This is a genomic window from Stenotrophomonas sp. 1278, from assembly GCF_029892765.1.
GTDB classification, from domain to species: Bacteria; Pseudomonadota; Gammaproteobacteria; order Xanthomonadales; family Xanthomonadaceae; genus Stenotrophomonas; species Stenotrophomonas indicatrix.
The window spans coordinates 114796-170061 of sequence record NZ_JARXWD010000001.1 but is presented as its reverse complement, the minus strand read 5'-3'; the positions used below and the strand labels follow the sequence as shown (position 1 = coordinate 170061).

At 66.6% G+C, this 55266-nt stretch carries 57 protein-coding genes (2 of these 57 cut by a window edge); 22 read left to right on the top strand and 35 right to left on the bottom strand.

Annotated elements, in window-relative coordinates; genetic code table 11:
* The 4 genes from M2299_RS00775 to M2299_RS00760 form a co-directional block, all read left to right on the top strand.
* Window positions 1-259 carry the 3' end of an MgtC/SapB family protein gene (locus tag M2299_RS00775; RefSeq protein WP_059064285.1) on the top strand. It extends 479 nt beyond the left edge of the window, so the window shows 259 of its 738 coding nt (coding positions 480-738); its start codon lies off the left edge, out of view; its stop codon occupies window positions 257-259.
* A 162-nt stretch (window positions 260-421) separates the two neighbouring features.
* Window positions 422-1480: an ATP-binding protein gene (locus tag M2299_RS00770; RefSeq protein WP_280883656.1), complete on the top strand. Its 1059-nt coding sequence runs from the start codon at window positions 422-424 to the stop codon at window positions 1478-1480.
* Complete coding sequence (locus tag M2299_RS00765) at window positions 1473-2114, top strand: response regulator (protein WP_223485664.1); 642 nt, start codon at window positions 1473-1475, stop codon at window positions 2112-2114. The genes M2299_RS00770 and M2299_RS00765 overlap by 8 nt, the downstream gene beginning before the upstream one ends.
* Window positions 2111-2626 (top strand): DUF1697 domain-containing protein, encoded by a 516-nt coding sequence (locus tag M2299_RS00760; protein WP_223485667.1) that lies wholly within the window; start codon window positions 2111-2113, stop codon window positions 2624-2626. Before M2299_RS00765 ends, M2299_RS00760 begins: the two co-directional genes overlap by 4 nt.
* Before the next feature lie 23 nt (window positions 2627-2649).
* Here the strand turns inward: M2299_RS00760 and M2299_RS00755 are convergent, their stop codons facing one another.
* Together M2299_RS00755 and M2299_RS00750 are read right to left on the bottom strand one after the other, a co-directional pair.
* Window positions 2650-3828 (bottom strand): low temperature requirement protein A, encoded by a 1179-nt coding sequence (locus M2299_RS00755; RefSeq protein ID WP_280883655.1) that lies wholly within the window; start codon window positions 3826-3828, stop codon window positions 2650-2652.
* Between the two features lie 14 nt (window positions 3829-3842).
* Window positions 3843-4109: a hypothetical protein gene (locus M2299_RS00750; RefSeq protein ID WP_025874431.1), complete on the bottom strand. Its 267-nt coding sequence runs from the start codon at window positions 4107-4109 to the stop codon at window positions 3843-3845.
* A gap of 251 nt (window positions 4110-4360) precedes the next feature.
* Here M2299_RS00750 and blaL1 point away from each other — a divergent pair, with 251 nt between their 5' ends.
* Window positions 4361-5230, top strand: coding sequence for a L1 family subclass B3 metallo-beta-lactamase (gene blaL1, locus M2299_RS00745; RefSeq protein WP_280883654.1), 870 nt, complete (start codon window positions 4361-4363; stop codon window positions 5228-5230).
* A gap of 42 nt (window positions 5231-5272) precedes the next feature.
* On the opposite strand, the gene M2299_RS00740 is transcribed toward blaL1, so the two are convergent.
* Both M2299_RS00740 and M2299_RS00735 read right to left on the bottom strand, forming a co-directional pair.
* Complete coding sequence (locus M2299_RS00740; RefSeq protein ID WP_280883653.1) at window positions 5273-5809, bottom strand: DUF411 domain-containing protein; 537 nt, start codon at window positions 5807-5809, stop codon at window positions 5273-5275.
* A gap of 117 nt (window positions 5810-5926) precedes the next feature.
* The gene (locus M2299_RS00735; RefSeq protein ID WP_280883651.1) at window positions 5927-6250 is read right to left on the bottom strand and encodes a hypothetical protein; all 324 of its coding nucleotides are present in this window, start codon (window positions 6248-6250) and stop codon (window positions 5927-5929) included.
* Between the two features lie 110 nt (window positions 6251-6360).
* Between M2299_RS00735 and M2299_RS00730 the strand changes: the two genes are divergently transcribed.
* Entirely contained in the window at window positions 6361-6795 is a 435-nt protein-coding gene (locus tag M2299_RS00730; RefSeq protein ID WP_280883650.1) for a hypothetical protein, read from the top strand.
* 9 nt (window positions 6796-6804) lie between these two features.
* Here M2299_RS00730 and M2299_RS00725 read toward each other — a convergent pair whose 3' ends face one another.
* Window positions 6805-9090, bottom strand: coding sequence for an FdhF/YdeP family oxidoreductase (locus M2299_RS00725; RefSeq protein ID WP_280883649.1), 2286 nt, complete (start codon window positions 9088-9090; stop codon window positions 6805-6807).
* Between the two features lie 212 nt (window positions 9091-9302).
* Between M2299_RS00725 and fdhD the strand changes: the two genes are divergently transcribed.
* Window positions 9303-10160 (top strand): formate dehydrogenase accessory sulfurtransferase FdhD, encoded by an 858-nt coding sequence (fdhD, locus tag M2299_RS00720; protein WP_099842588.1) that lies wholly within the window; start codon window positions 9303-9305, stop codon window positions 10158-10160.
* Between the two features lie 28 nt (window positions 10161-10188).
* Here the strand turns inward: fdhD and M2299_RS00715 are convergent, their stop codons facing one another.
* From M2299_RS00715 to M2299_RS00680, 8 genes are all read right to left on the bottom strand, one after another.
* On the bottom strand, window positions 10189-10749 hold the full coding sequence (locus M2299_RS00715) for a TetR/AcrR family transcriptional regulator (RefSeq protein WP_280883648.1): 561 nt from the start codon (window positions 10747-10749) through the stop codon (window positions 10189-10191).
* Between the two features lie 4 nt (window positions 10750-10753).
* On the bottom strand, window positions 10754-12286 hold the full coding sequence (locus tag M2299_RS00710; protein WP_180831079.1) for an MFS transporter: 1533 nt from the start codon (window positions 12284-12286) through the stop codon (window positions 10754-10756).
* A 125-nt stretch (window positions 12287-12411) separates the two neighbouring features.
* Window positions 12412-13134: a hypothetical protein gene (locus M2299_RS00705; protein ID WP_280883760.1), complete on the bottom strand. Its 723-nt coding sequence runs from the start codon at window positions 13132-13134 to the stop codon at window positions 12412-12414.
* Window positions 13135-13180: 46 nt separating this feature from the next.
* A complete protein-coding gene (locus M2299_RS00700; RefSeq protein ID WP_280883647.1) occupies window positions 13181-13810 on the bottom strand; it encodes a DUF3299 domain-containing protein in 630 nt (209 codons plus the stop codon).
* On the bottom strand, window positions 13800-14342 hold the full coding sequence (locus M2299_RS00695; protein ID WP_080148893.1) for a DUF3299 domain-containing protein: 543 nt from the start codon (window positions 14340-14342) through the stop codon (window positions 13800-13802). Before M2299_RS00695 ends, M2299_RS00700 begins: the two co-directional genes overlap by 11 nt.
* Window positions 14343-14350: 8 nt before the next feature.
* Window positions 14351-15604: an ABC transporter permease gene (locus M2299_RS00690; protein ID WP_280883646.1), complete on the bottom strand. Its 1254-nt coding sequence runs from the start codon at window positions 15602-15604 to the stop codon at window positions 14351-14353.
* Window positions 15597-16292 carry an ATP-binding cassette domain-containing protein gene (locus M2299_RS00685; RefSeq protein WP_099784291.1) on the bottom strand — a complete coding sequence of 232 codons (696 nt, stop codon included), beginning with the start codon at window positions 16290-16292 and terminating at the stop codon, window positions 15597-15599. Before M2299_RS00685 ends, M2299_RS00690 begins: the two co-directional genes overlap by 8 nt.
* Window positions 16289-16822, bottom strand: a complete 534-nt coding sequence (locus M2299_RS00680; RefSeq protein WP_099784293.1) for a DUF2796 domain-containing protein — start codon at window positions 16820-16822, stop codon at window positions 16289-16291. The genes M2299_RS00685 and M2299_RS00680 overlap by 4 nt, the downstream gene beginning before the upstream one ends.
* Window positions 16823-16854: 32 nt before the next feature.
* On the opposite strand from M2299_RS00680, the gene M2299_RS00675 reads away from it, so the two are divergent.
* Complete coding sequence (locus tag M2299_RS00675; RefSeq protein ID WP_099784295.1) at window positions 16855-17331, top strand: MerC domain-containing protein; 477 nt, start codon at window positions 16855-16857, stop codon at window positions 17329-17331.
* A gap of 7 nt (window positions 17332-17338) precedes the next feature.
* Here M2299_RS00675 and M2299_RS00670 read toward each other — a convergent pair whose 3' ends face one another.
* The gene (locus M2299_RS00670) at window positions 17339-19528 is read right to left on the bottom strand and encodes a TonB-dependent receptor (RefSeq protein ID WP_280883645.1); all 2190 of its coding nucleotides are present in this window, start codon (window positions 19526-19528) and stop codon (window positions 17339-17341) included.
* A 123-nt stretch (window positions 19529-19651) separates the two neighbouring features.
* On the opposite strand from M2299_RS00670, the gene M2299_RS00665 reads away from it, so the two are divergent.
* Complete coding sequence (locus tag M2299_RS00665) at window positions 19652-20569, top strand: AraC family transcriptional regulator (protein WP_099842598.1); 918 nt, start codon at window positions 19652-19654, stop codon at window positions 20567-20569.
* Here the strand turns inward: M2299_RS00665 and M2299_RS00660 are convergent.
* Window positions 20511-21413, bottom strand: coding sequence for a LysR family transcriptional regulator (locus tag M2299_RS00660; protein WP_099784301.1), 903 nt, complete (start codon window positions 21411-21413; stop codon window positions 20511-20513). The genes M2299_RS00665 and M2299_RS00660 overlap by 59 nt on opposite strands.
* Before the next feature lie 112 nt (window positions 21414-21525).
* Between M2299_RS00660 and dkgB the strand changes: the two genes are divergently transcribed.
* From dkgB to M2299_RS00635, 5 genes are read left to right on the top strand one after another with little or no spacing between them, the layout of a single operon-like run.
* Window positions 21526-22329 (top strand): 2,5-didehydrogluconate reductase DkgB, encoded by an 804-nt coding sequence (gene dkgB, locus M2299_RS00655; protein ID WP_154880535.1) that lies wholly within the window; start codon window positions 21526-21528, stop codon window positions 22327-22329.
* Between the two features lie 13 nt (window positions 22330-22342).
* The gene (locus tag M2299_RS00650; RefSeq protein ID WP_280883644.1) at window positions 22343-23272 is read left to right on the top strand and encodes a TIGR03571 family LLM class oxidoreductase; all 930 of its coding nucleotides are present in this window, start codon (window positions 22343-22345) and stop codon (window positions 23270-23272) included.
* Window positions 23273-23291: 19 nt separating this feature from the next.
* Entirely contained in the window at window positions 23292-24230 is a 939-nt protein-coding gene (locus tag M2299_RS00645; protein ID WP_280883643.1) for a cyclase family protein, read from the top strand.
* On the top strand, window positions 24227-24556 hold the full coding sequence (locus tag M2299_RS00640) for an adenylate cyclase (RefSeq protein WP_099784309.1): 330 nt from the start codon (window positions 24227-24229) through the stop codon (window positions 24554-24556). The genes M2299_RS00645 and M2299_RS00640 overlap by 4 nt, the downstream gene beginning before the upstream one ends.
* Window positions 24557-24580: 24 nt before the next feature.
* The gene (locus M2299_RS00635) at window positions 24581-25582 is read left to right on the top strand and encodes an aldo/keto reductase (RefSeq protein WP_080148655.1); all 1002 of its coding nucleotides are present in this window, start codon (window positions 24581-24583) and stop codon (window positions 25580-25582) included.
* A 14-nt stretch (window positions 25583-25596) separates the two neighbouring features.
* Here M2299_RS00635 and M2299_RS00630 read toward each other — a convergent pair whose 3' ends face one another.
* Entirely contained in the window at window positions 25597-26490 is an 894-nt protein-coding gene (locus M2299_RS00630) for a LysR family transcriptional regulator (protein ID WP_099784311.1), read from the bottom strand.
* Window positions 26491-26596: 106 nt separating this feature from the next.
* Between M2299_RS00630 and M2299_RS00625 the strand changes: the two genes are divergently transcribed.
* Entirely contained in the window at window positions 26597-27340 is a 744-nt protein-coding gene (locus M2299_RS00625) for an SDR family oxidoreductase (RefSeq protein ID WP_154880545.1), read from the top strand.
* Between the two features lie 197 nt (window positions 27341-27537).
* Here M2299_RS00625 and M2299_RS00620 read toward each other — a convergent pair whose 3' ends face one another.
* Window positions 27538-29889 (bottom strand): GH92 family glycosyl hydrolase, encoded by a 2352-nt coding sequence (locus M2299_RS00620; RefSeq protein ID WP_280883641.1) that lies wholly within the window; start codon window positions 29887-29889, stop codon window positions 27538-27540.
* 365 nt (window positions 29890-30254) lie between these two features.
* A complete protein-coding gene (locus tag M2299_RS00615) occupies window positions 30255-30572 on the bottom strand; it encodes a hypothetical protein (protein ID WP_243379045.1) in 318 nt (105 codons plus the stop codon).
* A 553-nt stretch (window positions 30573-31125) separates the two neighbouring features.
* On the opposite strand from M2299_RS00615, the gene M2299_RS00610 reads away from it, so the two are divergent.
* On the top strand, window positions 31126-32628 hold the full coding sequence (locus tag M2299_RS00610; RefSeq protein WP_243379047.1) for an autotransporter outer membrane beta-barrel domain-containing protein: 1503 nt from the start codon (window positions 31126-31128) through the stop codon (window positions 32626-32628).
* Between the two features lie 425 nt (window positions 32629-33053).
* The gene (locus M2299_RS00605; protein ID WP_280883640.1) at window positions 33054-33302 is read left to right on the top strand and encodes a hypothetical protein; all 249 of its coding nucleotides are present in this window, start codon (window positions 33054-33056) and stop codon (window positions 33300-33302) included.
* A gap of 98 nt (window positions 33303-33400) precedes the next feature.
* On the opposite strand, the gene M2299_RS00600 is transcribed toward M2299_RS00605, so the two are convergent.
* Complete coding sequence (locus M2299_RS00600; RefSeq protein WP_100436397.1) at window positions 33401-33724, bottom strand: thioredoxin family protein; 324 nt, start codon at window positions 33722-33724, stop codon at window positions 33401-33403.
* A gap of 5 nt (window positions 33725-33729) precedes the next feature.
* A complete protein-coding gene (locus M2299_RS00595; RefSeq protein WP_025874400.1) occupies window positions 33730-34146 on the bottom strand; it encodes a host attachment family protein in 417 nt (138 codons plus the stop codon).
* Window positions 34147-34733: 587 nt separating this feature from the next.
* On the opposite strand from M2299_RS00595, the gene proP reads away from it, so the two are divergent.
* Window positions 34734-36221, top strand: a complete 1488-nt coding sequence (proP, locus tag M2299_RS00590; RefSeq protein WP_025874399.1) for a glycine betaine/L-proline transporter ProP — start codon at window positions 34734-34736, stop codon at window positions 36219-36221.
* A gap of 50 nt (window positions 36222-36271) precedes the next feature.
* On the opposite strand, the gene M2299_RS00585 is transcribed toward proP, so the two are convergent.
* The 9 genes from M2299_RS00585 to M2299_RS00545 all read right to left on the bottom strand — a co-directional run bounded on the left by M2299_RS00585 (window position 36272) and on the right by M2299_RS00545 (window position 46369).
* Entirely contained in the window at window positions 36272-36892 is a 621-nt protein-coding gene (locus tag M2299_RS00585) for a hypothetical protein (RefSeq protein WP_059064307.1), read from the bottom strand.
* Window positions 36893-36927: 35 nt separating this feature from the next.
* On the bottom strand, window positions 36928-37581 hold the full coding sequence (locus tag M2299_RS00580) for a hypothetical protein (RefSeq protein ID WP_099842614.1): 654 nt from the start codon (window positions 37579-37581) through the stop codon (window positions 36928-36930).
* Window positions 37582-37584: 3 nt separating this feature from the next.
* Window positions 37585-37926 carry a type II toxin-antitoxin system prevent-host-death family antitoxin gene (locus M2299_RS00575; protein WP_280883639.1) on the bottom strand — a complete coding sequence of 114 codons (342 nt, stop codon included), beginning with the start codon at window positions 37924-37926 and terminating at the stop codon, window positions 37585-37587.
* 96 nt (window positions 37927-38022) lie between these two features.
* Window positions 38023-39483 carry a porin family protein gene (locus M2299_RS00570; protein ID WP_280883638.1) on the bottom strand — a complete coding sequence of 487 codons (1461 nt, stop codon included), beginning with the start codon at window positions 39481-39483 and terminating at the stop codon, window positions 38023-38025.
* Window positions 39484-39573: 90 nt separating this feature from the next.
* Complete coding sequence (locus M2299_RS00565) at window positions 39574-40338, bottom strand: Slam-dependent surface lipoprotein (RefSeq protein WP_099784327.1); 765 nt, start codon at window positions 40336-40338, stop codon at window positions 39574-39576.
* Between the two features lie 56 nt (window positions 40339-40394).
* Entirely contained in the window at window positions 40395-43505 is a 3111-nt protein-coding gene (locus tag M2299_RS00560; protein ID WP_280883637.1) for a TonB-dependent receptor, read from the bottom strand.
* A 275-nt stretch (window positions 43506-43780) separates the two neighbouring features.
* A complete protein-coding gene (locus M2299_RS00555) occupies window positions 43781-44734 on the bottom strand; it encodes a FecR domain-containing protein (protein ID WP_280883636.1) in 954 nt (317 codons plus the stop codon).
* Between the two features lie 82 nt (window positions 44735-44816).
* A complete protein-coding gene (locus tag M2299_RS00550; protein ID WP_099784331.1) occupies window positions 44817-45320 on the bottom strand; it encodes an RNA polymerase sigma factor in 504 nt (167 codons plus the stop codon).
* Between the two features lie 122 nt (window positions 45321-45442).
* Entirely contained in the window at window positions 45443-46369 is a 927-nt protein-coding gene (locus M2299_RS00545) for a LysR family transcriptional regulator (RefSeq protein ID WP_280883635.1), read from the bottom strand.
* 150 nt (window positions 46370-46519) lie between these two features.
* Between M2299_RS00545 and M2299_RS00540 the strand changes: the two genes are divergently transcribed.
* The 4 genes from M2299_RS00540 (at window position 46520) to M2299_RS00525 (ending at window position 49336) form a co-directional block, all read left to right on the top strand.
* Window positions 46520-47386, top strand: coding sequence for a pirin family protein (locus M2299_RS00540; RefSeq protein ID WP_280883634.1), 867 nt, complete (start codon window positions 46520-46522; stop codon window positions 47384-47386).
* Between the two features lie 69 nt (window positions 47387-47455).
* Window positions 47456-48136: a hydrolase gene (locus M2299_RS00535; RefSeq protein WP_280883633.1), complete on the top strand. Its 681-nt coding sequence runs from the start codon at window positions 47456-47458 to the stop codon at window positions 48134-48136.
* A gap of 79 nt (window positions 48137-48215) precedes the next feature.
* A complete protein-coding gene (locus M2299_RS00530) occupies window positions 48216-48857 on the top strand; it encodes a hydrolase (protein WP_280883632.1) in 642 nt (213 codons plus the stop codon).
* An 80-nt stretch (window positions 48858-48937) separates the two neighbouring features.
* Window positions 48938-49336, top strand: a complete 399-nt coding sequence (locus M2299_RS00525; RefSeq protein ID WP_025874386.1) for an OsmC family protein — start codon at window positions 48938-48940, stop codon at window positions 49334-49336.
* Window positions 49337-49414: 78 nt separating this feature from the next.
* Here M2299_RS00525 and M2299_RS00520 read toward each other — a convergent pair whose 3' ends face one another.
* The 6 genes from M2299_RS00520 to M2299_RS00495 all read right to left on the bottom strand — a co-directional run.
* Window positions 49415-49744, bottom strand: a complete 330-nt coding sequence (locus tag M2299_RS00520) for a hypothetical protein (protein WP_025874385.1) — start codon at window positions 49742-49744, stop codon at window positions 49415-49417.
* Window positions 49745-49840: 96 nt separating this feature from the next.
* Window positions 49841-51580 carry a putative porin gene (locus tag M2299_RS00515; RefSeq protein ID WP_280883631.1) on the bottom strand — a complete coding sequence of 580 codons (1740 nt, stop codon included), beginning with the start codon at window positions 51578-51580 and terminating at the stop codon, window positions 49841-49843.
* Between the two features lie 42 nt (window positions 51581-51622).
* A complete protein-coding gene (locus tag M2299_RS00510) occupies window positions 51623-52324 on the bottom strand; it encodes a cell envelope integrity protein TolA (protein WP_280883630.1) in 702 nt (233 codons plus the stop codon).
* Window positions 52325-52327: 3 nt separating this feature from the next.
* The gene (locus M2299_RS00505) at window positions 52328-52741 is read right to left on the bottom strand and encodes a biopolymer transporter ExbD (RefSeq protein ID WP_025874382.1); all 414 of its coding nucleotides are present in this window, start codon (window positions 52739-52741) and stop codon (window positions 52328-52330) included.
* Between the two features lie 10 nt (window positions 52742-52751).
* On the bottom strand, window positions 52752-54536 hold the full coding sequence (locus M2299_RS00500; RefSeq protein WP_280883629.1) for a MotA/TolQ/ExbB proton channel family protein: 1785 nt from the start codon (window positions 54534-54536) through the stop codon (window positions 52752-52754).
* A 37-nt stretch (window positions 54537-54573) separates the two neighbouring features.
* Window positions 54574-55266 carry the end of a ShlB/FhaC/HecB family hemolysin secretion/activation protein gene (locus M2299_RS00495; RefSeq protein WP_280883628.1) on the bottom strand. It continues 930 nt past the right edge of the window, so the window shows 693 of its 1623 coding nt (coding positions 931-1623); the start codon falls outside the window, past its right edge; it ends in the stop codon at window positions 54574-54576.

The window sequence follows — 55266 nt, the reverse complement described above, 5'->3', positions numbered from 1 at the left end:
GGCCACCTATGCCATCAACGTGGTCTGTCAGCGTGAGCAGCAGGCCGAGGTGCTGGACCGGCTGCTGCTGTTGCTGGAGCAGGCGCAGTACCCGGTACGCGCGGTCGACCAGCGGCCGTTCGGCGAGCGCGATGTCGAGATCGAAGCGGTTTTGTACGCCACCACGGTCGATGGCGCTGAACTGGATGCAGTGCTGGCAACGCTGGCCGCCACGCCGGGCGTGCTCCAGGGATTCTGGAACGCCAGCCTGGAAGAGTAGTGCCGGCCGCTGGCCGGCAACCTCATGAACTGCGGGAACACCCTGCAGATGCCGGCCAGCGGCCGGCACTACCCTGCATCTCTCTGGGGCATGCCGACCAAGGTCGGCATCTACTGAACAGCGCTTTGCTATCCTTTCCACCCACGCCAGGGAGCTATCCCGATGCCATCGCTGTCGCCCCGCCGCCCACTGGTCGTGCTGGCCCTGATCATCGTGATGGCGGCCATCTTCCTGGTCGATACGGTTACCGACTACGCCGTTGCCGCTGCCTGCTTCTACGCTGCCGTCATCCTCGCAGCGTCGCGGCGGCTTCCCGCGCGCGGCCTCATCGCCCTTGCGGCAGTCTGCATCGCATTGACCGGCCTCAGCTTCTTCCTGACCCGCTTCGGCACCTACCGCATCGGCCTGGTCAATTCAGCGATCGGCATGCTGGTGATCGGCATCACCACCTACCTGGCATTGAAGATGGAAGCGGCCAAGGCCGCGGTGCAGGATGCACAGGCGCGCCTGCTGCGGGTGGCCCGCGCCTCCACCGTCGGCGAGCTGACCACCTCCATCGCACATGAAGTGAACCAGCCGCTGGCGGCCATCGCCAGCAGCGCCGAAGCCAGCCAGCGCTGGTTGGCCCAGGAACCGCCGAACCTGGACAAGGCGCGCCAGACCATCGCCCGCATCGTCGCCGACGCCCATCGCGCCAGTGACGTGATTGCCCGCATCCGTGGCCTGACCCAAGGCGCCGCGCCAGAGCGCCAGGCCTTCGACCTCAACCTGGCCGTGGAGGAAATGCTGGCACTCTCGCGCAGCGAACTGGAACAGCATGGTGTGACGGTGGCGCTGGTGCTGGGCAGCGACCTGCCACCCGCCCACGCCGATCGCGTGCAGGTGCAGCAGGTGATCGGCAACCTCATCCTCAACGCCGTCGATGCGATGTCGGACACGCCCGTAAGCGAGCGCAGGCTGTCCCTGGTAACAGCGTACGATGGCCGCGGCCACGTCAGCCTGAGCGTGCGCGATCGTGGTGTCGGCCTGCCCTCGGAGCAGATTGACCGCGTATTCGATGCATTCTGGACCACCAAGGCGAACGGCCTCGGCCTGGGCCTCAGCCTGAGCCGCTCCATGATCGAGGCCAACGGCGGCCATATCCGCGCCGAACGACCGGCCGGTGGCGGCGCCTGCTTCATCTTCGAGCTGCCCACGGCCACGGAGGCTGCGCATGCGTAAGCCCACCACAACACCTATGGAACCGTCACCGATCGTCTACGTGATCGACGACGACGCCTCGGTGCGCGCCGCGCTGGAGGACCTGCTGGCCTCGATGGGCCTGCAGGTGCGGGCCTTCGCCTCCACCGGGGAATTCCTTGCCCACCCGCGGGACGACGCTCCGTCATGCCTGGTGCTGGACGTGCGCATGCCCGGGCAGAGCGGACTGGATTTCCATCGCAGCATGGCCAGCCACGATCTGCACCTGCCGGTGGTGTTCATCACCGGCCACGGCGATATCGCCATGGGCGTCAATGCGATCAAGGACGGCGCCATCGAATTCCTGACCAAGCCGTTCCGCGACCAGGAATTGCTGGACGCGATCCACAGGGGCATCGAGCTCAATCGCCTGCAACGCCGCGAGGGTGACGCGCTGGGGGCATTGCAGCTGCGCTGGCGCACCTTGAACGCCGGCGAGCGCGAGGTGGTTGCCGGCGTGGTGCGCGGGCGCCTGAACAAGCAGATCGCCGCCGACCTGGGTGTCAGCGAGATCACCGTGAAGGTGCGTCGCGCGCAGGTCATGCGCAAGATGGAAGCACGCACGCTGGTCGATCTGGTGCGCATGTATGACCGGCTGCAGGCCGCTGCGCCATGACCGCCTACGTGGCCCTGCTGCGCGCGGTCAATGTCGGCGGCACCGGCAAGCTACCGATGACCGAGCTGGTGCGGATGTGCGAGAACGCCGGATTCCGGGACGTCCGCACCTATATCGCCAGCGGCAATGCCGTGTTCAGCAGTGCGCTCGACGAAGCGGGTGTGCGCGGCAGTTTGGCGAAAAGCCTGCATGCTTATGCGGGCAAGCCGGTCGGCGTGATGGTGCGCACCGCTGCTGAGATGGCCGAAGTGGTCGCCCGCAACCCGTTCAAGGACGCCGCCGGCAACCGTGTCGTCGCCCTGTTCATCGATGCGGCGCTGCCGAAGGACCCGCTGCAGGGCGTGACGGGTATTGGCGAAGAACAGCTCGCTCTCGGCAAGCGCGAGCTGTTCATCCACTACGGCGATGGCATGGCCGGTTCGCGCCTGCGCATCCCCTTCGCAGCAAACGGAACCGGCCGCAACATCAACACCGTGAGCCGACTGGCGGCGATGGCTGCGGAGCTGCGCTGAGCTCAGGCCTGCCGGGCAGCCCCCTAACTGCGCGTCGCTGCAATGCTTCGCTTCAACCGTGTATCGGCCAGCCCCACCACCAGCAGCACGATGCTGGTCAGCCACCCTGCCGCCAGCAGGTGCATCCATGGCAGCACGAAGCCGAGCACGACCAGAACCCCTGCCCCCACCAGGTGCGAGCGCGGCACGCGGCCGTAGACCGCCCGCTTGTACAGTGCGCTGCCCAGCAGGTAGATGAGCGGCCCTGCTGCCAGCATCGCGGCATACGCCAGGGTCACCCTCGCCTCCGGTTCGTCCATCACCAGGTCGTTGCCAACGGCGGTAGCGATGATGCCGGCGATCAGCAGCGCGTGCACGTAGTGGAAGTAGGCGCCGATGCGGCCCGGGTCGTCGGAACGGGTGATGGTGTCGGTGGCGTCGCGGCTGGAGATGCCGAAGTACAGCCACCACATTGCGATCGTACCGGCAAAGGTCGCCAGCACTGCCGACACCACCGCGCCACTCCAGTGCTCCACCTCGCTCAGCACGCCGCCGGTTGCCAGCAACGTCTCACCCAATGCGACGATCACGAACAACTGGCAGCGCTCGGCCAGGTGCCCACCTTCGATGGTCCACTCGCGGGTACGCGAACGGCCAAGGCCCGGAAACGCGAAGCCGAACATCGGCGAGATGTACTCGCAGGCGACAGCCACCGCCCACAATGCCAGCCGCGCATTGCCCTCGACCGATGCACCGGCCAGCCAGAAGCAGGCCGAAACGCTGACCCAGGCCAGCATGCGCCTGAAGTTGGCGGCCAGCGGGTGCGAGCGCCCTACTTCCAGCAGCACAAACAGCGTCCGCCCTACCTGCATCGTGGCGTAGGCACCGGCGAACATCCAGGCGCGACCGGCAAAGGCTTCCGGGATGGACGAAGACATCAGCAACGCCAGCAGCATCGTGACGAACAACAGGCCACGGATACGCGGCGCCTCCGGGTCGAACCAGTTGCTGACCCAGCACGCGTACTGCCAGCCAAGCCAGACCGCAAACCACAACACCAGCGTCTGCAGCACGCCCAGCAGGCCCAGGTGGTGCAGCAGGTGGTGGCTGAGCTGGGTGACCGCGAACACATAGACCAGGTCGAAGAACAGTTCTTCGTAGGTCACCCGTGCATGATGGCCGTCGCGACGACGCAGGGCAGGAAGACGGGGCGTTGCCGGCATCACGGATCCTCGGTTCAGCGGCCCAGCCGCCAGAAGATGACACCGGCCACCAGCGCCGGCACGGCAAACACCAGCAGCAGGATCGGCAACTCCTCGCGCACCGTATAGCCTGCGCGGCTGACCCCCACCCACATGTTGGCCACCGATACCAGCAGCCAGGTGCCGATGAAGGCCAGCAGCGCCGTTGGCAGCTGAGGGCTGCTTGTGCTCCAGAGCCTGCCGAACAGCGCGAAGACGGCCAGCAGCAGGAACCCGCCGACGATCACCAGAAGCACGTGCATGGTCACTCTCCCGGATAGTGCAGTGCATCCTATCTGCGGCGGAGTATGCGCTGCAGAGGGGGATCATGGAATCACCTTCCCGGGGCGGCGAACAATGCCATTGACCGCCGCCGGGGGCCGGCGGGCGCTTACGCTGGGCTAGCAGTACCGCTACTGAGCTGCGGCGCCCTTATGGGTGCCATGAATTCTATGCGTGACGCGACGAAGGAGGCCCATGCTAGTTTCTGGGCCTCCTTCATCGGTGCCCTCCCATGCGCTTGCAGACCCTCGCCATCACGCTCGCTGCCCTGCTTCCCGCTGCGGCCTCTGCCGCCGAACCAGCGCTGCCGCAACTGCGTGCCTACACCGTTGATGCCTCCTGGCTGCAGCCGATGGCGCCGCTGCAGATTGCCGATCACACCTGGCAGATCGGCACCGAAGACCTGACCGCACTGCTGGTGCAGACGTCGCAGGGCGCGGTGCTGCTCGATGGCGGCATGCCGCAGATGGCCGACCACCTGCTGCGCAACATGAAAGCGCGCGGCGTTGCGCCGCAGGATCTGCGCCTGATCCTGCTCAGCCATGCCCACGCCGATCACGCCGGCCCGGTTGCTGCGCTCAAGCGCAGTACCGCTGCGCAGATCGTCGCAAATGCCGAATCTGCGGTGCTGCTGGCACGTGGCGGCAGCAACGACCTGCACTTCGGCGACGACATCACCTATCCGCCGGCAACGGCGGACAGGATCATCATGGACGGCGAGGTGGTCTCGCTCGGTGGCGTCGACTTCACCGCGCACTTCGTGCCCGGCCATACCCCGGGCAGCACCGCCTGGACCTGGACCGACACCCGGGGCGGCAAGCCGGTGCGCATGGTCTACGCCGACAGTTTGAGTGCGCCGGGCTATCAGCTGCAGGCCAACCCGCGCTACCCGCACCTGATCGAGGACTATCGCCGCAGCTTCGCCACAGTGCGCGCCCTGCCCTGCGACGTCCTGCTGACCCCGCATCCCGGCGCCAGCGGCTGGAACTACGCAGCGGGCACATCGGCAGGAGCCAAGGCAATGACCTGCCAGGACTACGCCGACACGGCCGAACGCAATTTCGACGCGCAGTTGAAGAAGCAACGCGAAAAGCAGCGTTGACCAGGCGCGGCGGCGATCCGCCGCCGCGCCCGCTACACCTTGTCAGCCACCCTGCCCGTGCTGTGCGAAGGGCTGGGTGCTGCCATCGGCCAGCACCAGCTCCACGGTATACGGCTGCACATGGCCATCAGGCATTTCCATGCCCGGTGATCCAGCCGGCATTCCCGGCAGCACCAGGCCACGTGCCGTCGGCCTTTCCTTCAGCAGGCGCTTGATGTCGCTGGCCGGAATATGGCCTTCAACCACATAGCCACCGATCTCGGCGGTATGGCAGGACGCCTTGCCGGCCGGTACGCCGAGCCGTTGCTTGACCGGATGCAGGTCATCGGTATCGCGTATCTTAACCGCGAAGCCGGCAGCCTTCAGGTGGTCGGCCCACACGCCACAGCAACCGCAACTGGCCGTCTTGTGCACGATGGCCAACGGAAGCTCCCGGTCGATCGTCGCTCCGGCCGTCGCCTCGACCGCCGAGGCGGTTGCGGTTGCGGGCGAGGACTCGGCCTCTTCGGAGGCACGCGCGCAGGCGGTGGCCAGCAGAACGGGGGTGAGCAACAGGCTCAGGGAAAGAATGCGGTTCATGGATCAGGTTTTCCTTTGCAATCGCAGGCGCGAGCGCCTGCCATCCACGCGACGGATGCGCGTGGGTCAAGTAGATGAGGGGTATTGCAGGACGGCAGGTACGCAACCTGCGCGCAATCAGGCGATCGGCGGACGAATCAGGTGAGGCAGCGCAGGCGCGGGATGAGCCGGCGGCAGCGCGTCGCCGGGCATTGCACGCAGTGGCCATGCAGCGAGGATTGCCGCTGTCGGCAGCATGGCCACACTCGCCGGCACGCACTCGCAACCCTCGCTGCTGCACGCGGCTGCGCTCCGTTCATCGCAGCAGGCGGGCGTGACAGAGATCGCAGCGTCGGCGATCTCGTGGGGGCCATCGCAATGACCACCGCCGGACTGACCGTTGATGCCGGCCGAGGCAAGCGCCAGCGCCGGTGCATTGAGCACCAGGGTCAGGAGCAGCATCAGTCGCAGCAGCAGGCCGGATATATCCACGGGCTGATGATAGCCGACGCACGATGCGCCCGTCGCCGCTGCCTGCTGTCATCATGCATGACGTTCATTGGAGCCTTTCCATGCCTGCCCGCTTCGCCTCTGCTGCCCTCCTGCTGTCGGCGTTGCTGAGCCTTCCGGCCATGGCAGGCGAACACCAATGGACCGTGCTGTCCAGCGGCGATGGTGACCACACCCGTGAGCGCTGGCAGGTAAGCGGGACGCGGTTGCGAACGCTTCCCGCGTTCGACCCGGCACGCGCCGAGCCGCCGCTGTCGGTGCATCAAGCTGCGGCGGCAGCACTGGTCCACGCGCGCCTGCGTTATCCCGGCGATGACTTCGTGGTCTCCGAGGTGAGCCTGCAGCGGTTCACCGCCGGCGCTGCGCCGCAGAGCGAGGACGCAGCGCGCGGCTGGGTGTACCTGGTCAGCCTCGACTACAACGCCAAGGGCTGGACCCAGATGGTGCCGGTGCTGCTGGATGGCAGCATCGTGCTGAGCGACAACGAGCAATTGTAGGATCGGCGCCTACGCGGGCACGTCGACCTGCGCGCGCATCCGTACCGGAATGGATTTCGCCGCTGGCGTACCGCTGATCCGATCGTAGTAGTCCAGCGGCAGCAGGGGGTTGAGCTCCGGGTAGTAGCCCGCCAGCGCCCCGCGCGGCATCGGGTAATCAAGCACGGTCAGGCCTTCGATACGCCGCGTCACGCCGTCGTCGCTGATCGTTTCCAGGCTTACCAGGGCTTCCTTGCCGAGCCCGCGCGCCAGACGGTCCTCGATGTTCATGAACACCACCATGCGGTCGTTGTACACGCCCCGGTAGCGGTCGTTGTAGCTGTAGATGGTGGTGTTGTACTGGTCGTGCGAACGCACCGTGGCCAGCCGCAGCATCTCCGGGTCATCGACTACCGTGTTCACTTCCAGGCCCGGCATGACGAGGATGTTGGCCTTGCCGTTCGGCGTCGGCCACACGCGCCTGCGCGGCGGAATATCCAGGTGGAAACCGTGCAGTGCCTGGATGCGCTCGTTGAAGCCGGCATAGATGTCCGGGTAGACGGCGGCGATCAGGTCGCGGATCGGGCCGTAATCGTGCATGTACGCGGCCCAGTCCACCTTGCTGCCCGGCAACGTTGCCATCGCCATCCGGCAGACGATCTCCACCTCCGGCAGCACCTGGTCGCTGGCCGGCTCCAGCACGCCGCGCGACGCCGTCACGTTGGACATCGCATCTTCGATGGTGACGAACTGCTCGCCCTTCGGCGTGCGGATCCACTCCGAGCGCGCCACCACCGGCAGGATCAGCGCGTCGCGACCGTGCACAAGATGCCCCCGGTTGAGCTTGGTGGCGATGCCCACGGTCAGTTCCAGTCTGCGCATGGCCTGGTAGGCGCGCTCGGTATCGGGCACGGCATGGATGAAGTTGCCGCCCATGCCGATGAACACCTTGGCACTGCCATCGAGCATCGCCGCGATCGACTCGACCACATGGTGGCCGTGCTCGCGCGGCGGATCGAAACCAAACACCTGCTGCACGCGATCCAAGTAGCGCGCCGTGGGCTTCTCATCGATGCCGACGGTGCGGTCGCCCTGCACGTTGGAATGGCCACGGATCGGACCGATACCCGCGCCCGGCTTGCCGAAATTACCGCGCAGCAACAACAGGTTGGCCACCTGCTGCAGCAGCCGCGACCCCTGCTGGTGCTGGGTCAGGCCCATGCCATAGCAGATGACCGTCGCCTGCGAACGGATGTAGATTTCCGCGCAGCGCCGGATCTGTTCCTGTGCGATGCCCGACACCCGCACGATCTCATCCCAGTCCTGCGCCAGCACGTCCTCGCGCAGCGCCTCCAGGCCAAGGGTGTGTTCGGCCAGGAAAGCATGATCCAGCACTGGCTCACCCTGGGCTTCGCGCTCGAACATCACCTTCATCATGCCCTTGATCAGCGCAAGGTCGCCGCCGATGCGGACGTGCACGAACTCGCTGGTGATCTCGGTGGAACCGAACGTGGCCATCTGCACCACGTCCTGCGGTTCGGTGAAGCGGATCAGGGCACGCTCCGGCATCGGGTTGACCGCCACGATCGGCACGCCGCGCTTGCGCGCTTCCACCAGGTTGCTCATCATCCGCGGCGAGTTGGTGCCGGTGTTCTGGCCCATCACGAAGATCGCCTCGGCGTGTTCGAAGTCGTCCAGCACGATGGTGCCCTTGCCCACGCCGATCGCCGGCGGCAAGCCGCGGCTGGTCGGCTCGTGGCACATGTTCGAGCAGTCCGGGAAGTTGTTGGTACCGAACTCGCGCACGAAGATCGAATACAGGAACGCCGCCTCGTTGGGCGTGCGGCCGGAGGTGTAGAACTCGGCCTGGTCGGGGTTGTCCAGCGCCTGCAGATGACGACCGATGAGTGCAAACGCCTCGTCCCATTCGCAGGGCACGTAGTGATCGGTGGCGGCGTCGTAGCGCATCGGCTCGGTCAGCCGGCCCTGCTGCTCCAACCAGTAATCGGTCTGCGCCATCAGCTCGGTGACGGTGTGCTGGGCGAACAGCTCACGGGTCACCCGGTGCTGGGTCGCTTCCCAGGCCAGGGCCTTGGCACCGTTCTCGCAGAATTCCAGCTTCTTGCGGTGGTCGGCATCGGGGAAGGCGCAGCTGGGGCATTTGAATCCGCCCGGCTGGTTCATCGCCAGCAGTGCCTTGGATCCTTTGCCGATCACGCTCTGCTGCAGCAGCACCTTGGCGGTCGCACCGGCGGCCCCCCAGCCGCCTGCCGGTTGGTTGTAAGGCTTGTAACGCGGCGGCTTCTGTTCGGACATGGTCGGGAACCTGCGTTGGTGGAATGCCTGCCTGCAGTGCCGGGCTCGCGCCCGGCTGCCGTGGCCAGTCAAGCACACCGGCAACCCCAGCACCATGGCCCGGCCCGGGTACAGCAGGCTGCCATGGCAACGGTTACCGCCGCGTCTTCACTGGATGGCTGCGCTATCCTCCGGGCGTAGCCTGCCCTTCTGCTTTGCCCAGGATGTGCCGCATGCCCGGATCGACGTTGCCTTCGCCCCCGCCCGCCGGCACGGCCCTGCGCACGCTGCAGCGCTGGCGCAGCACGGGGCAGGAGCAACGGGTCGATACGATCGCCGAAGAAGTACCGGTGGCGATGCGTTACAACGGCGCGGCCTTCGCGGTGATGATGGCCACGCCATGCGACCTGGAGGATTTCGCGCTGGGCTTCTCGCTCAGCGAAGGGTTGATCGAGCGTCCTGACCAGTTGCTGTCCATCCAGCTGCAACCACAACTGGAGGGCATCGAGCTGAATATGAGCGTGTCCGCCGACGCCCCCGGCGCCGCACTGGATCCTGACAACGGGCGCCTGCTGCCGGGTCGCGGCGGCTGTGGGTTGTGCGGTGCGCGCCAGCTGGAGGACGTGCTGCGTCCGCTGCCTCCGGTAAAGGACCGCCGCACGTATCAGACGGCTGCACTGCAGCGGGCATTGGCTGGGCTGGCCCTACGCCAGCCGATGAATGCTGCCAGTGGTTCGACCCATGCAGCGGCCTGGGCCGATGCCAGTGGCCGCATCGGCTGGGTGCGCGAAGACGTCGGCCGCCACAATGCGCTGGACAAGCTGATCGGTGCACTGCACCACAACGAACACAGCATCGATGGCGGCCTGCTGGTGGTATCCAGCCGTGCCAGCTACGAAATGGCCAGCAAGGCAGCGCGCGCCGGTGCCAGCGTACTGGCCGCCGTCTCGGCCCCCACTGCGCTCGCCATTGATCTGGCCCGCAGTGCCGGCCTGTGCCTGGTGGGCTTCGCCCGCGAAGAAGGCTTCAACGTGTATACCCACCCGGAGCGCCTGCAGGGGGATGGCCTGCACGGGCATCCGCCTGCCTGACGGGTGCCCTCAGCGGATGGACTGGCTGCTACGCCTTGCGCGACCGCTCGGGAGAGAGCAGCCCGCCGATCCGTTCGGTCACCTGTGCGCGCACGTTCTCGTCCAGCTGGCCTTCGTACATGGCCTCGTAGATCCACAGGCCATCGGCCGCCAGCCGCGCCACGAAATTATCCAGCGCCGCCGGATCGTCGCTGCCGGCGGCCGGTGGCGAAGGCGCCCAGCGCTGCACCACCGGTGCCCACGGCCGCTCGCTGGGGAATTCGGGGTCCACCGAGTCCAGCATGAACATCAGCTCGGCACGGGTGGCACTCTGCGTCGACACACGCACGAAGGTCTGGTAGCGCTCCAACGCAGTGGCCTCGCCGGCCGACTTGCCCAGCAGCGCCTCCATCGATGCTTCCCAGCTCTGCACCAGGTGCTCGTCGATGCCGCGCAGCAACGCTTCGCGCGAAGGAAAGTGGTATAGCAGGCCGCCACGGGTCAACTGCGCCTCGGCCGCCACCGATTCAAAGGTGACCGCACGCACCCCGTCGCGGTTGATCACGCTGACGGCGGCGTCGAGGATGCGCTCGCGCTTGCTGGTTCTCATGCCGTTATTTTACGCGATCGGCGGCGCCGTCGCGGCCACCGGCGCGTCCACGCAGCAGGCGCGCGATGATCACCGCGCCGGCCGCCAGCACCGCACTGATCACCAGCAGCACGATCTGGTAACCGCGATCGTAGGCCGCGGTGGCCAGCGCGAACCACTCGCCCTGCCCCACCTCACGCGCCACGTGCAGCGCTTGGGTGAAGCCCTCGCGCGCGGCGGAAGGAATACCCGCCGACTCCGGCAGGAAAGCGCCGTACATCGCAGCGCTCAGGCTGCCCAGCAGCGCGACGGCCAGCAGACCGCCGAACTCGTAGGACACTTCCTCCACCGACGAGGCCATGCCCGCACGATGCGGCGGCACGTTGTTGAGGATGGCGGTGGACGCAACCGAGATGGCAGCACCCATGCCGAAGCCGGTGATCGCCATGCCGGCCACCACCCAGCCCAGCCCATGCGGGAAGCCCAGCGCCACCACGCCCACACCTACCGCGCCGGCCGCAAGACCGCCGCAGATCAGCGGACGCAGGCCGACGCGATGCAGCACGCTGCCGCCCAGCAACGCGCTGGGCAGGCTGCCCAGCGCCGCCACCGATACCAGCAGGCCGGCCTGCAACGGGCTGAGGCCGGCCACCAGCTGGAAACGCTGGGTGGTGAGCAGCTGCAGCCCGGCCATCGCAAACAGGGTGAACACCGCCGACAGGGTGCCGGCAAGGAAGGCCGGATTGCGGAAGATGGCGAAATCCAGCAGCGGATACGGCAACTGCTGCTGGCGGCGGCTGAAGGCGATGCCGGAGATGACCGCCAGCAGCAGCGAGACCGCGCCCACGCTGTACGAAGGCGGCGTGGCGATCAGCGACTTGATCGCCAGTACCAGGCCCGACAGCGCGGCCAGTGCAAGCAGCGAGGACAGCAGGTCCCATGGGCGGGTGCTGTCGCGCTGCCCTTCCGGCGCCAGCAGCAGGGTCGCGATGAAAGCGACCACCACCACCGGCACATTGATGAGGAACACCGAGCCCCACCAGAAGTGCTGCAGCAGCAAGCCACCGATGATCGGCCCCAGCGCCGCACCGACGATGGCCACCGAACCCCAGATCGCGATGGCGATGTTGCGCTCGCGTTCTTCATGGAAGCTGAGCCCGATCAAGGCCAGCGTGGCCGGCATCATCGCCGCCGCACCCACGGCGAGGAAGGCACGCGCGGCGATCAGCTGCCCTGCGGTTGCAGAGAACGCCGCTGCCAACGAGGCGATGCCGAACACCACCAGCCCGACCAGGAACATCCGGCGATGGCCGATGCGGTCGCCCAGGGTGCCCGCCCCCAGCAGCAGGCCGGCCATCACCAGCGGGTAGGCGTTGATGATCCACAGCGCCTGCCCGGCACTGGCGGACAGCTCCTCGGTCAGGGTCGGCAGCGCGGTATACAGCACCGAGTTGTCCAGCGTGACCAGCAGCAGGCCGGCGGCAACGGTGAACAGCAGCGACCAGCGTCGGGCGCGCGACAGGGACGGAGCACCGTCCAAGGGCTGGGAGAGAGCCATGGGAACCTGGATGGGGAAGGAGTACATTCATAACTATACAGGACATCCTGTATAGTTATGAGGCTGCCAGTGAGACCCATTCAGCTGCCGGGAGGCGCAATGCTCCCTGCCTCATGACCCGGGGCCTACCTGCACTCCGCAGGCAAGGCAGCGACCGCCTGCACGATCGGGTCCTGCATGGCGCGTCCCACCGCGGCATCCAGCTCCCCCTGCAGATGGCCGTGCTGGCGCTGCATCTCCTCTTCGCACAGCGCCCGCACCTGCGCGCGCGCGTTGCTGCGCAGCGTGCTGCAGCGCCAATCGACCCCTCCCAGCGGCAGCACTGAATAGACCACGCTGTTGCAGGCGTTGCCGGCGCGTTCCGCCAGCGGACGCGCGCCGAAGTCACGCGGCACACTGCTGCGCTGCGGATCGAAATAGCTGTCCGGGAAGGTGCGCGCGTACTGTTCAATGTCCACCTCGATAGTGCCGCCTTCGCCTGCCGGCACGCGCAGTGGCTGACCGCAGCCGGTGGCGTCGGCGCGGTGTTGGATGTACTGGTAGATGGGTCTGTCCAGGCTCGCATCCTGCGCGGTCACGGCGCTGACCGCCGCCAGCACCGGCAGCGACGCACGATTGGCCATGCGCGCCAGCACTCCCGCCTGCGCGGGTTCGCAGCGGTCGCGCAGCGTCGCCACCAGCAGGAACAGCAGGTCATCACGAAAGGCCTTGTCGGCAGCCAGGTGATGTTCGATGCGTGCCTGCGCTTCCGCCACTGGTGCGGGAAATGCAACGGCCGGTGGCGAGGGCGCGTGCGTTGCGTTCCACAGCAGCGCCACCCCGGTGCCTGCCAGCAGCAACACCGCCATCAGCAGCGCGACGGTGCGTGCGCGGAGCCTCGTCATCGTGTGCTCGTCATCGGTTGATCGCGGAAAGCGTCGCTGCGGCAGCGTCATAGGAGGCGCTGGCGATATCCGCCTCGAAGTGCTTCACCTGCAGGCGCCCTGACAGCCGGTAGGGATCCCACAGCGCGCCCATCGTGATGGGGCTGGCCAGGGTGACATGGATGATCTGGTTCGGTGGTGGCGGCGGTACGTGGATGCACGCGCCATAGAACGGCACGAACAGCAGTTCGTCCACCTGCCCGGCGTCGTTCATCGCCAGCGGCACCACATAGCCATCCAGGTCCAGCGCACGTCCGTCCACGCCATCGACCACCGCCGACGAGCCGAACTGCTGCGCGCGTAGCGGGCTGGAGTGATCGATGGCCTGCCCAGGCAGCGAGCCCGAACCCGTATCGTCGATCAAGCCCCCCACCCCGTCAATGCCATTGCCACGTGACAGCCCGATCTGCGGCGGTGGACGCTGGAAGCTGTCCTCTTCGGGCATCAGCGCGTCCCAGCGATCGATCACTGCAGACGCCGCCACCGGCGACGCAGCAGCATTGTTGGCCTGTGGCGGTGGGGCGTCCACGGCGGGCCGGCCACAACTGGCCAGCAGTACAGCGGCAAGCACACCGCCAAGCAGCTTCGCGCTACGGTTCATAAGGCCTCAGTTCGGCGTCGGCCATGCTGTAGGCGGAGCCGGCAAGATCATCGTCCACCCGCTCGGCGCGCAGCACGCCTGCCAGGAAGAACGGCGAGTACATGTCGGGCATGGCGATCGGCCGCGGCAGCACCACATGCACGATCTGGTTCGGTGGCGGCGGTGGCACGTGGATGCACGCGCCGTAGTACGGCACGAACAGGAATTCGACCAGTCGGCCATCTGCCGCGTTGGCCAAAGGCACCACGTAGCCCGGCAACCGCACTGCGCGATCCAGTACCGCGTCCACCGTACGGAACGTACCGAACTGGGCCATGCGCCGGTTGCCGTTGTGCTGCACCTCCGGCCCCTCACCGCGCTCGAGTGCTGCCAGTTCATCGCTGGGCAGCATCTGCAGCCAGTCCAGTTCCTGCTCGCTTTGCGTGCCAGCATTGCTCTGTACCGGCGACGGCGGCAGTGCCTGCACACCGGTATCGGTCGGCCGCGTACAGGCAACCAGCAGCATTGCCGCAGCCAGCAGCAGCCAGCGCACGCCCGCGCTCACGACGCAGGCGCCAGGCCATCGGCCAGGGTGCGCCGGTAGGCCAGCAGCGCAGGCAGCAGGCCGGCAACCGCGCTGATCAGCAGCACGCCGCCCACCCAGGCCAGTTCGCGCGCGTCCGGCCAGACGTGGGTGATCGACAGACCGAAATTGGCCAGCGCCCAGCTGCGCCCGGCCGCGCTGGCACAGGTCAGCACCGCCAGCGCCAACGCGCAGGCCATTGCTGCAGTGGCCACGGCCTCAACGACCAGCAGGCAGGCCACATAGGCCGGGCGCGCACCGGTGGCGCGCAGCACCGCCATCTCACGGCGGCGTTCCTGCAGCGTCGATACGAGCAGCGCCATCAGTGACACCATGCCCAGCAGCACCACCATCGCACTGATCAGCTGCAGCGCGCGCTCGGCAGTGCCCAGCGACTGCCACAGCTGCTGCAACGTCACGCCGGGCAGGATCGCCTGCAGTGCTTCGTCTGGATACTCATTGATGCTGCGCTGCACGCCGAAGGTGGCGATGCGCGAGTTCAGCCCGAGCATGAAGGCGGTGATGCTGGTCGGGGTCAGGTCAAGCTGCCGTGCCTGTTCTGCGCTGACATGCTGGCTGCGCAGCTGCACGCCGGAGCGCCAATCGACATGGATCGCTTCGATCGCCGGCAGTGACACCAGCACGGACGAATCCACCGGCGTGCCGGTACGCTCCAGGATGCCGACCACGCGGAACGGCTTGTCGGCATGCGTGGCCAGCGTTACTACACCGGTGCCATGGGCCAGCACGATCTCAGTGCCCAGGCCGATGTGCGCGGCCTGCGCGACTTCAGCGCCGACCACCGCGTCATACAGGTCGTCGAACGGCTGGCCCTGCGCGAATGCCAGCGCATGCCCTGCGCCATGCCGGTAATGTTCGAAATAACCGGCGGTGGTGCCGATCACCCGATAGCCACGCCAGGAATCGCCCAGCGACAGCGGCACCGCCCATTTCACCTGCGGCAGCGTGGACAGTTCCTGGTAGGACTGCCAGGACACGTTGTTGGTCGGGTCGCCGATGTGGAACACCGAGTACAGCAGCAGGTTCACCGGCCCCGAGCGTGCGCCCACGATCAGGTCCGTACCCGAGACAGTGCTGGCAAAGCCTTCGTGGGCCTGCGTGCGGATGCGCTCCACGCCCAGCAGCAGGACCACGCTCAGGGTGATGACCAGCACGGTCAGGCTCACGCTCAAGGCGCGGCTGCGCAGGCTGGCCCAGGCCAACTCAACCATGTGCACCCCCTGCCCGGTTCAGATCACCCAGCGACAACACCTGGTCGAACAACGGCTGCAGGCGATCATCGTGGCTGACCACCAGCGCGGTGGTGCCAGCGGCGCGGCACTGCGCGGACATCAGCTGCACGAACGCCGTGGCTGCTTCGGGGTCCAGCGCCGAGGTCGGTTCGTCGGCCAGCAGTACCGCCGGGCGACCGATCAGGGCACGGGCAGCGGCAACGCGCTGCTGCTGGCCGACGCTGAGCGTGCCCGCCGCGCGCGGCATCAGTGCCGGATCCAGCTGCAGCGCACGCAGCAGGCGCGCGATTTCCGCGTCCAGCCCACCTTCAATGCGCGCGTTGCGCAATGGCGAAAAGCGCACGCCCAAAGCGATGTTGTTGCGCACGCTCAGGAATGGCAGCAGGTTGAACTGCTGGAAGATCACGCCCAGCTGGTCGGCACGGAAACGATCGCGCGCGGCGGCACCGAGCGTGTTCACCCGATGGCCGGCAACGCGGATGCTGCCGCTGGCCGGCAGCAGAATGCCCGCCAGCAGGCCCAGCAGCGTGCTCTTGCCCGAACCGCTGGTCCCGCGCAGCAGCACGCTGCTGCCTGCGCGCACCTGCAGCTGTGCGATGTCCAGCACCGCACGCCCTGCGTAGCCGAACTGCACGCCCTGCAGGTCGATGATGGCATTGTCGTTCATGGCGCCAGCGGCACCCGCAGGCTGTCAGCAGTAACCACGCTGCGGCCTTGCCCGGTCGGCGTTGCGGTGTTGACGATCACCTCGTGCAGCCCCGGAAACAGCGTAGGCAGCGGCAATGCCAGCCCGCGCAGTGCTGCCGGGTTGGCGCAGTGGTAGCGCAGTGCGGCGGTGAATCCAGCGTGCGTGTGCTGGCCTGGCTGCGCTCCCACAGCCACTGGCGCAAAGCCCTCCGCCGTCGCCTCGGCATGGTCCAACCGGCACTGCGCAGCGGTCGGCAACGTGACCCAGCTGCCGCTCTGCAGGATCGATCGCGCCCGCGCCAATGCGGCCTGTTCGCGGCTGTCGGCCGGCGGTCGCTCGAAATCGAGGATGCCGATGCCTGGCGCACGCAGTGCCAGTTCCAGCGTTCCCTGGTCCACGGCCAGATCGACATCGGCCTGGCCATGGACATGAGCACCGTGATGGCGCACGTCGTGGGCGTTCGCAGAATGGGCAGCAAGCAGCAGCAGAAGGGCGGCAGAACGTTTCATCGAGGGGCTCCGTATTGTTACTATGTAACATTATGGACCACATCCCGATCTCGCCCGCAAGGGCCCGCACCCAACCGCCAGCTTCGGCACGCTGGCATCCCCGTTTCGATCTGGCAGGCGCATGGCTGTCGCTGGCCTGTGCCGTGCATTGCGTGGCCCTGCCCCTGCTGCTGGCCTTCACGCCGGCGGCGATGATGGCGCTGCGCTCGTTCCAGCACCCTGGCCATGGCGCGATGACCGCACTGCTGGTGATGTCGCGCTGGGAATGGCTGTTCGCGCTGCTGGCCTCGTCGATCGCCCTGCTCAGCACCGCCGCCGGCCAGCGCCGCCATCGACGCATCCTGCCGCTGTGCGTGGCCCTGGCAGGCGCGATCCTGTTGCTGTCCGCCTCGCTGTACCTGCCGTTGAAGGAATCGCTGCTCTGGCACGGCGCTGCCACCGCCTGCGGCGGGGTGATGCTGGCCACCGCACATCTGCGCAACCGGCGGGCCCTGCGGCCCGCCGGCTGATACCCGCTCAGAACCGGTAGCCGACCTCGGCGCCGACAATGCGCGGGCTGTCCACCGGTCCGTAGTAGTTGCCGTCGCGGCCGAAGGCCAGGTTGTCGAAGATCAGGCCATTGATGCGGCGCTTGTCGGTCAGGTTCTGCACGAACACGCGCGTGCTCCACGGCCCGCGCTCATAGCCCAGTTGCACGCCGAGCACAGCCACGGCCGGCTGGAACGCGCGGTTGCGCTCGTCCAGCGCGCTGGAGCCGGTGAACTGCGATTCCACCCGGGCATATATGCCGGAGTCGAACTGATACCGCGCTGCCAGGTAGCCGGTGTAGTGCGGCGTCAGCTTGACCCGCTTGCCGTGGAGGTTCTCCTGCGGGCTTACCCAGAGCTTGGTGTACGTCGCATCGACATAGCCGACGTTGGCCATCACCGTAAACCCCGGCGCGACTTCAAACACACCTTCCAGTTCTGCACCGCGCGATCGTATCGAGGCATCCGAGCCCACGTAGTCGGACGAGATCGGCCGGCCGTTGGCATCGGTGGCCACCTGGATTTCCTGCCAGTTGTCCGAGCTGATGTGGAACAGGGCACCACCGATATGGCCACGGCCGCCAGCCAGGTTCATCTTGAAACCCACCTCATGGCTCCACATGCGTTCGGATTCGTAGCGCAGCACTTTGTCGTTGATCACATCGCTCTGCGCGGCGGCCAGGTTGAAGCCGCCGGGGATGTAGCCCTTGGCCGAGGCCGCATAGAACGACAGATCATCGCTGGCGTCATAGCGCAGCGAGACGCGGGGCAACGTGGCCGAGAACGTATGCGCCAGGGCCGCGTCGCGGTAGCGCACCAGGCCTCCCGCGCCCAGGTCGAGGAATCCGGCACGCTGCTCGGTGGAACGCCGGGCCTGTTCGTGGCGAATGCCGAGGCTGGCGGTCAATTTCGGCAATGCCGGCAGCGTGTAGCTGGCGGTCGCGAAAACACTGTAGTCCTCACCCTTGGAGGTCTGCCGCGGCGCCAGGTTGTAACTGTCCAGGCCCCGCAGCGCCGGGCCGACGAAGGTGCCCTGGATCGAATCCTTGTCGATGCGGTAGGTCGATACACCGGCCATCCAGGTCAACGCCTGGTCGCTGGGCGAGCTGAAGCGCGCCTCGGCATTCCAGGCATTCTTCTTGTCATGTATGTACCCGGCCAGCGCGGAGCTGGCGGTCATGTCGAAGTCGTAGCCGGCCGAGTTGGCTTCCTCGCTGCGGTACGAGGCGGCCACATCCAGGGTGCCGGCCTGCAGTTGCCACTGCGCGCTCAGGCCTGCGACGGTCTCGTCCTTTTCGGTGCGCTTTGGCGCGTCGTTGATGTAGGTGAAGTCACCTGCATGGCGGCCACCATTGAGGCGGTCGCCATAGGTGCGGTTGTACAGGCCGGTATCCAGCGGCAGGTACTCGTACTCGAACATGCCCGGTGCGCGCGTGCGCAGGTGATAGGCCAAGGCGTTGACGGTCACGTAATCGCTGGGACGCCAGCGCAGCTTGCCCTGCAGGTAGCCCTCTTTCACTTCGCCGCGCGCACCGTACGGGGTCAGGTTCTTCAAATAGGCATCCTCGTCGGAGCCCATGAATGCCACCGAGCCCGACAGCGTGCCGTCCTTGCCCAGCGGGCCAGCCAGGAAACCATCCACGGCCGTACCGTTGCCGTTGCCGAACCAGGTGTTGCGCACGTTCACCTCACCCTCGCGGGTATCGGCCGGGCCGCGCGTGCGCACCAGCACCAGCCCGGATTCGCTGTTGGCGCCGTACAGGGTTCCCTGCGGCCCCCGCAGCACCTCAACCGATTCAACCTGGTTGAGTACTGCGTTGCTCAGCTCACGGAACGGAATGCCATCGATGTACACCGACGCGCGGTTGACCAGGAAGGGATTGGATTCGATGCCGCGGATGGAAATGAACATGTTGCTCAGCTGGCCCATCACGTTGAACTTCACGTTGGGCGCCAGCTTGTCCAGGTCGCGGAACTCGGTGACACCGGCTTCCTTCAGTGCCTGCCGATCAAGCACGGTCACCGACAGGTCGCTCTTCAGGTAGGGCGTGTCGCGCTTGGAGCCTGTGACCACCACCCCATCAAGGGTGGTGGCATCGGCGGACTGCGCGTGGGCAGGAACAACAGGAACCAGCAACGACGCTGCGACAAGGGCAACGGAGGAAACGGGGGATTTCAAGGTAGACCTCATGAGGAACGGAAACGCGCTTGGCGGGCCAGCTGGCGCAAACTGTTATCCTGTAACATTCCGCGCTCGCCGCCACTCCATTGCGGTCAGCGCTGCTCCATTCCTGGACCTGCCATGCCCGCCCTCGCCGACCAGTTGCACCGGGAAGCCGCCCTGCCCAGTGATGGCACCGTGACCAGCGAGGACGGCGCGATCGTTCTGCTGCGCCATGGCTTCCAGGCCAGCGAAGGCCCCATGGGCAACCCGCACCAGCTGCGGCTGGGCCTGGCGCTGGCCGGTGGCGGCAACCTGTATCAACGCACCACTGCCGGGGTACTGCAGGCGCCTTGGCATCCGGGCCAGTTCAACGTGGTACTGCCCGGCGATCGTGGACACTACGCCAGCCCAGCCGTGGAGCTGCTGGGAATGGCCATCGATACCGCGCAGTGGCGTGATGCGCCTGGCGGCTTCCCGGACATCCACGCCCTTTCCCTGCGGCTGCATCGCGACCCGGTCATCGCTTCCGTACTGCACGCGCTGTGGTCCAGCGCGCAGGCTGACGCCAGCGTTCCCGGCTTCCTGCAGTGCGGCGCAGAAGTCGTGGTGCGGCGGTTGGCGCAGCTTGCCGGCCAACCGCCCGCCCGGCCGCGGATGGCTGCACCGCTGTCATCGCGGCAACTGCGCCAGCTGCAGGACTTCATCGATGAACACCGTTCCCAGTCGCTGGATGTCGCAGCGCTGGCAGACGTACTCGGCATGGAACCGACCACGTTCAGCCGCGCCCTGCGCGCCGCTACCGGCATGCCACCGTATGCCTACCTGACCCAGCGCCGGATGCACTGGGCGCAGTACGCACTGTCCAAGGGGCAGCGCGTCACCGAGGTCGCGCTGGCCTGCGGCTACGCCAATCCCAGCAAGTTCGCGGCGGCCTTCCAGCGCATGGTCGGTTGCACGCCCAGCATCTGGGCCGCGCAAGGCACCGGCCGCCAGGACGCTATTCGTCGAACGGACGTTGACCCAGCGTCTGCGTCACGTGGTCGACGAAACAGGTGATGCGCGCGGCCAGCGCGGTGTTGCGGTAGTACACCGCGTTGATCGGCTGGCGGACCTCTTGGGTCTGCTTGGCGAACAGCTGTACCAGGCGCCCTCCGCGCCGGTCCTGGCGGGTCAGGAAATCGGACAGGCAGGCGATGCCCAGCCCGTTCACCGCCATCTGCCGCAGCGTTTCTCCGCTGGAAGATGCAATGGCCGGCTGGATCACCAATGGACCGCCATCGGCGTCGGGCAGCGGCCACTCGTTGAGTGAACCCGGATGGGTGAAACCCAGCAGCGCGTGCGCGCGCAGCTGCGCGATGCGGGTGGGCGTACCGTACTGCCGCAGGTACTCCGGGCTGGCGACCACGCGGATGCGGCTGTGGCCGATCGGCCGCGCATGCAGGGTGGAATCGCGCAGCACGCCGATGCGGAACGCCACGTCGGTGCGTTTCTCGATCAGGTCGGTGATGCCCTCGTTGGAGTTCAGCTCCAACTGCACCTGCGGATAGCGCTCGCGGAAGCCGGCCAGCAGCGGCACGATCACGTGCAGCATGAACGGCGTGGCCGCATCCACCCGCAACCGCCCTACCGGTTGCTGCCGGCGCGCCGCCATCTGTTCCTCGGCTTCGTCCACCGTGGCCAGGATCGTGCGCGCGTATTCCAGAAATGCCGCGCCCTCTTCGGTCAGCTCCAGCCGCCGCGTCGTCCGCCGCAGCAGCGTGGTCTGCAGCTTGTCCTCCAAGCGCGCCAGAGTGCGGCTGGTGGCCGAGATGGTCAGTCCCAGCGCTTCGGCGGCGGCGGTGATCGAGCCGCTGTCGACCACGGCGACAAACGCCTTCAGCTCATCCAGGGTCGTTTTCATTCTTTACCTCGACGCAAAAGCATTTCCCGTATACACGGCTTAATCTGCAAATGTAAAGCGACCAGACTGGCCCCCATCGGAGCACACCGCTCCCTACCCAGCTGGAGTTTCCATGAGCCTTCCTTCCTTTGGCGTCGGCACGTTCCGCCTGACCGGCCAGACCGTCATCGATTCAGTGCGCAACGCCCTCGAGCTCGGCTATCGCGCCATCGACACCGCGCAGATCTACGGCAATGAAGCCGAGGTCGGCCAGGCAATCGCCGAATCCGGTGTACCGCGCGACGAACTGTTCATCACCACCAAGATCTGGGTCGACAACCATGCCGCCGACAGACTGCTGCCGAGCCTGCGCGAGAGCCTGGCCAAGCTGCGCACCGACCATGTCGACCTGCTGCTGATCCACTGGCCGGCACCGGGCAGCGCGGTCGCGCTGCGCGAGTACATGACCGCGCTGGCCGAAGCGAAGACGCTGGGCCTGACCCGGCAGATCGGCGTATCCAACTTCAACATCGAACTGACCCGCCAGGCCATCGCCGTAGTTGGCCAGGGCCAGATCGCCACCAACCAGATTGAACTCAGCCCGTATCTGCAGAACCCGGCATTGACCGCTTTCCTGCAGGAACAGGGCATCGCGGTGACCTCCTACATGACCCTGGCCTACGGCAAGGTACTGAAGGACCCGGTGCTGGCCGCCATCGCCGACAAGCACCAGGCCACGGTGGCGCAGGTCGCACTGGCCTGGGCGCTGCAGCTGGGTTACGCCGTCATTCCTTCCTCGACCAAGCGCGAAAACCTGGCCAGCAACCTGCTTGCCCGCGAGCTGCAGCTGGATGCCGAAGACATGGCTGCGATCGCCGCACTTGAACGCAACGGCCGCGAAGTCGACCCGCCGGGCCTGGCGCCTGCCTGGGACTGAGGAGCACGCGCTGATGGCTACTGCGTTGACACGACTGCAGGCGGGCGGCTTCAGCATTGGCATTGAAGCGCCGCTGGACAACGACTGGACGCCGCGGGGCGAACAGGCACGACGCATTGCGCGCCGCCTGCCGGGCGAACCGGACCTGCAGCAGCACGCCGACCTTGCCCGGCTGGCCGACCGCCTCGGCTTCCGTGCGCTGTGGGTGCGCGACGTGCCGGTGTACGACCCGGCATTCGGCGATGCCGCGCAGGTGTTCGAAGTGTTCACCTATCTCGGCTACCTGGCCGGCATCACCGAGGAGATCCTGCTGGGGACCGGCGCGGTGGTGCTGCCGATCCGCGAACCTCTGCTGACGTTGAAGTCGGCACGCAGCGTACAGCAGCTCAGTGGCGATCGCCTGCTGCTGGGCGTTGCCAGCGGCGACCGGCCGGTGGAGTACCCGCTGTTCGGCCGCGACTTCGACACCCGTGGCACGCGCTTCCGCGAGCAGATCGGGCTGCTGCGCGAAGGCACCGCTGCACGGCTGCCGCAGGGGTTGGAAGTACTGCCTGCCGATGGTCCGACGCTGCCGCTGCTGGTGGCCGGCCTGGCGCAGCAGCAGCCAACCTGGATCGGCGCGCATATGGACGGCTGCCTGGCTTACCCCGGCACGCCCCAGGAACACGCCCACCGCGTGGCGGCGTGGCGCGCGGTGGCCGGCAACAAACCCTATGCAAGCTTCATCCACCTGGATCTGCTGGAACGGGCCGAGGCACCGCTGCAGCGTTGGCGCTTCGGCCTGCGCGGCGGCCGCAATGCGCTGCTGGCCGAACTGCAGGCGATGCGGGCCGCCGGCGTCGACCACATCGGCCTGCAGTTCCGCCGCAACGAACGGCCTTTGGCCGACACCTTCCACGAAATCGCCGAGTACGTGTTGCCGCAGTTCGCGGCGCATGCGTGACCGGCACTGGAGCCCCGCAATGAACATCACCTCCCTGGCCCTGCTTGCACTGGCCTCGCTCCCGCTGCCCTCCGCCGCTCTCGCTGCGGACTGGTATCCCTCGGTATACGGCGCCAACGATGAGATCGGCGCGGCCAACCTGCTCACCGCCGATGTGGTCAAGCAGGCGGTGTCGCTGGTGAAGACCGGCAAGACGTATCCGCTGGCGGTACCGGTGGACAAGAACCTGCCCGCCTTTCGCCATCGCAGCTTCCGCCTGTACAACGTGCAGGTCGGGCAACAGGCCGGCAAGTCATTGGGCCCGAACAGATTCACCTTCAACGATGAACTGGTGAACGCCTGGACCGGTGTCGGCACCCAGCTCAACGGCATTGGCCACATCGGCATCGACAACGTCTACTACAACGGCAACAAGGCCGCCGACTTCGTCAGCGTCGATGGCGTGCGCAGGCTGGGCGTGGAGAAGGTGCCGCCGCTGGTCACACGCGGCGTGGTGCTGGACATGACCGCGTACTACGGCAAGGCCATCGTGCCCGGCGGCACCGAGTTCAGCGTCGCCCACATCCAGGCCGTGCTGAAGCAGCAGCACCTGACCCTGCGCAAGGGCGATGTGGTGCTGTTCAACACCGGCTGGCTGGAGCTGATCGGCAAGGACAACGCGCAGTTCCTGGAGGTCGAGCCGGGCATCGGCATGGACGCGGCGAAGTGGCTGGCCGACCAGGGCATCGTCGCCTTCGGCGGTGACACCTGGGCCTCGGAGGTCTACCCCAATCCGCACGGCGCCGACGAGTTCCCGGTGAACCAGTACATGCTGGCCAAGCGCGGCATCTACAACCTGGAACTGATCGACAGCCGCGCGCTGGTGCGCGACAAGGCGTGGGAATTCCTGTTCGTGCTCGGCCAGCCGCTGTACGTCGGCTCCACCCAGGTCAACATCAACCCGGTGGCGATCCGATGAGCGACGCCCCGCCGATGTTTGCCGGTCGCCGGTTCCGGGTCAGCTATGACGGCCTGGCCGCCGACAATCGCTACAGCGCTGATGGCCATCGCGTGCACTACGCCATCGTCTCCGGTACCTATGCCGGTGCCCACGGCGAAGCCAGCTGCGAGTGGCGGCAGGTTGCCGAGGGCATCTATGCCATTTCCTGGCAGGAAGCCGACGGTGCCACCGTGGTGCACGTCGATGACTTCCCGCACGGCCATTCGCTGGCGTGGTTCACCGCCACCGACGGCCGCTTCCACCGCATGCAAGGCACGCTGCAGGCGCTGCCCCCGCACGACTGAATGTCCCTTCCCCACGAGATTCCCATGCGACTTTCCATTCCCTCGCCCATCGGCTTCGGCACCGCACCGTTGGGCAACATGTACCGCAACATTCCCCAGCAGGAGGCGCTGGATACCGTCGAGGCAGCCTGGCAGCAGGGCATCCGCTACTTCGACGCCGCACCGCTGTACGGCGCTGGCCTGGCCGAACTGCGCCTGGGCGAGGCCCTGCAGCATCACGACCGTGATGCCTATGTACTGAGCAGCAAGGTCGGCCGCCGTGTGCTGGACGAGGTGGAAGACACCACCCGGCGTGACCTTGGTGAGAAAGGCGGCCTGTTCGAGCATGGCCTGCCCAACCGCATCGTCTACGACTACAGCGCTGACGGCACCCTGCGCGCGATCGAGGAGAGCCTGCAGCGCCTGCGTACCGATCGCCTGGACATCGTCTGGATCCACGATCCGGCGCGTGACTTCCATGGCGATGCCTGGAAGGAGGTCTTCCAGCAGGCGATGGACGGCGCCGCCGTGGCGCTCACCCGCCTGCGCGAGGAAGGTGTCATCAAGGCCTGGGGTCTGGGCGTCAACCGCGTGCAGCCCTGCGAGATGGCGCTGCAGCAGGCCGACCCGGATGGCTTCCTGATTGCCGGGCGCTACACCCTGCTCGACCACGAAGAGGCCCTGCAGCGGTTGATGCCGGACAGCGTTGCACGTGGCGTCGGCATCGTGGTCGGCGGGCCGTACAACTCCGGCATCCTTGCCGGCGGCGCGCATTACGAATACCAGACCGCCACGCCAGAGGTGCTGGCCCGCGTGCAGGCATTGCGCGACGTTGCGGCAGAACACCAGGTGGACCTGCGCGCCGCCGCCCTGCAGTTCTCGCTGGCGCACCCGGCAGTGGCAGCGGCGATTCCCGGTGCAAGCCGTCCCGAGCGCATCGCCGAGAACCTGGCGTTGGCCGGGGCGACGATTCCCACCGCGTTCTGGCAGGCATTGCGCGACCGCCAGCTGGTGTCATCGCATGCGCCGCTGCCCGGCCTGGGTTGAGCGGCAGGTCGGCGTCAGCCTGCGTGCTCGAACACAGCCGCCACCCAGTCGATGAACACCCGCAGCCGCGGCGATGGCGTACGGTTGCGCAGATAGACCAGGCTGACCGGGCTCGGTGTGGGTGGCATCCCGGGCAACAGCTCCAGCAACTGCCCGCGCGCGATGTAAGGGTCCATCCGGTAGCGCGGTGCCTGGATGATGCCCAACCCGGCCAACGCGGCACCGAGGAAGGCGTCGGCACCGGACACCCGCACGCGTGCCGGCAGCGGCACGTGGCGAACCTGCCCGCCCTGCTGGAACTCCAGCGGAATGAGCTGGCCGGTGGCGCTGGAACGGTAGCCGACCATCTGGTGTCCCGCCGCCAGCGACGCGATGCTTTCCGGCCGCCCGTGTGCCTGTACGTAAGGGGGCGACGCCACCGTGACCTCGCGCAGCAACGCCAGGCGCCGCGCGGCCAGATCGCTGTCGGCCAGGGTGCCCACGCGGATGGCCCCGTCCACCCCCTCGCGCAGCAGGTCGACATAGCGGTCGCCCTCGCTGACCTCCAGTTCGATGTCCGGGTACCGCTGCAGGAAATCCGGCAGATGCGGAAACAACAGGTGGCGCCCCAGCGTACCGTGCACCTCGATGCGCAGCGGCCCGCGTGGCGGCACGTCACGGAACGCAGCTTCGGCATCGTCCATGTCCGCGATCAGGCGCAGACAGCGGCCGTAGAAGGCCTCGCCTTCCAGCGTCGGCACCACCACGCGCGTGGTCCGGTGCAGCAGGCGCACGCCCAGACGCTGCTCCAGTGCTTTGATCGCGTCGGTCACCGTGGCCCGCGGCAGCCCCAGGTCTTCGGCGGCACGGCTGAAGCTGCGGCGCTCGACGATCCGCACGAACGCACGCAGGGCGGTGAATCTGTCCATTGTTCGGATGGCCGGATGATGTTTCCGGATTATCCATGATTATCCGCGACGGCGGAGAGACGAAGATGGCCGTGCGCCATGCCGGCGCGCCCTTCTGGAATCTGCCATGACCTCCTCTGCTTCCCGCTCTGTCGCCCTCGTCACCGGGGGCTCCCGTGGCATCGGCGCGGCCATCTCGCGCCGTCTGGCCGCCGACGGCCATGCCGTGGTGATCAACTATGCCGGGCGCCGTGATGAGGCCGAAACACTGGCTGCCGAATTGACCGCCAGCGGAGGGCACGCCATCGCCCTGCAGGCCGATGTCGCCGACCCGCAGGCCGTGCACGCGCTGTTCGACGCCATCGATGCACGCTTCGGTGGCATCGATGTGGTGGTCAACAGTGCCGGCGTGCTGCAGTTGGCCGCACTGGCCGACAGCGATGATGCCCTGTTCGACCGTGTGATCGGCATCAACCTCAAGGGTGCATTCAATGTGCTGCGCGAGGCCGCGCGGCGCGTGCGCGACGGTGGTCGCATCGTCACCCTGTCCACCAGCGTGGTTGGCATCAAGCTGGAAAACTACGGCGTGTATGCCGCCAGCAAGGCCGCGGTGGAGACCATGGGCGCGATTCTCAGCAAGGAACTGCGTGGGCGCGGCATCACCGTGAACGCGGTGGCGCCCGGGCCGACCGCCACCGATCTGTTCCTGGACGGGAAGTCGCCGGAACTGATCGATCGGCTGGCGAAGATGAATCCGTTGGAGCGGCTGGGTACGCCGGAAGACATCGCCGGCGCGGTGGCGTTCCTGGCCGGTGCCGATGGCGGCTGGATCAATGGCCAGGTGCTGCGGGCCAATGGTGGGATGGTGTAGCGGCGTGCCAACCAAGGTTGGCACCTACCAGATCACGCCACATCGGTAGTCGCCCACCTTGGTGGGCGCGCGGCATGCCAACCAAGGTTGGCATCTACCAAGGGCGCCTCAATGCGGTGTGCGCAGTTCCGGTAGACGCCAACCTTGGTTGGCGCCACCCCTCAACCGCCGGGCATGGCCCGGCGCTACCGTGGGTGTTACCGGGTCATCGAATACGGTGCCTGCGCGCCCTGCCCCGGCCAGTCCTTGTTCGGTTCGGCCTGCATGGTGAAGTGCAGCTCGCCACCGGCCAGGATCTCATCATGGCGCAGGAACGTGCGCTGCAACGGCGTGCCGTTGAGGGTCACGCTGCCGACATAGGTGTGCTTGTCGTCCAGCCCTTCGGCCACGATGGTGAAGGTCTTGCCGTTGGGCAGCCGCATTGCGGTCTTCGGCAGGAACGGGCGGCCGAGGATGTACTCGCCCGAGCCCGGCGCTACCGGGTAGAAACCCAGCGCGGTGAACACGTACCACGCCGACATCTGGCCCACGTCATCGTTGCCGGCCAGGCCATCGGGCCGATCGGCATACTGCGTGTCCATGATCTGCTTCAGGCGTGCCTGCGTGCGCCACGGCTGGCCGGCATGCGAGTACAGGTAGGCCACGTGGTGGCTGGGCTCGTTGCCATGCGCGTACCAGCCGATCAGGCCGGTGATGTCTTCCATGTGCTCGAAGATGGCCGGATCGACCTTCGCGTTGAACACTTCATCCAGGCGCGCCAGCAGTTTGTCGCTGCCACCATGCGCTGCGGCAAGGCCGGCCACATCCTGCGGCACGTACCATGAGTACTGCCAGGCATTGCCTTCGGTGTAGTCGGTGCCGTAGCCACTGGCGCTGGGGTCGAACGGCGTACGGAAGCTGCCATCGCGCTTGCGCGCACGCATGAAGCCGGTGTCCTTGTCGAAGGCGTTGCGCCAGTTGCCCGCGCGCTTGTCGAAGGTTGCGGCCACATCGGTCTTGCCCATCGCCTGCGCCATGCGCGCGATGGTCCAGTCATCGAACGCGTATTCCAGCGTCTTGCTGGCTGCTTCGCCCTCCTCGTCGATCGGCACGTAGCCCAGCTCACGGTACTGGGCGATGCCATCGTAAGGGCCGTAGTTGGCGGTCTGCACCATCGCCTTCAGCGCCTTGTCCGCGTCGAAGCCACGAATGCCTTTCACGTAGGCATCGGCGATCACCGGCACCGCGTGGTAGCCGATCATGCACCAGTCTTCCAGGCCATGGAACGACCACACCGGCAGCATGCCGTAAGGGCTGTGCTCATGATGGGCCAGCATGGAATTGACGAAATCGCTGTTGCGCTTCTCCGGCTGCACCAGGGTCAGCAGCGGGTGCAGCGCCCGGTAGGTATCCCACAGCGAGAACGTCGAATAGTTCGTGTAGCCCTGGGCCTTGTGCACGGCATTGTCCGCGCCGCGGTACTGGCCGTCGGCATCCATGAACAGCGTCGGCCCCAGCATCGTGTGGTACAGCGCGGTGTACGCGCTGCGACGCGCGTGTTCGGGTGCATCGATATCCAGCACCGACAACGCCTGCGTCCATTCCTGCCGCGCCTGCGCGCGCACACGGTCGAAATCGAAGTCGGCCACTTCGGCATCGAGGTTGGCGATGGCGCCCGCCTCGCTGACCGGCGAAATGGCCACCTTCACCACCAGCGGTGCATCCAGCTTGCCGAAGTCGAAGGTGCCCACCAGCTGCCGCCCCTCGATCTGCGCGCGCTGCGCCGGGTCCTTCTCACCCGGGGGCGCAAAGCCCTTGTAGACGATGTCCTGTTCGGTGTTGTGCAGCGCGTGGCTGGCCAGCGGCCGCGAGAAGCGCATCGCGAAATACAGCTGGCGGCCGGCGGCCCAGCCACGCGTCTCGCGGAAGCCGGTGATGGTGCCATCGCCACGCACGCGTACCCGCGACCACAGGATCTTGCCCGGGTAGTCATACATGCTGGTGCGCATGTCCAGCAGCACCTTGGCATCGGTGCCCTTGGGGAAGGCGTAGCGATGCACGCCCACGCGTGCGCTGGTGGTCAGCTCGGCGCGCACCTTGTAGTCGTCCAGGGTGACCGCGTAGTAGCCCGGCTCGGCCTTCTCGTCATCGTGGCGGAAGCGCGAGGCGTAACCGCTGCGTGGCTTTTCGGGGTCGCCGCGCTCCAGGCCAGGGTTGCCGGTGAACGGCATCAGCAGGATATCGCCCAAATCGGAATGACCGGTGCCGGAAAAGTGCGTGTGCGAGAAACCGACGATGCTGCTGTCGTCGTAACGGTAGCCCGCCGCCCAGCCGTAAGCCTTCTCGCGCGGCTGGATGCGCGTGTCCGGGCTGAGCTGGACCATGCCGAACGGCACCGTCGCGCCGGGGTAGGTATGCCCCTCACCGCCGGTGCCGATGAAGGGATCGACCGACGCATAGGCACGTTCGGCAGCGGTTTTCGGCGTGGCGGCCAGGGCGGCACCGGAGGCAAGCATGGCGGTGGCGGCGAAGGCGATCAGGAGGCGACGGTCCAGCGTGGGCATCGGCATTTGGATCGATTCAGGTGATGGCCGGATGCTAGCACCGGGTGTCAGGCGCCGCATGTTGCGGCGCAGCTGAATGAATCCAAAGGCGACAAAAGTTGTCCGATTTCCTATGCAACTAATTGTATGGTTCGGCCGCCTGTGTGTCACCAGAATGAGTTCGAGCCCATAACGGCGCGACAAAGCCCCTGACGCCATTCCCGGTCGCAATGGGACCACCGTCACATCTTGTAGCGCTCGGGCAGGAAAAGGCTCCCGTATCACTTTGTCTTCACGCCATCAGGGCGTTTCATTCACGCCGACGAAGTGAATGCGGTTTCTTTCCTGAAGTTTGATTCCCACAGGAGTTCCGTCATGCAGATCGTAGTTCGTCATGCTCTTTCCACCGCCTTGGCGGTCTGTCTTTTCTCCGCCGCTCCCGCCCACGCCATCGTAAATCTCAATCCGGGCCAGAGCGGCACGGCCAACCCAGGCGAAACTCCTGAAGATTGGCGGCTCAACGGTGCAACACTGACGATGACGCCGGGAAGCGCCGCCATTCGCGTACTGGCGACGAATTTGTCTACGCTCAACATGCAGGGGGCGGAGATTCTTGGAAATTCAGGAAATCGAATTGTCGAGATCCAGTCCAGCACCCTGACAATGGCGGACAGCGTTATCGAGAACAGCGGTGCGAGGGCCTTGGTCATCGGCGAATTTGATCTTTCGGGCAGCAATCTTCCCGGGTCGACCGTCTCAATTGCTCGCAGCAGGATTACAGGCTCTGGCCTGGGCCTGAGTGTGTCAACCTACAATTCAACACCAACCAATGTCGTCAACCTCAACAACACCACCGTCGAAGGTCGAGCGCGAGACAACTCGCTCTTGAACTCAGGAAATGGCCTCGTTCTACTCGGCCGTGTCGATTTACTTGCTGAGAATAGAAGCCTGATTATTGGCGACGCCCACGGAATATATGCGCAGGAAAGCTATACGGGCGGCACAGGGCTGGGCGAGCGCTCAACTGTCACCATTGATGCTTCGCGCGTCGAGGGGCGGACTGGGCCTGGCATTCTGGTAGCTGATCCACGACCGAGCACCGGCGATGTCAATACGCAGTTCGTGTTCCGAAATGGTGCTCAGCTTGTAGGTGGCGACGGTACGTTGTTGAGGGTGGACGCAGCTGCTGCCAGCGTAGGCCTCTCCATCGACAACTCCCGCCTGACGGGAAACATTGTCAATACCGCGGGCAGCACCGTGAACGTGGCAGTGACCAACAACGCCACCCTGCTCGGCAGCACCCAGAACATCACCTCGATGGCGGTAGACAATGCGCGCTGGCAGCTGAGCGGCAACAGCAGCACCGGTACGTTGTCGCTGGGCAGCGGCGGCGAGATCGCGCTGGGCGATGGCACGGCCTTCCACACTCTCAACGTTGCCGGCAACTTCACCGGCAACGGCGGCACGCTCGCCTTCAACACCGTGCTGGCCGGCGACAACGCGGCCACCGACAAGCTGATCATCGGCGGCGACACCAGCGGCAGCGCGAACGTGCGCGTCAACAATATCGGCGGTGCCGGTGCGCAGACCACCCAGGGTATCGAGCTGATCCAGGTGGGTGGTGCGTCCAACGGCCAGTTCAATCTGGCCGGTCGCGCCGTGGGTGGCCAGTACGAGTACTTCCTGCACAAGGGCACCGGCGCCGATGGCAACTGGTACCTGCGTTCGGCGCTGTCGACCGTGCCGGACCCGTGCGTGACCGACCCCACCCTGCCCGAGTGCCAGGCCGTTGGACCCGGCCCGGGGCCGGGTCCGGGTCCTGAGCCTGATCCCGAACTGGAGCCGGTGCTGCGCCCCGAAGCCGGCGCCTACCTGGCCAACCTGCACGCCGCCCAGACCATGTTCCGCCTGGGTTACCACGACCGCCACGCCGGCCAGAACAGCGGGCGCGCCTGGGCTCGCGTGGACGGTTCGCGCATCGGCTTGGACGCCACCAACCCGACGCTGGACATCCGTGGCAACAATCAGGCGCTGACAGTGGGCGCCGATGTGTGGCGTCACGATTCGGGCAGCAACGTCGGTGTGATGCTGTCCACCGGCAACGCCAGCAGTACGACCATCAATGAACTGACCGACTACTACGCCCGTGGCAAGGTGAAGGGCGAGGCGCTGGGTCTGTACGGCACCTGGCGCGGTGGCAACGATGGCGACCCTTATGCCGGCTTCTATGTGGATGGCTCGGTGCAGCGCGCCCAGTTCCGCAACCGCGTGCAGGGCGTCGGCCTGGCCGAGGAACGCTACGACAGCCGCGCCTGGCAGGGTGCTATCGAGACCGGGTATGCGTTCCGCGTGGGCGGCGCAAGCAATGGCGGCATCTATCTGGAACCGCAGCTGCAGGTGGGCTACAACCGCTGGGATGGCAACCGCCATACCGAAGCCAACGGCACGGTGGTGAACACCGACGATGCCAACGGCATGTACGGCCGTGCTGGCCTGCGTCTTTCCGGGGTCACCCGCTGGGGCAACGGCGTGGCCGAAGTGCAGCCGTACCTCGCGGCCAACTGGCTGCACGCCCGCGACAACTCGCAGGTACGCATGAATGACGAGGTGGTGGATGTGCGGGTGCCGCGCAACCGCGGTGAATTCAGTGGCGGTGCGTCGCTGAAATTCGCCAACGGCATCGGCGCGTGGGGTGGGCTGTCGCTGCAGAACGCCAGCGGCTATCACCAGACCAGCGTGCAGGTGGGCATGAGCTACAACTGGTAAGGCGTTTCTGGCCTTGTGAGGGCAGCCCCGGCACGCATGCGGGGCTGCCCTTCCTGTTTTTTCGTTTGCACCTGCGAGCGCGCTCGACCTTGTGAAACGTGCATGGCGCGCCGTGTTGCGTCGCTATCAGGCCGTTGGTTCGGCCGCGGGCGACATGCGGATCCCCGCGCTTCAGTTGGAGAAATCTCGGCATGAAAAATCTACTGGAACTGCGCTGGCTGGCGTGTGCAGGATGTCCGCGCAGCGCTAACGCCGCTGCCGGGTGTGGAACCCCGAAATGAGCTTTGGGAGCTGCTTGCCGTGACTGCGGCGGGCGGTGCGCGGCGGCCGCATGGCCCTCCGGCTTTTCCCAAAGCTCAGCCGAAGTTCCAACCCCGCACCGCCCGCCACCCTTCCGGTGGCCACGTCCTTCAAGGAGCCATCGCATGTCGCATGAACCGCCCATCCTGACCCCGGAAATGGAATCCCTGTTCTTCCGCATCGAGCACGCCCTGGACACCGCCGAGGGCATGGCGATGATGATCGGCGAGAACGAACCGGAAGACCCACAGGCGCATCTGCGCCCGGGCTACAACCTGCAGAAGATCACGGTTGCGATGATGGCGCTGAGCCAGCATGGTCGGCGGTTGCTGCATGAACTGCGCGAGCAGCATGTGCGGGTGACACTGCATTGACGCGTGTAGAGCCGAGCCCATGCTCGACTCTGGTGTGATCGAGCACTACGGTTGGTGACGGAGCAAGCCGAGCATGAGCTCGGCTCTACAGGAGCCGGTCAATCCGGCAGCGCGCCTTCAAGTGTGGCCAGATCCGCCGCATCCACCGGCCGCACCACGCGCGCAACTTCCGTGCCATCACGCAGCAGGATCACGGTCGGCCACAGCTTCACCTGGAACGAGCGGCCCAGCGGCTTGCCCTTGCCGTCTTCGATTTTCCAGTGCGGCAGATCATGTGCCTCGACGAAGGCCTGCAATACCGGTTGTGCAGCCTGGCAGTGGCCGCACCACGGTGCACCGAATTCCAGCAACAGCCAACCGGCCTGCGCATCCACCTCCGCGCGGGCCGGCTCGGCTGCCACATGGTCACGCATGAAGGGCATGCCGGTTACGCCTGCAGCGTGCGCTGGATGTCTTCCAGCGGCGCGTTGGTAAGATCCTTGGCGATGTCGGCCAGCAAGCGCGCCTGCGTCTCCTTGTGCAGCAACGGACGGATGCGGCCCAGCGTGGTGGGATCGGCAATCAGCACCAGATGCGCATAACGGTTGTTGAGCGCGTCTTCATTGAGCTGCTCGGCCACCTGCTTGGCGAAGGTCGCCTCGTTGAGCTGCGAGATCGACATGTCCTTGGGCACCGCACCGGATGGCCCCTGACCGGACACACCCTGTTCGCTGATGTCCTGCAGGCGCAGCTCGCCTTCCTGTTTAAGGGTGAGCTTGTGCTCGTTGCCGACGTTGGTGAACACGCGGGCCGAGCCACCATCGGCGACGATAACCAGGGTGCCTTCGGGAATGCGACGGGTCATGCGTTACTCCTTGCGTTGGTTCGCGACCACCGTAAAAGCCGTGGCGTGAGCGAGGCGAGCACAACATGTTCATTCGATGTGCGTGGGTCATGTGCATGAACAGGCATCATGGAACGCTGCGTTCGTACTGGCGCGATTCTCGGCACGCTCACACTGTAACCGTTATCATGAACGCATGATCGACACGACCCACTGCACGTCAGCGCCTGTTGCTGGCCTGCGGGAAGCACTGCCGACCGGCGCTTCGCTTTCCATCATTGCCTCTCCCTCGCCTTTCCATCGCCTCGCGCTGGATCCCGGCGGATGACGCCTGCGGGCCCTGCCCCGCCTGTTCCCTGCGCCTGCCCCACCCGCGCGTGCGCTGACACGTAATCGGACCCATCCGTTCGTCCCGCATGTCGCTCTGCGTTCTGGCAGCGGGCAATGCGTGTTGCGCGCGCGGCGTTTCATCGCACACACCTTTCGCCCCCTTCCGGGTCTTCCATCCGATGCCCCTGCGCCTGCTGCGCCAGCATCGCCGTTTCCGAATTCCGGGACATTCGTACCGCCCATTCCAACGCCATTTCCATTCTTCCAAGGGAGTCCCCATGCAGGACAACTCCGATGCCCATGCCCATTTCGGCTGGTTCAAACGCCGCCGCCATCTGAAGGTCGACGAGATCACCGTTGTCGACAAACCCATGCTCAAGCGCGCCGTCGGCGCCGCTGCACTGGGCAATGCGATGGAATGGTTCGACTTCGGTGTCTATGGCTATCTTGCCGTCACCATCGGCCAGGTGTTCTTCCCGTCCAGCAACCCCACCGCGCAGGTGATCGCCGCATTCGCCACGTTCACTGTGGCCTTCCTGGTACGCCCGCTGGGCGGCATGGTCTTCGGGCCACTGGGCGACCGCTACGGGCGCCAGAAGGTACTGGCCTTCACCATGATCATGATGGCACTGGGTACGTTCGCCATCGGCCTGATTCCCTCCTATGAACGCATCGGCATCTGGGCGCCGGTGCTGTTGCTGCTCGCCCGCGTGGTGCAGGGCTTTTCCACCGGCGGCGAGTACGGCGGCGCGGCGACCTTCATCGCCGAGTACTCCACCGACCGCAACCGCGGCCTGATGGGCAGCTGGCTGGAGTTCGGCACGCTGGGCGGCTATATCGCCGGTGCCGGCACGGTGACTGCACTGCACATGCTGTTGAGCAGCGAGCAGATGCTGGACTGGGGCTGGCGCATTCCGTTCCTGGTGGCCGGCCCACTCGGCCTGCTGGGCCTGTACATGCGCATGCGGCTGGAGGAAACGCCAGCGTTCCGCGCCTTCGCCGAAGAGGCCGAGAAGCGCGACCATGAGCGCCCCGGCCTGGTCGACCTGTTCCGCGTGCACGGCCGCCAGCTGATCGTCTGCATGGGCCTGGTGCTGGTGTTCAACGTGACCGACTACATGCTGCTGACCTACATGCCCAGCTACCTGAGCGTGACCATGGGATATGCGGAGAGCAAGGGCCTGCTGCTGATCATCATCGTGATGCTGGTGATGATGCCGTTGAACATCGTGGGTGGCCTTTTCAGCGACAAGCTGGGCCGGCGGCCGATGATCATCGGCGCCTGCATCGCGCTGCTGGTGCTGGCGGTGCCGAGCCTGCTGCTGGTGGGCAGCGGCAACGACGGGCTGATCTTCCTTGGCCTGATGCTGCTGGGCCTGGCGCTGGTGTGCTTCACCAGTTCGATGCCGTCCACGCTGCCGGCGCTGTTCTATACGCCGGTGCGCTACAGCGCGCTGTCCATTGCGTTCAACGTGTCGGTGTCGCTGTTTGGTGGCACCACGCCGCTGGTGACCGCCTGGCTGGTGGAACGCACGGGCGATCCGCTGGTACCGGCCTACTACCTGATGGGCGCGGCGGTGATCGGCCTGATCACGATGATCTTCGTGAAGGAAACCGCCGGCCTGCCGCTGCGCGGTTCGCCGCCGGCCGTGGGCTGCGACAAGGAGGCGGCCGCGCTGTTGAAGAGCGATGCACCGGTCACGGTGGACCGCGCCCTGCCGCCGTTGCCGGACGTGGCCGAACCGGAACAGGTGACCCCGGCCTGAGTTCGCTGAGGCAGCGCCGGGCATTGCCTGGCGCTGCCGTCAGCGCAGGGCTAGTCGGCGCGGGTCAGCTTGCCCGGGCTCCAGCGATACACCCAGGCATGCTGACCTTCCGGCGGGCAGGCCACCTTGCCTCGCACGCACAGCTTCGAACTGCGGGTGCTGTTGAAGGTCACGCGGATGCGGTCACCGTCCATGGTGATCGTTTCCATTTCGCCGGGGATATGCACGCTGGCGTCATCGGCGTAGCCCGAGGCGCGGATCAACGCGTAGGTTTCGTCGTCATAGGCGGATTTGCCGGGTGACGTGGCCTGGCCCCGTGCATCGCCTTCGGCCAGCGGGGTCATCACCACCAGCTCGTTGAGCTGCATCGCGCTGCCGGTCTGGGTCGCGGTGTAGAGATAGACGATCTCCGGGCGGCCGTCGCCATCGAGGTCGGCATTGCCGGCCCACAGCGGGCGGTAGTCGTACTGGCTGTCGGTGCCCGGGTGCAGGCGCAGCGATGCCTCGGCGGTGCGGCGTGCCTTGTCGTAGCTCATCGGCTCGTTCGGCGCCTCGACCTTGGCATCGGCCGGCGTTGCATCCTGGGCCAGCAGCGGTGCCGCCACCGTCAATGCCATGGCCGCCACCAGCGCGCGCAGGCCAGTGGCCTGCCAGTGCTTCCGCTCGTACATCCGTGTTCCTTGATCAATGAATCTGCGGGCTCGGATCATCGCACAGGCGGGCCGGCAAGCGGCGTACTGTCGGCATGCAGTTCCATCGCGCGCATGACGATGGGCTTGGCCCAGTCCGGGGTGTGCAGCAGCTCCACCACCGACACCGGATACTGCAGACCCTGGCGATCCAGCGCCAGCACCGGCAAGGGGGCAACACGTCCATAGCGATCGGCCGGCGCGCTGTTGTCATATACATGCAGTTCGGCCAGGTGCGGCATCAATGCCAACAGGTTCTCGCGTGCGGAATCGAAGCGTGCGCGGATCTTGTCCTGCGGGATGTCGTGGCCACCGGCGGCAACGCGGGCCGCCACGCGAGCAACATGCAGTTCGACGGTGGCCAACCCGCAGAACCAGATCGCCACGTCATGCTGGCTGCAGGCCTCGCGCAACAGGCGCGGAATGGTGTTGCCACCCAGGGTGGTTTCAAAGGCGAAGTCACTGCCGTCGGCGATCGCCTGGCGCAGCCGTCGTGCACCCTCCTGCCACGCTTCAGCGTTGGCGTCGGCCAACGGCCAGCCCGCCTCCACCAGGCGCCGGGTGAAGCTGTCCGGGTTGTACCAACCCAGGCCGTCGGCCTCCAGCCAGGTACCGAGCAGCGAACTCTTGCCGGCGCCGTTGACGCCGGCCAACGCCAGGATCCGCCCCATGATTCAGAGCGGACGGCCGAGCGCGACCTTGTGGCCGCGGCGGATCGGCTTGCCCATCACCTTGCCCAGCCCATCACCCTGCTGCAGCCCGGCCAGCGCCTGGTCGAACTCGCTGCGCAGGCGCGACAGCACGTCGCTGCGCTCCTCGCTGTCGCTGCCGCTGGCCCTGGCCAACAGCTCCTGGTAGGTCTTGATGTCCACGATCACCGCCTCGGGGTGATTGTGGTTGGTGATGACCAGCGCCTGCTTCTCGCGCACGGTACGCATCAGGCTGGGCCAGCCACGGGTCTTGACCGAGGATGCCGGGGCCTTGTCGAGGCCGGGCAAGTCGAGCGGGAGGGTCATGGCACGGCTCCAGCGGAAGGATATGTGGCCACTATACCCAATTTGGCCAAATTGGGGATTAATGGACTTCCCCCCCTTTGCGCCCCGCCCGACGGCTCAGAACGCGCGTTCCCATTTCAGGCTCAGCAGACTGCGGTCGTGGCTGTACAGCCAGTCCACGTTGCTGTCGATGCGTGCGTAACGCAGGCTCAGGCTGGGGACCAGCCCAGCCACGGCCAGGCGCTCGCTGCGCACGATGGCGATCAGGTTCTGCTCGCTGTCCTGCCGACGCGCCTCCAGCAACGGGCTCCAGGCATCGTAGTCACGCTCACGCAGCGAGACGAACACCGTGGCCGTGGTGCCGCTCCACTGGCGCGCTGCGCCCAGGCGCAGGCCGCGCTGCCGATAGCCATTGGCGGGATCGGCGGCGCTGCTGTCACTCAGGTCGACCCCGGCAAACACCGTCCAGCGCGGGTTGAGCGCGCGGAACCAGGTGGCATAGATCGCCGCCAGTTCACCGTCGTAGTTGCTGGCCACGCCCTGCTGTCGATAGCGCTGGCGTTTCCAGTCGGCTTCCAGTTTCAGCAGGCTGCGCGCATCTGCGGCGAACTGCCATTCGCCATGCATGCCGGCACCGCCCTGCAGCGCGTGGTTGCCGAGTCCCTGGTAATCGTAGCTGGGCGCCAGCAGCAAGGTATGCCGTGCGCTGCGCCAGCTGTAGCCGGCCTGCACGCTGGCATTGAGTTCGTTGTAGTCGCTGTGCCCACGCCATGCCTGGCCGAACGCCAGCCCGCGCAGGTACAGCCCATGGTGGCCGGCCAACGGCAGGCGTCGTTCCAGGCTGGCGTCGTAGTCCAGGCCGAACGCTGCCTGTGCATCGGGCAACCGGCGTTCGATGAAGCAGGTGGTGCCGTCACCAAACAGGCAGGTGCGGCTGGCCGAACTGCGGTTGACGTTGTCGCTCCAGGCGGGGCCGGCGGCGATGCCACCCTTCCAGCGCTGGCGTGCATGCAGGGCCTGCAGGTACCCGTCCACCCGCGTACGCACGCCCGCCGTTGCAGGGTCGCCGCCATCGATGCCGGCTGCGATCGCCTCGAACAGGGCGATGGCATCGCGGTCGCGCTGGTCTTCGGCATACACACGCGCCAGTTCCAGCCGCGCCGGCAGGAAGTCCGGCTGCGCGGCGAGCACGGCCTCGTATTCAGCCGCGGCCTTGCCGTGCTGGCCACCCACGCGCGCCAGCGCACCCTGCGCGTAGTGGCGCAGCAGCGGATCGTTGCCAGGCAGCACGATGTACTCGGCAAGGAAGGCGGCCGCGGCCTGCCATTGCTGGTGCTGCAGCGCGAGATAGAGCGCCTGGCCGAGGTCGTCGACAGTGCGCTCCACGCGGTACTGCTGGCCGTCGAGGGTGATGGTCGGTCGCTCGTGTTCGGCCTGGCGCAGGCGCTGCTGGTCCTGCTGTTGATGACGCAGCTCGCTGCCCTGCTCGAGCACACGGCGCAGGTCATCCTGCTGCGCGTGGGCAACGTTGAGCGGCCAGACCAGCAGCAGGACGACAAGAAAGAGAAGGTGGCGCATGTTCGATCCGGTTGAAGCACTATCGCGGGCCGAAGCAGGGACTGGCGGATCGCGGCTTGTCCCTGCCCTGCCCCGTCAGGGGCGTGGCGATCAGTTCTTGCTGCCGCCGAAGGCGGTGTCGTACTGGCTGTTGCCGGCGAAGGTGGCGATGCCGGCCAGGGTGGCGGCGTTGGCACCGAAGAACTGGCCCTGGGTGCTGCCCGACACCGAGCCGTTGGCCACGGCCGTGCCTGCGAAGGACGCATTGGCGCTGTTGATGGCAGCGTTGACGCCCACGGTCAGGCCGCCACCGGCGATCTGGCCGCGCAGGGTGCCGGCACCGAAGTCGGCGCGGAACGCACCGGTCAGCAGGTTGCTGCCGTTGAACTTGTTCAGGCCCGCCACGCTGTAGGTGGCCACGCCTGCCGGCAACGTGGTGCCTGCACGGTCACCAGCGAAATAGACCTGGCGGTTGTTGAAGCCACCGGCGGTGCCATCCTTGGACCATTCACCAAACCAGACATCGCCGCTGCCCACCTTGACGAAGTTGAAGTGGCCCATGCCGGCGTGATTGCCCGGGGTGCCGGTGATCGGCATGGCCAGGGTGCGCACGGTGGTGCCGTTGACGGTGGTGGGTGCCGAATAGGCGCTCAGGCCCTGGAAGTCCACGCGGGTGCCACCGGACACGGTGCCGACGCCGATGCCGGCCTTGCCAGCGACGTGCGGGCCACCGTTGACCTGCGATTCGCCGACGTTGACGTTCAACTGCGGATCGGTGACGGCGCTGGCGGCGCCGACGATATCGGCAGCGTGGGCGGCACCGGCCAGGGCCAGGGTGGCGGCCACGGTGAGCAGGGAGCGGGAGAACATTTTCATGGAAAAACTCCTTGGATTGAGGGAACTACAGGTACAACGCTTGAATTGGTGAGGCGTCAGAAGCGCGCGGTGACTGCGAGCTTGAGGGTGCGACCGGGCGCCGGCAGCGTGGAGCGCGTGGCCGGGTCGACGTAGTAGCGGTTGCCGAGATTGCTGCCGACCAGTTCGACGCTGGCGTGGTCGTTGAAGCGCCAGCGCGCATAGGCATCCACCGTGGTGATGTTTCCCCAGGTGAACGGCACGTTCTGCCACAGCAGGCTGCTACCGCCGGCCAGCAAGCGGTCGCGGTAGGCCTGCAGGTCCGGGTTGTGGTGACGCCGGTAGTGCACGATGCGGCTGCCCAGTTCCAGCCGCTCGTCGAACAGGCGGGTGCCCAGCGACAGGTTCACCGACAGCTTCGGCACGGCCTGGGTCAGCAAGTAACCACCGATGAAGCCATCCTGCACGCAGTTGGGCACCAGGCCACGGTTGGCATCCAGCTGCACTGCGGTGCTTTCGTCGCACACTTTGTTTTCAAGGGTGCGGGCGATGCCCAGGTCGCTGAAGAAGCGACGGTTGTCGAAGCGCGCCTGCAGCTCAATGCCGCGCAGGGTCTGCTTGTCGATGTTGTCGAACAGGAAATACGCATCGCGCTCGATCACATCGCGGGTTTTCTGTACGTAGTAGCTGAGCTTTACGTCCGCATCGGCGGTGCCGTCGAACAGCGCAGAGAGGTTGTGCACATAACCCAGCTCGTAGTTGTAAGCGTGTTCGGGCTTGAGCGGATACAGCGGATTGAGGCTGCTGGAAAACGCGATGGTGCTTTCGAACATGCTGGGGAAGCGCTTGACCTCGGTGTAGCGGGCATACAGGCGCGCAGCAGGCGAGAAATGCACGGTGGCCGCGAACGTGGGCAGCCAGGCATGGTCGCGGCGGCGGCTGTTGTGCGCCTGCACGGCCTGCCCCTGCACGGCGTTCTGCACCCGGCAGGTCTGGTCGGTACCGAGCACCATCGGCAGCAACCCGGGGATGGCGGCCACCTGGCCGTTGAGGCACGGGTTGCTGGCTCGCGTGTAATTGCCATCGGCATCCGCTGCCCAGGCGATGCTGTGCTCCACCGGCACCGGCGTTTCGTACTTGCTCAGCAGGTTCTTCAGCAGGTCGTCGACCAGCGAGCCCATGCCGATGCTTTCCCAGAACTCACGCTCCGATTCGATCGCATCGATCTCTCCCTGCAGGCTGGCGGGGCGTGGTGGCAGCTCATTGACCCTGTAGCGCGCCTCCTTGCTGCTGACACTGCGGGTCAGCAGCTCCGGATGCGCCTGCAGGAAGTCGTCGAACGCCCAGTAGCGGCTGTAGCGCACACCGGCGTTGAGGGTAAGGAACTCGACCGGCCGCCATTCCAGGCTCAGGTAGCCCTCGCCTTCCTGGCGCCGACCGGCGCGTGGGTACATGCGCCAGCCGTCGGTTACGCCGAAGTACGGATCGCCCGAGCGCAGTGTTTCGTACTGCCAGTTGCCACCCACGGTCAGGTCAAGCGTGGAATGCAGGCCGAAGCGGTTGCTCAGGGTCAGCCCGGTACGGTCGTTGCGGGCATTGGCCAGGGCGGTGTTGCGCAGGATCGGACTGCGGCTGGAATCCCAATCGGGGTTGCCCGAGGCGAAGTTGGGGAAGCCACCAGCGGTGTAGGTATCGCTGTTGGTTTCAGTTCGCCACAGGTTGGCGCGCAGGTCGAGCCAACGACTGCCGGCCGGCTGCCAGCGGTATTCCAGGTTCCAGGCATCGGAATCAACCCGGCTGAGCGGCCACTGGATGCGCCCGTAATCCGGTGCGGACAGGATGCGCGAGGGCATGATCTCGCCATAGTGCGAAAGCGTGTGCCGCCAGGTGGCCTTGAGCTGCTGGTCGTCGGTGATCTGCCAGGTGGCCTTCAGCAGCCACGACTCCTGTTCGCTGGACGTGTTGGGCACTTCATCACCCGGCTTGAAGTAGCGCGCCAGCGTGGTGATGTAGTCGATGCCCTGGTATTCGTACTGCTCGCGCGGGTCCTGGTCGTAGTACGCACTGCCCTTGCTGCCGGAGAAATAGTTGCCGCGCTTGCGCCACGCGTAGGCGCCCATCACGTCCACCCGCTCACCGCGCCAGCCCAGCGCCAGGCGCCAGGCCTGGTCATCGCCATCGAACGGGTTGTCACCACTGCGCGATTTCACTGGCACCACCAGGGTGCGGTCAGCATAGGGCGAGGCCGGCGATGACTGCGGAAACCCCTCCACCGTGCGGTAGTCCTCGCCGGTGTGCAGCCGTGGCAGGCGCGGCGAGACCGCATTGCTGCTGCCTTCGATCTTCAGCTCCCCGCCGAAGCGCTCGCCGGCCGGCACGATGTCGTCGACGTCGAGGGTCTTGATGACCATCGCTCCGCCGATACCGCTGTGTACATCGCGCACCAACGCTGGCCCCTTGATGACCTGGATGCCACCAATCAGGTTGGGATCGATGTAGTTGCGGTTGCTGACGCCGTTGTAGCCCCGCCATACGGTCAGTGCCTGCTCGCCGCCGTCGATGCTGACCGGCACCCGCCCCGGCCCCTGGATGCCGCGGATGTTGAGGTCCAGCGCGCCGCTGTTGCGGGCGTCGCCGCTGAACACACCGACCAGGTCCTTGACCACGTCGGCCGGGTTGGCGCCGCGATAGCGCTCCACCCGGTCGCGACCGGAATAGGCCGTGCTCAGGTCGAGCGCGAACACGTCGTCGTATCCCCAACGATCACGTGTTTCGCCGCCGTCGGCCTGCAGGCGCCCGCCCACCTTCAGCGTGTCGGTGACCACCACCCCGCCGCCATCGGCGGTGGCCTGCAGGGTCCAGGTACCGCCCGGCTCCTGCTGCGCGCGCAGGCCACTGCCCTGCAGCAACTGGCCCAGTGCCTCGGCCGGGCTGTACTGGCCCTGCACTGCGCGCGAGCGCCGCCCTTCCACCAGATCGCTGCGGAACACCACCTGCACCTGCGACTGGCGACCGAAGCTGCGCACTGCGTCGGCCAGGGCTTGTTCGGGGATGGCATACGCGCGCACGGAGGCGGTAGCGGCCTGGGCGCGGGCGGTCGGCGCCCAAGCGAAGGGAACCAGTGCCGTGGCGATGGCCAGGGCGAGGATGGTGGCGCGGCGATGACGGGCGGATGCCGGGAACGGCATGAACGGTGACTCCTCAAGGTGGCGGGACCGTGCGCACTTCGGGTGCACGCGGCTCGGTTGGCTTGAGAAGAAACGCGGTTTCGCTCTGGCTATACCACTAGAGACAAGGTGGGATCGGATCTGCCCACGGTTTTTTTCGTTGATCGACAGATCATCCACGCATGGCGTGGATCTACCATGCCCCCGAGTAGATCCACGCCATGCGTGGATGAACACGAATCACGCCAGTAGATCCACGCCATGCGTGGATGAACCCACCCGCTACCCCGGTGGCATCACCACACCAACAACGCGCCGCCCGGCAAGCGCTGGCTGCGCAGACCGGCCTGCTGGGCCACTGCGGCAATCGCCGCATCCGGCTGCTGCAGGTGGAACAACCCACTCACCGCCACCTGCGCGCCCTGACCGTGCAGAACCCAGACCGGCGCACGCCGATAGCGGGCAAGGCGCTCGATCGCCTGTTGCGCAGGCAGATCATCAATGACGATCTCGCCGCGTCGCCACGGTGCGATGGCCTCCACATCGGCCAGCTGCAACGGCTGCAGCCAACGGCCATCACGGAACGCGCGTGCCTGCCCCGCCTGCAGCCGCTGCGCGGCGACATGACCCGGCCTGATCTCCACTTCGCCCTGGCTGACCTCGGTGGTCACCACGGCATCCTGCAGTGCAACGCTGAACGCCGTGCCGATGTCACGGATCTCGCCACCGCCGGCCTCCACCCGGAACGGTCGTGCTTCGTGCGCCACCTGGAACCAGGCCCTGCCACGCAGCAACTGCAGGCGGCGCTGGCCGGCGCTGAAATCAAGCGCCAGCGCACTGCCTGCATCCAATATGGCAGTACTGCCATCCTGCAGCTGCACCGTGCGCGGCGCGTTGTCGCTGCGCACATCGCTGCGGACCAGCAGCCACGCGTGCGGCGCCACCGTCATCGAAAGCAGCAGCACCGCCGCACTGGCCAGCAGCCAAGGCAGCCGACGCCGCGGCTGCAGCGGCCGCAGCGCGGGTTCGGCGGTCAGCTCCGGAAGCGCAGCCAGGACATCCGGGCCGGCGGCATCCAGGCCTTGCCAGAAGGCCTGTTGCTGGCGCCAGGCATCGGCATGCCGGGGATCGGCCTGCAGCCAGCGTTGCAGGGCGCGTTGCTGGCGCTCCGGCAACCGGCCCGCATTGCACCGTATCACCCAGCGCAACGCCTGCCTGGCCTGACGCGGCGAGGGTATGGACGTAGTCATGATTGTGGCCTGCGGCACCACCAACGGGTGCGCCTTACAGTTGAGACAACGGCGAGCGGCATCTGCCCACGGCACATGCCGGTCATGCGCGGCTTCCCCGCTGGTGCTGCTGGATGAGCAGGGCCGCGCGCAGCACGTACTTGCCCACCACGCTCTTGGAAATACCCAGGCGCTCGGCGATCTCGCGTTCGCTCAGCCCCAGGTAGCGGTTGAGCACGAAGCACTCGCGCACCTGCGGCGGCAGCGCCAGGATGGTCTGGCTGATCTCGCGCAGCTGGGCCTGGTCCAGCGCCTGCGCCTGGCCATCAGTGCTGGCATCGGCCAGGTCGCTGGCGTACTCCGCCATCGCCCGCCGTTCGCGTGCGTCGGCCTGGCTGCGATTGAGCGCGTGGTGGTAGGCCATGCGGTACAGGTACCCGCGCGGTTCCAGGATCGGCGGATCGCCGGGCACGCTGCTGGCCTTCAGATAAAGGTTCTGCAGGGTGTCCTCGGTACTGGCCGGGTCGAGGTAGCGGGCAATGAAGCGGGACAACGCACGGCGCTCGCGGATCAACAGCTCGATCAGCGCCAGGGCATTGGGAGACATAAGTGCCAAGGCCGGACCGGGGAATGATGGGCGTGATGGCGACGGTCCGGACCGGGAGTGTAGGCGGCAACCGCCGATCCTGCACCCCCGGTCATCCGCCACGCTGCACGCACGGCATGGATCTACGGCTCTTCCAGCGCCTCGAAACGCTCGGCCAGATAGTCGATCAACGCGCGTACCGCCGGCAGCAGGCCGCGCCGCGACGGGAACACCGCATGCACGATGCCGTGCCTGGGCTGCCACTGCGGCAGGATCGGCACCAGCGCGCCGCTGGCCAGTTCGTCGGTGATCATCATCCGCGGCAGCATCAGCACGCCGACACCTGCCACCGCCGCACTGCGCAGGGCGATCATGTCATCACTGACCAGCCGCGGGCGGTGGTGCACGCTGGCCTGCACCTGCTCAGGCCCGGCGTATTCCCAGGCATGCACCTGGGCGGGCGATGCCAGGTCCACGGTCGGCATCATCGCCAGATCAGCCGGCACTTTCGGCGTACCCATGCGCTTGAGCAAGGCCGGGCTGGCAGCGGTGCACCAGATGCGGCGGGCCAGCACACGCACCACCAGATCGCTGTCCTCCAGCGGTGGCGGGCGCACGCGGATGGCCACATCCACGCCCTCGCCCACCACGTCCACGCGCCGGTTGGTGGCATCCAGCTGCAGGATCACCTGCGGATGCAGGGCCAGGAAGTCAGCCAGCATGGCGCCAATGCGCGCGTGCAGCAGTGCGATCGGACAGGCCAGCCGCAGGGTGCCCCGTGGCTCGGCACGCGACAGCGCGATGGCCTCCTCGGCCGCTTCGGCCTCCACCAGCATCGCCTTGCAGTGCCGGTAGTAGTCCTGGCCGATCTCGGTGACCGAGAAGCGGCGGGTGGAACGTTGGATCAGGCGGACACCCAGCCGTTCCTCCAGCAGGGCGATGCGGCGGCTGAGCTTGGACTTGGGCATCGCCAGCGCGCGCCCGGCCTGCGAGAAGCCGCCATGCTCGACCACCATGGCGAAGTAGAACAGGTCGTTCAGATCGCAGCGGCGGATGTCGGCGATGAACACGGGACGATCTCCTGCGGCCCTTGCCGGGCCTGCATCGTTCACGAAATAGGACTATGACGGCAAATTCTGCCGACTACCGGGGCCATTGTCACGTCGATATCGTCTCCGCAACGAAAAACAGCGACCGGTTGCCCCGGTCAGGAGATCGCCATGAAGCGTGTCACCGGTACCTACAGCGCCCCCCGCCCGCACTGGGTGGGCGACGGCTTCCCCGCCCGCTCGATGTTCTCCTACAACACCCACGGCCAGCACCTGAGCCCGTTCCTGCTGCTGGACTACGCCGGGCCGTACAGTTTCCCGCCCAGCGAGACCCCGCGCGGGGTCGGCCAGCATCCGCATCGCGGCTTCGAGACGGTCACCATCGTCTACGAAGGCGAGGTGGCCCACCGCGACTCGACCGGTGCCGGCGGCACCATCGGCCCGGGTGACGTGCAGTGGATGACCGCTGCCTCCGGCATCCTCCATGAAGAATTCCACACGCCGGAGTTCAGCAAGCGCGGCGGCACCCTGGACATGGTGCAGCTGTGGGTGAACCTGCCGGCCAAGGACAAGATGGGCGCACCGGGCTACCAGACCCTGCTCGATGCGCAGATTCCTTCAGTGGCCTTGCCCGACGGTGCCAGCCGCGTACGCGTCATCGCCGGGACATTCGATGGCCATGCCGGCCCGGCCCGCACGCATACCCCGATGGACGTGTGGGACATCCGCCTGCTGCAGGGCCAGCACGCCGAGCTGCCGGTGGCCAACGGCCGCACCCTGGCGCTGGTGGTGTTGAAGGGCACGGTGCGGATCAACGGTGGCCAGGCGGTCGGCGAAGCACAGCTGGTGACCTTCGACCGCAGCGGCGAAGACGTGTTCATCGACGCCGACAGCGACGCCACCGTACTGCTGCTCAGCGGCGAACCCATCGACGAGCCGGTGGTGGGCTATGGCCCGTTCGTGATGAACACCCAGGCCGAGATCAGCCAGGCCGTCAGCGATTTCAACGGCGGCCGCTTCGGCCAGATCGCGCACTGATCCACTGCATTGCGGCGGGCAACCACCCGCCGCATTCCGGGCCTTCGCCCCCTCCCCAGGAGACTGACCATGAGTGCCCCCGCCAACTTCAACGGCGCCCGCCCGGTGATCGACCCGGACAACGCCGCGATGCTGCTGATCGACCACCAGAGTGGCCTGTTCCAGACCATCGGTGACATGCCGTTCACTTCAGTACGCGCGCACGCCACCGCCCTGGCGAAGATGGCCACGCTGGCGAAGATGCCGGTGATCACCACCGCGTCGGTACCGCAGGGGCCGAACGGCCCGCTGATCCCGGAGATCCATGACGCCGCACCGCATGCGCAATACGTAGCGCGACGCGGCGAGATCAACGCCTGGGACAACCCCGAATTCGTCGCCGCGGTGAAGGCCACCGGCCGCAGCCAGCTGATCATTGCCGGCACCATCACCAGCGTCTGCATGGCCTTCCCCTCGATTGCCGCCGTCGCCGACGGCTACCAGGTGTTCGCTGTGGTCGATGCCTCCGGCACCTATTCGAAGATGGCCGAGGAAATCACCCTGGCGCGCGTGGTGCAGGCCGGTGTGGTGCCGATGGATACCGCTGCGGTCGCCTCGGAAATCCAGCGCACCTGGAACCGCGAGGACGCCCAGCACTGGGCCGCGATCTACACGCAGATCTTCCCCAACTACCAGCTGCTGATCGAGAGCTACCAGAAAGCGCAGGACGTGCAGAGGAACCACGAGCAGCTGGATTCGCAGCGTAGCTGAGCCGCTGCATCCACGGCGATTTCCGCCTGCCGGCACGCCGCCGGCACCACCGCAAGCCAACCCCGACCAGGACACCCCCATGGCCAGCGAACCGATCCGTGACCCCGTCAGCGACCACCTGCTGACCCCGCAGAATTCCGCCTTCATCATCATCGACTACCAGCCGGTACAGGTGAACTCCATCGCCTCGATGGACCGCCAGCTGCTGGTCAACAACATCGTCGGCACTGCCAAGGCGGCGGTCGCCTACGGCCTGCCGATCGTGCATTCGACCGTGAACGTGCAGACCGGCCTGAACAAGCCGCCGATCGCGCAGCTGCGCAAGGTGCTGGGCGACTACCCGACCTACGACCGCACCACCATCAACTCCTGGGAAGATGTCGAGTTCCGCAAGGCGGTGGAGGCCACCGGCCGCAGGAAACTGATCATGACCGCGCTGTGGACCGAAGCCTGCCTGACCTTCCCCGCGCTGGATGCGCTGAAGGAAGGCTATGAGGTCTACGTGGTGGTCGACGCGGTGGGCGGCACGTCGCTGGCCGCGCATGATGCCGCGCTGCGCCGCATCGAACAGGCCGGCGGCCAGTTGATCAGCGTGACGCAGCTGTTCTGCGAACTGCAGCGCGACTGGGTACGGGCGGAGACCGTGCCGGCCTTCATGAATCTCTTCATCGAAACCGGTGGCACGGCCGGCATCCAGTTCTCGTACGATCATACCGAGTGATTCCTTGGCGGCTCCGGCTCCGGCTGGCGCCGCCTTTTCCTGCAACCGAGCATGGCTCGGCCCTACCACCGGGAATTCCCATGGCCTACGCACGCATTGTTTCGACCGCCGACAACTACCTGCACCACATCAGCAACGGCCATTTCGATGTCGCGGCCGATGAACCCGCTTCGCTCGGCGGCCAGGGCAAGGGCTTCGCCCCGTTCGACCTGTACCTGGCCTCGCTGGCCGCGTGTACCGCCATCACCCTGCGCATGTACGCGCAGCGCAAGGGCTGGGAGCTGGGCGAGTTCCACGCCGAGCTGCGTTCCGAACGTGATGCGGATGGACGCTTCCATGTGCACCGCGTGCTGCATGCCACCGCCGAGCTGAGCGATGCGCAGTGGCAGCGCTTGCTGGAGGTGGTGGAAAAGACCCCGGTGACGCTGGTGATGCGCGAAGGTGCACGGATCACCAGCGAGCGCGGGGCTGCTGCCTGATCGCCGGGCATGGCCCGGCGCTACCGGAGGAGCCTGGCGCCATCAGGTAGCGCCGGGCCATGCCCCGCGGCCCTGGTTTCAACGCCGCGAATGCAGCACGGTTCGCTGGCGCATGGCGTTGAACTCCTGTTCGACCTGCTGGATGTCTTCGACCTGGAAGCCGGCGGCATCGAGCAGCTGATCGGCCGCGGCGGCAGCCAGCGGATCATCCTCGCGCTGGCGCCAGCAGCGTGCCGGCAGGAAATAGCCGACCTCGCTGCGCCCGCGCATGATGACGACCGGCCGCCCCGCATACAGCAGGAATTCGGCCAGGTGCTGGCGCAACCCCTCCACCGAGACATAGGCCGGCCCGATGCCCAGTGCCTGCGCGGCGGGCTCGGAACTCTCGAACAGTTTGCGACGGCTCATCCACTCCTCCTTTGTGCAACGCGTGGTCTCCTTTCCTAGACGGGCGCATTGCCGCACCCCCGCCACACGTGTCGTGACTGCGATCACGCTGTCCGATCAGAAACCGGTATTGAACTCCAGCTGGAACACATCGATCGACAACGGCGGGCCCGACACTTCCTTGGCCGCCATCCACTTGCCGCTGATCCAGCTGCGCGCGTCCAGCGCATAGGCGCCGCCCACGTAGTAGCCGCGCGCATTGGTGCCGCCCAGGTGGAAGTTCGGATCGTTGTAGGCATCGGGCAGTGCATCGGCCTCGATCCGCTTGTAGCCCAGCAGGGCCTGCCACTGCCCCTTCTCCTTCAGTTCGGTGGCGCCGATGGTGGCTTGCAGCATCCAGGCGGTGTCGCCACTGCGGAAGGTGTCGATGCTGGCACTGCCACCGGCACCGTAGTTGTTGACGATGCCGTTGTTGGCCCGCGCGAACATGGCCTGCTTGTCATAGGCCAGGTTGCGGATGTAGTCCGCATCCAGGCGCATGCCGATGTCCTGCGCAAGCTGTGTATCCCAGCGCAGGTTGAAGGTCGCAAGGCGGAAGGCAGAAGCCAGGCCCACGTACTGCGGCGTGGGCGTGTTGGCCGGATCCAACGGGTTGCGGGCGATGTCGCGGATCAGCATCAGGGTGTTGCCCTTCTGCATGAACGCCGGCCGCGACCAGTCGGTATCGCAACCGACCGCGCCGGCGTACAGCGCGCAGGGAGACGACAGGCGACCACTGATGTTCTTGAAATCGTAGTAGCCCAGCGCCGCACGCAGGCTGTTGTCATCGTTGAAGCGCCAGTTCACCCCCACCTGCGCACCGGACAGCCACTTGTTCTCGTTGGGCGTCTTCACCCGGCTCTGGCTGGGCGCGCTGTCGGAAGTGTACTCCAACGGCACCACCGCCAGGTTGCCGAACAGGCCGACGTCCTCGGCGAGGTCGTAGCTGAGATTGGCCGCCAGGCCGTCGAAGTTCAGATCGTTGGAGAACAGCGTGTCGCTGGTCCAGAACGGATTGCCGAAGCGTCCGCCGCGCACCGTCACCCAGTCGGCCGGGCTGTAGGCCAGCCATGCCTGGTCCAGCCACACGTCCTTCTTGCCCAGGCCACCGCCAAGCTGTTCGGTGGTGGACACCGGCCCGTTGCTGCTGCCGCTGGCCAGGCGCACGCCTGCGGTGGTGTGCTGGCCGATCGTCGCTTCGATGCCCAGCCGTGCGCGGATGCGCCACAGATTGCGGCGGTCCTGGCGGGTGTTGAGCAGCGGCGGCAGCTGCAGGTTGGTGTTGTTGTTGGTATCGAAGCCGTTGCCGGCGTTCACCGAGGCCCAGTTGGTCTCGATGTCACTGTTGCGCTCGGAGTAGAAGCGCGATTCGCTGCGCACACGCATGTCACCGCTGACCTTGATGCGCTTGGTCCACTCGGCCACCTCGTTCGGCGCGGCCCAGCCCTCGGCTTTGGCCTGCGCCATCACGTCCTGGCGTACCTCATCACGGATGCCATCGCGCACGCTCTGCGGCACGTACGGCACACGTACGTCGCCGGCTTCCAGCGCCACGCCGCCGCTGCTGGCTGTGCTGACCGCGGTGCCGCGTTGCGCAGCCGCCGCTTCTGCTTCGGCCTGCACCAACAGGGCCTGGCCGTCTTCGGGCTTGAGCGCGCCGCTGGCGATCAGCCCCTTGATCAACTTGACCATGGTGGTTTCGGCAGCCATCGCACCGGCCGGCGCGGCCAGGCTGAGCAGTACGGCGCAGCACAGCAACGCCCGTCGGGCCGGCCGTGGGCGGCGGGATGCGGTTCGAGCGCGGTCGTGGTCGTTCATCACGGTTCTCATCGAAAGAAGGGAAATCACGGAAGTCATCGGTCAGGCGCCGGGACGGCGCCCCTGGATCAGCACGCGCGCGGGGAAATCCAGCGACGCCGGTGGCATCTGGTCGACCTTGCCGATCTGTCGCAGTGCTTCAAGCACGGCCACGTCGGCCTCTTCGTTGCCGCTGCCACGCACCAGCTCGACCTTCTCCAGCCGGCCATCGGGCGCCAGCCAGACATTCACCTGCAGCTGGAACGCCAGGCGCTTGACCCGCGCATCGCGCGAAATCGCCTGCTGCATCAGATAGCCCAGGTAGCGGCCATAGCTGGCGTTGCCGGCACCGCCGCGGCCAACGCCGGACGAGCCACCGCCGCTGCCCGACTGGATGCCGAAGTTGTCTCCACCGGCCTGTGCATCAGCGTCCATGGTCACCGGGTCGGCGTTGTCCGGCGTCGGCGTCGGTTCTTCGGCCGGCGTTCGCTGTTCCAGCGGCTCCGGCTCGGGCACGGTCTCTTCCGGCGGCGTCTCCGGCTCAGGCGGCTTTTCCGGTGGTGGTGGTGGAGGCGGCGGCGGTGGTGGCAACGCCAGCATCGGCGGCTGCACCACCGGCCGGCGGGTGCTGGCGGTGTCCTTGAACAGCAGCCACCACACGGCAACACCCAGTACCAGCAGCGCCGCCAGCACCAGCGCGATCGTCACCAGCAACTGGCGTCCGCGCGTACCGGGCTCCTGCAGGGGTGGTCGATGACCGGCCATGCCTCAGCCCTGCGCCTTGCCGGTGACCAGGCCGACCTGGGCCAGCTCCAGCCGGCGCAGCAGATCCAGCACCTCGACCACGCGCGCGTACTGCACCTGCGCATCACCGCGCACGATCACCGGGAAATCCGGCGAGGTTGCCCGTTCGGTACGCAGGCGGTCCTCCAGCTCGGTCATCGTCACCGGGTAGGCATCCAGGAACACCTGGCCACTGGGATCGATGGTGATCGCCTTGGTCTTGGGCTTCTCCAGTGCGGTGCTGTTGCTGGCCTTCGGCAGGTTGACCTCGATGCCGGGAATGGAGGCGTTGCTGGTCAGGATGAAGATCACCAACACCACCAGCAGCACGTCGACGAAGGGCGTCACGTTGATGCCCTTCTCGCGCTTCTTGATGCCGAACTTCGCCTTGTAGCCCATGGCCGGCCCCTCAGCCCTGGACCACGGCCGGGCCGCGCCCGTCCTGCTCTTCGGCCAGGCGTGCGGCGAACTCGTCGATGAACACCGCCATGTCGGCGCCGATCGCTTCGGCGCGTGCTCCCAGCCAGTTGTAGCCGAACAGCGCAGGAATCGCGACGCCCAGGCCGGCGGCGGTACACAGCAGCGCTGCCGCCATGCCCGGGGCCACCGAGTTGATGTCCACCGCACCGGCCATCGCCGCCACCACGAACACCAGCATGATGCCGATCACGGTGCCGAACAGACCGACATACGGTGCGCCCTCGATGGTGGTCGACAGCCAGTTCATGCGCCTCGCCATCGCTTCCTGTTCGCGCACCATCACCGCATCCATCGACGCGCGGATGGCGGCGATGGTGGCCGCACTCAGGTAGCCGGAGTTGCCATCGCGCTGATGACGCTGCTGCATCTCATCGATGGCCACCTGGTAGATACGCCACAGCGAGCCGTCGTGCATCGCCGTCGGTACCTTGCCCTGCCGGTCCATCTCGGACAACGTGCGCAGCGGCACGCCGGAGAGCTTGCTGAAGCTCTCGGTGAACACCGCATTGGCCTTGCTGGTGCGGCCGAAATGACGGCTCTTGGCGATCATGATCGCCCACGACAACAGCATCATCAGGCCGAGGATGGCGACCACCACCCAGGCATCGAACGGCATCGCCTTGAGGATGAAGGCGAAGTGGCTCTGCCCGGCCGACTGCTCGTCGGCGCCGTAGCTGATCAGGCGCGAATCGGCGCCCTGCGCGGTGGCATCTGCCAGCAGCAGCGCCGCCGGGCGTGCTACGCGTGAGATGCGCAGTTCATCCAGCGCGCCATCGAAGTTGGCCAGCGGTTGCGCCGCGCCCGGCGCATCGGCACCCACTACCGCTGCGGTGGTCAGTGCCGGCAGCTCACCACTGAGCTGGGCCACCACGCGACCGTTCAGATACAGCTGCAGCGACCCCTTCTCGGCGGTAACCGCAACATGCGCCCACTGCCCTTCCGGAATCGGCTGCGCCGGCGTGCTGCGTTGACCGTTGAGCTGCACGAACGGCACCCGGTTGTCGATGCCCACCACCAGCTCTGCGCTGCCATCGCGCCGGGCGTAGATCGCCTGCGCGGTGGTCAGCGCGCCCGGTTTGATCCAGGCAGAAACAGTGAGCGGCGCACCCGCTTCCTGTGCCAGCGAAGCACTGGCCGGCAGCGGCAGTGGACCAGCGCCCAGCTGCACGCCACGCCCGATCACCGTGCTTTCCGCCGCAGGCACTACCGCACCGGCCGTGTTGCCGTAGGCCGTGGTATCACGCGCCGGCGCATTGGCTTCGGCAAAGTGGTAGACCAGCGTGTAGTCCGGATCGAACACCTGCTGGCCGTTGCCGCTGGCTGGTGCCTTCGCATTGCCGTAGTACATCCAGATCGTCTGCGGCGCGCTGGCGGTCAGTGCCGGAACGTCCACCCAGACCAGGGCCAGGCCCAGGTTCGGGTCGAACTGCTCGATCTGATGGGCCAGCACCGTACGCCCGTCGGCAGAAACGAAACGCAGGTCGTTGCCACCCTCCTGGGTGCCATCAAAACCGAAGTTGCCGGTATGCAGGCGCAGCAGCAGCGGCGTACGCCCGGGGTTGCCGGCCAACCCCGCGCCCTGTGGGCCTGCATCGACGGTGATCGGCTTGCGGTACTTCCATTCGGCCTGCCACCAGTTGGCATCGGCCGCGGCCGCGGGCAGCGCGATCAGCGCAGCCAACAGCAGCAACATTCGGGAAAGCAGACGGTCCATGCAAAAGGTCTCCAGAGAACGCATCTCAAGGGAAGGGTCAGTAGCTGGTGCTGATGTTGAAATGCAGCCGCGGGTCGTCCTTGCGCGTAACCGGGCCATCGGCGTAGGGCCAGGCGTAGTCCAGGCGCAGCTGCAGGTGTTCGCCCAGGCGCAGCTGCGCGCCCAGCCCGACCGACGCCAGGTTGTACTTGTCGCGCTGTTCCGGCAGCGGCTGACGCAGGCGCAGGTAGGCCGCGTCGGCGAAGCTGTACAGCCGCAGGTCGGTACCGCTCCACAGCGACCACGCCGGGGTGCGCCATTCCAGGTTGGCCAGGCCACCGTAGTCGCCGATCGCTTCGGCCGACAGGTAGCCGCGCACGGTGTACATGCCGCCGGCGGCGAACTGTTCGGCCGAGACCAGCGGTGCATCGGTCGCCTGCAGCGAGCCACGCGCATACCACTGCCAGTCGTTGCCGAAGGTGTGCGTGTTGGAGACATCGGCCTTGAACTCCACGAAACTCGGATCGGCCCAGTAGCGCTTCTGACCGAAATCGGTGGCGTTGCTGCCGTAACCGAACAGACGCCGGGTTCCCGCCACCAGCTGCGTGTTGATGCTCAGCTGATCGTGCTCGCCCTGGCGCACGCCGACGAAGGCCAGCGTGACCGGTGCGTACTTCAAGGGCGTCTTCAGGCTGTCCTTGCCCATCTGCGTGTCTTCTTCGGTGTCCTTGAAGTCCACGCCGAGGCTGAG

What these genes read in the sequence shown, in the direction of transcription:
- M2299_RS00770 (WP_280883656.1), top strand. Translation starts at nt 422, where the DNA reads ATGCCATCGCTGTCGCCCCGCCGCCCACTGGTCGTGCTGGCCCTGATC.
- M2299_RS00765 (WP_223485664.1), top strand. Translation starts at nt 1,473, where the DNA reads ATGCGTAAGCCCACCACAACACCTATGGAACCGTCACCGATCGTCTAC.
- M2299_RS00760 (WP_223485667.1), top strand. Translation starts at nt 2,111, where the DNA reads ATGACCGCCTACGTGGCCCTGCTGCGCGCGGTCAATGTCGGCGGCACC.
- M2299_RS00755 (WP_280883655.1), bottom strand. Translation starts at nt 3,828, where the DNA reads ATGCCGGCAACGCCCCGTCTTCCTGCCCTGCGTCGTCGCGACGGCCAT.
- M2299_RS00750 (WP_025874431.1), bottom strand. Translation starts at nt 4,109, where the DNA reads ATGCACGTGCTTCTGGTGATCGTCGGCGGGTTCCTGCTGCTGGCCGTC.
- blaL1 (WP_280883654.1), top strand. Translation starts at nt 4,361, where the DNA reads ATGCGCTTGCAGACCCTCGCCATCACGCTCGCTGCCCTGCTTCCCGCT.
- M2299_RS00740 (WP_280883653.1), bottom strand. Translation starts at nt 5,809, where the DNA reads ATGAACCGCATTCTTTCCCTGAGCCTGTTGCTCACCCCCGTTCTGCTG.
- M2299_RS00735 (WP_280883651.1), bottom strand. Translation starts at nt 6,250, where the DNA reads ATGCTGCTCCTGACCCTGGTGCTCAATGCACCGGCGCTGGCGCTTGCC.
- M2299_RS00730 (WP_280883650.1), top strand. Translation starts at nt 6,361, where the DNA reads ATGCCTGCCCGCTTCGCCTCTGCTGCCCTCCTGCTGTCGGCGTTGCTG.
- M2299_RS00725 (WP_280883649.1), bottom strand. Translation starts at nt 9,090, where the DNA reads ATGTCCGAACAGAAGCCGCCGCGTTACAAGCCTTACAACCAACCGGCA.
- fdhD (WP_099842588.1), top strand. Translation starts at nt 9,303, where the DNA reads ATGCCCGGATCGACGTTGCCTTCGCCCCCGCCCGCCGGCACGGCCCTG.
- M2299_RS00715 (WP_280883648.1), bottom strand. Translation starts at nt 10,749, where the DNA reads ATGAGAACCAGCAAGCGCGAGCGCATCCTCGACGCCGCCGTCAGCGTG.
- M2299_RS00710 (WP_180831079.1), bottom strand. Translation starts at nt 12,286, where the DNA reads ATGGCTCTCTCCCAGCCCTTGGACGGTGCTCCGTCCCTGTCGCGCGCC.
- M2299_RS00705 (WP_280883760.1), bottom strand. Translation starts at nt 13,134, where the DNA reads ATGGCGGTGTTGCTGCTGGCAGGCACCGGGGTGGCGCTGCTGTGGAAC.
- M2299_RS00700 (WP_280883647.1), bottom strand. Translation starts at nt 13,810, where the DNA reads ATGAACCGTAGCGCGAAGCTGCTTGGCGGTGTGCTTGCCGCTGTACTG.
- M2299_RS00690 (WP_280883646.1), bottom strand. Translation starts at nt 15,604, where the DNA reads ATGGTTGAGTTGGCCTGGGCCAGCCTGCGCAGCCGCGCCTTGAGCGTG.
- M2299_RS00685 (WP_099784291.1), bottom strand. Translation starts at nt 16,292, where the DNA reads ATGAACGACAATGCCATCATCGACCTGCAGGGCGTGCAGTTCGGCTAC.
- M2299_RS00680 (WP_099784293.1), bottom strand. Translation starts at nt 16,822, where the DNA reads ATGAAACGTTCTGCCGCCCTTCTGCTGCTGCTTGCTGCCCATTCTGCG.
- M2299_RS00675 (WP_099784295.1), top strand. Translation starts at nt 16,855, where the DNA reads ATGGACCACATCCCGATCTCGCCCGCAAGGGCCCGCACCCAACCGCCA.
- M2299_RS00665 (WP_099842598.1), top strand. Translation starts at nt 19,652, where the DNA reads ATGCCCGCCCTCGCCGACCAGTTGCACCGGGAAGCCGCCCTGCCCAGT.
- M2299_RS00660 (WP_099784301.1), bottom strand. Translation starts at nt 21,413, where the DNA reads ATGAAAACGACCCTGGATGAGCTGAAGGCGTTTGTCGCCGTGGTCGAC.
- dkgB (WP_154880535.1), top strand. Translation starts at nt 21,526, where the DNA reads ATGAGCCTTCCTTCCTTTGGCGTCGGCACGTTCCGCCTGACCGGCCAG.
- M2299_RS00650 (WP_280883644.1), top strand. Translation starts at nt 22,343, where the DNA reads ATGGCTACTGCGTTGACACGACTGCAGGCGGGCGGCTTCAGCATTGGC.
- M2299_RS00645 (WP_280883643.1), top strand. Translation starts at nt 23,292, where the DNA reads ATGAACATCACCTCCCTGGCCCTGCTTGCACTGGCCTCGCTCCCGCTG.
- M2299_RS00640 (WP_099784309.1), top strand. Translation starts at nt 24,227, where the DNA reads ATGAGCGACGCCCCGCCGATGTTTGCCGGTCGCCGGTTCCGGGTCAGC.
- M2299_RS00635 (WP_080148655.1), top strand. Translation starts at nt 24,581, where the DNA reads ATGCGACTTTCCATTCCCTCGCCCATCGGCTTCGGCACCGCACCGTTG.
- M2299_RS00630 (WP_099784311.1), bottom strand. Translation starts at nt 26,490, where the DNA reads ATGGACAGATTCACCGCCCTGCGTGCGTTCGTGCGGATCGTCGAGCGC.
- M2299_RS00625 (WP_154880545.1), top strand. Translation starts at nt 26,597, where the DNA reads ATGACCTCCTCTGCTTCCCGCTCTGTCGCCCTCGTCACCGGGGGCTCC.
- M2299_RS00620 (WP_280883641.1), bottom strand. Translation starts at nt 29,889, where the DNA reads ATGCCGATGCCCACGCTGGACCGTCGCCTCCTGATCGCCTTCGCCGCC.
- M2299_RS00615 (WP_243379045.1), bottom strand. Translation starts at nt 30,572, where the DNA reads ATGACCAAGGCCCTCGCACCGCTGTTCTCGATAACGCTGTCCGCCATT.
- M2299_RS00605 (WP_280883640.1), top strand. Translation starts at nt 33,054, where the DNA reads ATGTCGCATGAACCGCCCATCCTGACCCCGGAAATGGAATCCCTGTTC.
- M2299_RS00600 (WP_100436397.1), bottom strand. Translation starts at nt 33,724, where the DNA reads ATGCCCTTCATGCGTGACCATGTGGCAGCCGAGCCGGCCCGCGCGGAG.
- M2299_RS00595 (WP_025874400.1), bottom strand. Translation starts at nt 34,146, where the DNA reads ATGACCCGTCGCATTCCCGAAGGCACCCTGGTTATCGTCGCCGATGGT.
- proP (WP_025874399.1), top strand. Translation starts at nt 34,734, where the DNA reads ATGCAGGACAACTCCGATGCCCATGCCCATTTCGGCTGGTTCAAACGC.
- M2299_RS00585 (WP_059064307.1), bottom strand. Translation starts at nt 36,892, where the DNA reads ATGTACGAGCGGAAGCACTGGCAGGCCACTGGCCTGCGCGCGCTGGTG.
- M2299_RS00580 (WP_099842614.1), bottom strand. Translation starts at nt 37,581, where the DNA reads ATGGGGCGGATCCTGGCGTTGGCCGGCGTCAACGGCGCCGGCAAGAGT.
- M2299_RS00575 (WP_280883639.1), bottom strand. Translation starts at nt 37,926, where the DNA reads ATGACCCTCCCGCTCGACTTGCCCGGCCTCGACAAGGCCCCGGCATCC.
- M2299_RS00570 (WP_280883638.1), bottom strand. Translation starts at nt 39,483, where the DNA reads ATGCGCCACCTTCTCTTTCTTGTCGTCCTGCTGCTGGTCTGGCCGCTC.
- M2299_RS00565 (WP_099784327.1), bottom strand. Translation starts at nt 40,338, where the DNA reads ATGAAAATGTTCTCCCGCTCCCTGCTCACCGTGGCCGCCACCCTGGCC.
- M2299_RS00560 (WP_280883637.1), bottom strand. Translation starts at nt 43,505, where the DNA reads ATGCCGTTCCCGGCATCCGCCCGTCATCGCCGCGCCACCATCCTCGCC.
- M2299_RS00555 (WP_280883636.1), bottom strand. Translation starts at nt 44,734, where the DNA reads ATGACTACGTCCATACCCTCGCCGCGTCAGGCCAGGCAGGCGTTGCGC.
- M2299_RS00550 (WP_099784331.1), bottom strand. Translation starts at nt 45,320, where the DNA reads ATGTCTCCCAATGCCCTGGCGCTGATCGAGCTGTTGATCCGCGAGCGC.
- M2299_RS00540 (WP_280883634.1), top strand. Translation starts at nt 46,520, where the DNA reads ATGAAGCGTGTCACCGGTACCTACAGCGCCCCCCGCCCGCACTGGGTG.
- M2299_RS00535 (WP_280883633.1), top strand. Translation starts at nt 47,456, where the DNA reads ATGAGTGCCCCCGCCAACTTCAACGGCGCCCGCCCGGTGATCGACCCG.
- M2299_RS00530 (WP_280883632.1), top strand. Translation starts at nt 48,216, where the DNA reads ATGGCCAGCGAACCGATCCGTGACCCCGTCAGCGACCACCTGCTGACC.
- M2299_RS00525 (WP_025874386.1), top strand. Translation starts at nt 48,938, where the DNA reads ATGGCCTACGCACGCATTGTTTCGACCGCCGACAACTACCTGCACCAC.
- M2299_RS00520 (WP_025874385.1), bottom strand. Translation starts at nt 49,744, where the DNA reads ATGAGCCGTCGCAAACTGTTCGAGAGTTCCGAGCCCGCCGCGCAGGCA.
- M2299_RS00515 (WP_280883631.1), bottom strand. Translation starts at nt 51,580, where the DNA reads ATGAACGACCACGACCGCGCTCGAACCGCATCCCGCCGCCCACGGCCG.
- M2299_RS00510 (WP_280883630.1), bottom strand. Translation starts at nt 52,324, where the DNA reads ATGGCCGGTCATCGACCACCCCTGCAGGAGCCCGGTACGCGCGGACGC.
- M2299_RS00505 (WP_025874382.1), bottom strand. Translation starts at nt 52,741, where the DNA reads ATGGGCTACAAGGCGAAGTTCGGCATCAAGAAGCGCGAGAAGGGCATC.
- M2299_RS00500 (WP_280883629.1), bottom strand. Translation starts at nt 54,536, where the DNA reads ATGGACCGTCTGCTTTCCCGAATGTTGCTGCTGTTGGCTGCGCTGATC.